This window comes from Allochromatium humboldtianum (assembly GCF_013385175.1).
Lineage (GTDB): Bacteria > Pseudomonadota > Gammaproteobacteria > Chromatiales > Chromatiaceae > Thermochromatium > Thermochromatium humboldtianum.
The window spans coordinates 397,782-441,495 of record NZ_JABZEO010000003.1 but is presented as its reverse complement, the minus strand read 5'-3'; the positions used below and the strand labels follow the sequence as shown (position 1 = coordinate 441,495).

35 protein-coding genes (1 of these 35 running past the window's edge) are annotated in these 43,714 nt (G+C 64.8%); 16 read left to right on the top strand and 19 right to left on the bottom strand.

Features of this window, described 5'->3' with window-relative positions; all coding sequences use genetic code 11:
• Both HW932_RS06740 and HW932_RS06735 read right to left on the bottom strand, forming a co-directional pair.
• A partial coding sequence (locus HW932_RS06740; protein ID WP_176975704.1) for an HD-GYP domain-containing protein occupies positions 1-951 on the bottom strand: 951 nt, incomplete at its 3' end.
• 66 nt (positions 952-1,017) lie between these two features.
• A complete protein-coding gene (locus HW932_RS06735) occupies positions 1,018-1,440 on the bottom strand; it encodes a BLUF domain-containing protein (RefSeq protein WP_176975703.1) in 423 nt (140 codons plus the stop codon).
• On the opposite strand from HW932_RS06735, the gene HW932_RS06730 reads away from it, so the two are divergent.
• Positions 1,439-1,630, top strand: coding sequence for a hypothetical protein (locus tag HW932_RS06730; RefSeq protein ID WP_176975702.1), 192 nt, complete (start codon positions 1,439-1,441; stop codon positions 1,628-1,630). The genes HW932_RS06735 and HW932_RS06730 overlap by 2 nt on opposite strands.
• Before the next feature lie 52 nt (positions 1,631-1,682).
• On the opposite strand, the gene HW932_RS06725 is transcribed toward HW932_RS06730, so the two are convergent.
• The 3 genes from HW932_RS06725 to HW932_RS06715 form a co-directional block, all read right to left on the bottom strand.
• Positions 1,683-3,032 (bottom strand): ammonium transporter, encoded by a 1,350-nt coding sequence (locus tag HW932_RS06725; RefSeq protein WP_281358185.1) that lies wholly within the window; start codon positions 3,030-3,032, stop codon positions 1,683-1,685.
• 24 nt (positions 3,033-3,056) lie between these two features.
• A complete protein-coding gene (locus HW932_RS06720; RefSeq protein ID WP_012971516.1) occupies positions 3,057-3,395 on the bottom strand; it encodes a P-II family nitrogen regulator in 339 nt (112 codons plus the stop codon).
• Between the two features lie 73 nt (positions 3,396-3,468).
• A complete protein-coding gene (locus HW932_RS06715) occupies positions 3,469-4,191 on the bottom strand; it encodes a TorF family putative porin (protein WP_176975701.1) in 723 nt (240 codons plus the stop codon).
• Between the two features lie 452 nt (positions 4,192-4,643).
• On the opposite strand from HW932_RS06715, the gene ubiK reads away from it, so the two are divergent.
• The 4 genes from ubiK to HW932_RS06695 all read left to right on the top strand — a co-directional run bounded on the left by ubiK (position 4,644) and on the right by HW932_RS06695 (position 8,888).
• Complete coding sequence (ubiK, locus tag HW932_RS06710) at positions 4,644-4,910, top strand: ubiquinone biosynthesis accessory factor UbiK (RefSeq protein ID WP_176975700.1); 267 nt, start codon at positions 4,644-4,646, stop codon at positions 4,908-4,910.
• An 18-nt stretch (positions 4,911-4,928) separates the two neighbouring features.
• Positions 4,929-6,446 carry a YifB family Mg chelatase-like AAA ATPase gene (locus tag HW932_RS06705; protein WP_176975699.1) on the top strand — a complete coding sequence of 506 codons (1,518 nt, stop codon included), beginning with the start codon at positions 4,929-4,931 and terminating at the stop codon, positions 6,444-6,446.
• A 121-nt stretch (positions 6,447-6,567) separates the two neighbouring features.
• Positions 6,568-7,806, top strand: coding sequence for a PilT/PilU family type 4a pilus ATPase (locus tag HW932_RS06700; RefSeq protein WP_176975698.1), 1,239 nt, complete (start codon positions 6,568-6,570; stop codon positions 7,804-7,806).
• Between the two features lie 26 nt (positions 7,807-7,832).
• Positions 7,833-8,888 carry a PilT/PilU family type 4a pilus ATPase gene (locus HW932_RS06695; RefSeq protein WP_176975697.1) on the top strand — a complete coding sequence of 352 codons (1,056 nt, stop codon included), beginning with the start codon at positions 7,833-7,835 and terminating at the stop codon, positions 8,886-8,888.
• Here the strand turns inward: HW932_RS06695 and HW932_RS22170 are convergent.
• Together HW932_RS22170 and iscB are read right to left on the bottom strand one after the other, a co-directional pair.
• Positions 8,818-9,021 carry a Wadjet anti-phage system protein JetD domain-containing protein gene (locus HW932_RS22170; protein WP_176975733.1) on the bottom strand — a complete coding sequence of 68 codons (204 nt, stop codon included), beginning with the start codon at positions 9,019-9,021 and terminating at the stop codon, positions 8,818-8,820. The genes HW932_RS06695 and HW932_RS22170 overlap by 71 nt on opposite strands.
• A 123-nt stretch (positions 9,022-9,144) precedes the next feature.
• Positions 9,145-10,494: an RNA-guided endonuclease IscB gene (gene iscB / locus HW932_RS06685; RefSeq protein WP_176975696.1), complete on the bottom strand. Its 1,350-nt coding sequence runs from the start codon at positions 10,492-10,494 to the stop codon at positions 9,145-9,147.
• Between the two features lie 434 nt (positions 10,495-10,928).
• Here iscB and HW932_RS06680 point away from each other — a divergent pair, with 434 nt between their 5' ends.
• Both HW932_RS06680 and HW932_RS06675 read left to right on the top strand, forming a co-directional pair.
• Positions 10,929-11,333 (top strand): VanZ family protein, encoded by a 405-nt coding sequence (locus HW932_RS06680; RefSeq protein ID WP_176975695.1) that lies wholly within the window; start codon positions 10,929-10,931, stop codon positions 11,331-11,333.
• Positions 11,334-11,336: 3 nt separating this feature from the next.
• Entirely contained in the window at positions 11,337-12,212 is an 876-nt protein-coding gene (locus HW932_RS06675) for a TauD/TfdA family dioxygenase (protein WP_176975694.1), read from the top strand.
• A 13-nt stretch (positions 12,213-12,225) separates the two neighbouring features.
• Here HW932_RS06675 and HW932_RS06670 read toward each other — a convergent pair whose 3' ends face one another.
• Together HW932_RS06670 and HW932_RS06665 are read right to left on the bottom strand one after the other, a co-directional pair.
• Positions 12,226-15,213: a PAS domain-containing protein gene (locus HW932_RS06670; RefSeq protein WP_176975693.1), complete on the bottom strand. Its 2,988-nt coding sequence runs from the start codon at positions 15,211-15,213 to the stop codon at positions 12,226-12,228.
• Positions 15,210-17,777 (bottom strand): hybrid sensor histidine kinase/response regulator, encoded by a 2,568-nt coding sequence (locus HW932_RS06665; protein WP_176975692.1) that lies wholly within the window; start codon positions 17,775-17,777, stop codon positions 15,210-15,212. Before HW932_RS06665 ends, HW932_RS06670 begins: the two co-directional genes overlap by 4 nt.
• A gap of 208 nt (positions 17,778-17,985) precedes the next feature.
• On the opposite strand from HW932_RS06665, the gene HW932_RS06660 reads away from it, so the two are divergent.
• Genes HW932_RS06660 through HW932_RS06650 form a run of 3 tightly spaced genes read left to right on the top strand, consistent with a single transcriptional unit; the run spans position 17,986 to position 24,028 of the window.
• The gene (locus HW932_RS06660) at positions 17,986-20,931 is read left to right on the top strand and encodes a chemotaxis protein CheB (protein WP_176975691.1); all 2,946 of its coding nucleotides are present in this window, start codon (positions 17,986-17,988) and stop codon (positions 20,929-20,931) included.
• Positions 20,928-22,598, top strand: a complete 1,671-nt coding sequence (locus tag HW932_RS06655; RefSeq protein ID WP_176975690.1) for an ATP-binding protein — start codon at positions 20,928-20,930, stop codon at positions 22,596-22,598. Before HW932_RS06660 ends, HW932_RS06655 begins: the two co-directional genes overlap by 4 nt.
• Positions 22,595-24,028: an ATP-binding response regulator gene (locus HW932_RS06650; RefSeq protein WP_176975689.1), complete on the top strand. Its 1,434-nt coding sequence runs from the start codon at positions 22,595-22,597 to the stop codon at positions 24,026-24,028. Before HW932_RS06655 ends, HW932_RS06650 begins: the two co-directional genes overlap by 4 nt.
• 67 nt (positions 24,029-24,095) lie before the next feature.
• Here the strand turns inward: HW932_RS06650 and HW932_RS06645 are convergent, their stop codons facing one another.
• The 4 genes from HW932_RS06645 to HW932_RS06630 all read right to left on the bottom strand — a co-directional run bounded on the left by HW932_RS06645 (position 24,096) and on the right by HW932_RS06630 (position 28,284).
• Entirely contained in the window at positions 24,096-25,187 is a 1,092-nt protein-coding gene (locus HW932_RS06645) for a TRAP transporter substrate-binding protein (protein WP_176975688.1), read from the bottom strand.
• A gap of 31 nt (positions 25,188-25,218) precedes the next feature.
• Positions 25,219-26,514, bottom strand: coding sequence for a cation:proton antiporter (locus HW932_RS06640; RefSeq protein WP_176975687.1), 1,296 nt, complete (start codon positions 26,512-26,514; stop codon positions 25,219-25,221).
• 105 nt (positions 26,515-26,619) lie between these two features.
• The gene (locus HW932_RS06635; RefSeq protein ID WP_012971502.1) at positions 26,620-27,102 is read right to left on the bottom strand and encodes a Crp/Fnr family transcriptional regulator; all 483 of its coding nucleotides are present in this window, start codon (positions 27,100-27,102) and stop codon (positions 26,620-26,622) included.
• Positions 27,103-27,246: 144 nt separating this feature from the next.
• Positions 27,247-28,284, bottom strand: coding sequence for a TerC/Alx family metal homeostasis membrane protein (locus HW932_RS06630; RefSeq protein WP_176975686.1), 1,038 nt, complete (start codon positions 28,282-28,284; stop codon positions 27,247-27,249).
• A 311-nt stretch (positions 28,285-28,595) separates the two neighbouring features.
• Between HW932_RS06630 and tal the strand changes: the two genes are divergently transcribed.
• Positions 28,596-29,567, top strand: coding sequence for a transaldolase (gene tal / locus HW932_RS06625; protein WP_222932242.1), 972 nt, complete (start codon positions 28,596-28,598; stop codon positions 29,565-29,567).
• Between the two features lie 2 nt (positions 29,568-29,569).
• Positions 29,570-32,188, top strand: coding sequence for a PEP/pyruvate-binding domain-containing protein (locus HW932_RS06620; protein ID WP_343046966.1), 2,619 nt, complete (start codon positions 29,570-29,572; stop codon positions 32,186-32,188).
• On the opposite strand, the gene gdhA is transcribed toward HW932_RS06620, so the two are convergent.
• The 3 genes from gdhA to HW932_RS06605 all read right to left on the bottom strand — a co-directional run bounded on the left by gdhA (position 32,185) and on the right by HW932_RS06605 (position 36,412).
• Positions 32,185-33,534 (bottom strand): NADP-specific glutamate dehydrogenase, encoded by a 1,350-nt coding sequence (gdhA, locus tag HW932_RS06615; RefSeq protein WP_176975685.1) that lies wholly within the window; start codon positions 33,532-33,534, stop codon positions 32,185-32,187. The genes HW932_RS06620 and gdhA overlap by 4 nt on opposite strands.
• 280 nt (positions 33,535-33,814) lie before the next feature.
• The gene (locus tag HW932_RS06610) at positions 33,815-34,762 is read right to left on the bottom strand and encodes an AEC family transporter (protein ID WP_176975684.1); all 948 of its coding nucleotides are present in this window, start codon (positions 34,760-34,762) and stop codon (positions 33,815-33,817) included.
• 45 nt (positions 34,763-34,807) lie between these two features.
• The gene (locus HW932_RS06605) at positions 34,808-36,412 is read right to left on the bottom strand and encodes an ATP-binding protein (RefSeq protein ID WP_176975683.1); all 1,605 of its coding nucleotides are present in this window, start codon (positions 36,410-36,412) and stop codon (positions 34,808-34,810) included.
• Positions 36,413-36,692: 280 nt separating this feature from the next.
• On the opposite strand from HW932_RS06605, the gene HW932_RS06600 reads away from it, so the two are divergent.
• Genes HW932_RS06600 through HW932_RS06585 form a run of 4 tightly spaced genes read left to right on the top strand, consistent with a single transcriptional unit; the run spans position 36,693 to position 40,876 of the window.
• Positions 36,693-37,790, top strand: a complete 1,098-nt coding sequence (locus tag HW932_RS06600; protein WP_176975682.1) for a hydrogenase small subunit — start codon at positions 36,693-36,695, stop codon at positions 37,788-37,790.
• On the top strand, positions 37,787-39,577 hold the full coding sequence (locus HW932_RS06595) for a nickel-dependent hydrogenase large subunit (RefSeq protein WP_176975681.1): 1,791 nt from the start codon (positions 37,787-37,789) through the stop codon (positions 39,575-39,577). Before HW932_RS06600 ends, HW932_RS06595 begins: the two co-directional genes overlap by 4 nt.
• A 22-nt stretch (positions 39,578-39,599) precedes the next feature.
• On the top strand, positions 39,600-40,292 hold the full coding sequence (gene cybH / locus HW932_RS06590) for a Ni/Fe-hydrogenase, b-type cytochrome subunit (RefSeq protein WP_176975730.1): 693 nt from the start codon (positions 39,600-39,602) through the stop codon (positions 40,290-40,292).
• Entirely contained in the window at positions 40,289-40,876 is a 588-nt protein-coding gene (locus HW932_RS06585; RefSeq protein ID WP_176975680.1) for a HyaD/HybD family hydrogenase maturation endopeptidase, read from the top strand. Before cybH ends, HW932_RS06585 begins: the two co-directional genes overlap by 4 nt.
• Before the next feature lie 37 nt (positions 40,877-40,913).
• Here HW932_RS06585 and HW932_RS22245 read toward each other — a convergent pair whose 3' ends face one another.
• The 3 genes in view from HW932_RS22245 to HW932_RS06575 are tightly spaced (each overlapping or abutting the next) and all read right to left on the bottom strand, a layout consistent with a single transcriptional unit that may run on beyond the window.
• The gene (locus HW932_RS22245; RefSeq protein ID WP_484476989.1) at positions 40,914-41,192 is read right to left on the bottom strand and encodes an HVO_A0114 family putative DNA-binding protein; all 279 of its coding nucleotides are present in this window, start codon (positions 41,190-41,192) and stop codon (positions 40,914-40,916) included.
• Entirely contained in the window at positions 41,189-41,899 is a 711-nt protein-coding gene (locus HW932_RS06580) for a response regulator (RefSeq protein ID WP_176975679.1), read from the bottom strand. The genes HW932_RS22245 and HW932_RS06580 overlap by 4 nt, the downstream gene beginning before the upstream one ends.
• Positions 41,896-43,714, bottom strand: the 3' portion of a protein-coding gene (locus HW932_RS06575) for a sensor histidine kinase (protein WP_176975678.1). 851 nt of this gene lie beyond the right edge of the window; 1,819 of the gene's 2,670 nt are visible here — the last part of the coding sequence; its start codon lies off the right edge, out of view; its stop codon occupies positions 41,896-41,898. The genes HW932_RS06580 and HW932_RS06575 overlap by 4 nt, the downstream gene beginning before the upstream one ends.

Genomic DNA, 43,714 nt, shown 5'->3' with positions numbered 1-43,714 from the left:
GAGTCGCTCCAGCAACCGCCCCAGATCGACGCGCACCCGCACCTCTTCCGGGTCCATGTAGCGCTTGATACCGAGTCCCGGCTGCTCGGTGTCTCGAACCTGCGGCGGACTCAGGGGCATGCCGATCGGATCGGCGACCGCGACCGTCAGCGGGCAGTTGACGCGCGCTCCGCGCCGGACGACGACCGCCGTCTCGCCGCTCTGGAGCCGCACATAGGTTCCGGGCGGATACATGCCCATCTGCTTGGTGAAGATGGCGCCGAGCTCGCCGGAGTGGTCACGCATCTCCAGATAGAGATTGCGCACCGCCACGTTGGGCGCCAGGGCGCGTCGGCTCCGACGCGGGCTGATGCGGGCCACGAACAGATCGCTCATGCGCAGCAGATGCTGGAGCGAGTCGCGCACGGGCTTGCCCTTCGGATAGCCCCGGCCATCCGGGGTCTCATGATGCTCCTCGACCAACGACAGCCAGATCTCGTCGGTGACGCCCAGCCGACGCAGCACATTGGAGCCCTCGGTCGGATGCCGTTCGATCAACTCGCGTTGTTCGAAATCCAGGGGTTGGGTCTGAGACGCGAGCCGATCCTGCAACGCACGCATCCCGATGTTCATCGTCAAAGCAGCCTGACTCAAGGACTTGAGCCGCTCGCCCTGGATGCCGGCCAGCGGCCCTGCCAGCTGACAGGTCACAGCCGCCAGCAGCGCATGAGAAACACTGTAGCCGTGGCGTAGATCGTGGAGCATCTGCACGAGCACGAACAGACTGTCATCGGGACGTTCCGCCAGTGCTCGCGTCAATTCAGTGTTGAGCCGGGACAGTTGCGTCTGGAAATCCGGGCCGTTGGTGGAACCGGCTCCGAGTCTCTGGAGTCGTCGATGCAACGCCGGCCATAGATCCGTCGGATCCGGGCTGGGTGATGGTTGGGTGACGTCACTGTCTGGCGTTGACATGGTCCGGACGGCTGATGGATGTCGATGTCCGAATTCTAAACCGGCACGATCAGGCCGTGCTTGGGTCTATTGATTGCGCGCGAAGAGGAGCAATAGATCGAAGGCCAGCCCGCGCTGGGCGCCGATGGTGGCCGGGTCGAAGCCGTGCTCGAAGAAGGGCGCGAAATTGGGGTGACGCCGGATCTCCTCCTCAGTCACCTGTTTGAAGCCCATGCTCCATTGTTCGAAACTGCGGGCCGGGATCTCGCTACGCTCCAGCTCGATCAGACCGAAGTGACGCGCATCCCGCGCGACGCGGGCATAGGTCTCGTCTACGGCCTCGGCCTCGCCCTCCAGCACCTGGATGAAGCACCCCTCGGCATAGAGCAGCATGCCCGTGATGCCGTGGCGTGCGTTGTGGCGTGCCGAGCTGTCGAGAATCGCCTTGAGTTCGGCGGGCTCGTACTCCTGGCGGGCCGTGCTCATGTAGATGATATGGATCAGTGGCATGGGATTCTCCAGGCTGGGTGCGATGACGGTGGTCCCGGATCCGGCCAGTCGGAATATCGGGTCGATCACGCTGTTTATGCATGATATGCGTTCTTCGCTTCTGCGCGCCATCGATGAGCGTTTTATGATTCGAGCGGACAAAAGAATGGGGCCGAACGGCCCCGAAATCACAACAACAGTCAAAGCATGATGTGTCCCGGTTCGGGACGGTGGCCGGACGGCGCCGGCCACCCGTAAGCGGATCAGAGGATATAGCCGCGTTCGTCGTGCTGCGCCAGATCCAGACCCATGGTCTCCTGTTCCTCGGTGACGCGCAGACCCATGGTGGACTTGATCCCCATCAGGATCAGCCAGCTCAGGACGCCGCCATAGACCAGGGTGGCCACGACCGAGACGAACTGGATGAGCACCTGCACGCCGATGCCGTCGACGCCGTCGGCCAGCCCGGCCCCGCCCAGGACAGGCGCGGCGAAGACGCCGGTGAGGATGGCGCCGACGATGCCGGCCACGCCATGTACGCCCCAGACGTCGAGCGAGTCGTCATAGCCGAGTTTGCGCTTGAGCTTGGTCGCGGCGAAGAAGGCGAAGAAGGCGCCGGCGAAGCCGATGGCGATCGCGCCCATGGGACCGGCCGTGCCCGAGGCCGGGGTGATGGCGACCAGTCCGGCGACCGCGCCGGTGGCGATACCCAGCACCGAGGGTTTGCCGTGATTGATCCACTCGATGAACATCCAGGTCAGGGCCGCCGTGGCCGTGGCCAGTTGCGTGACCGTCATCGCCATGCCGGCGGTGCCGTCGGCGGCCAGTTCCGATCCGGCATTGAAGCCGAACCAGCCGACCCACAGCATGGAGGCGCCGATCACCGTCAGACCCAGGTTGTGCGGCGGCATGGCAGTGACCGGATAGCCCTTGCGCGGACCGAGCACGATGGCCGCCATGAGCGCGGCGATACCGGCGTTGATGTGCACCACGGTGCCGCCGGCGAAGTCGAGCGCCTCGCCGCCTTCCGTGGTCAGGCCCATGATCGTGCCCAGATGCGCGATCCAGCCGCCGCCCCACACCCAGTGCCAGACCGGCACATAGACCAGCGTCAGCCACAGCGCCATGAACACCAGCATGGCCGAGAATTTCATGCGTTCGGCGAAGGCGCCGACGATGAGTGCCGGGGTGATGATGGCGAAGGTCATCTGGAAGGTCATGTAGAGCGATTCGGGGATGGTGCCGGCGACCGAATCGACCGTCAGGCCCGAGAGGAACAGGCGATCCAGACCGCCGATGATCGATTGCAGCGAGCCGCCGTCGGTATAGGCCAGACTGTAGCCGTAGATGGCCCACAGCAGACTCATCATGGCGGTGATGGCGAAACACTGCATGAGCACCGAGAGCACGTTCTTGGCGCGCACCAGACCGGCATAGAACAGCGACAGTCCGGGGATGGTCATGAACAGGACCAGCGCGGTGGCGGTCAGCATCCAGGCGGTGTCGCCGGTGTCGATCGTCGCCTCTTCCTGAGCGAGCGCCAGGAAGGGGATGAACATCAGCCCGACCGCGAGCAACGGTCGGAGCAGGCGTGGGAGCGGGGTCGAATGCATCTGAGGGATCTCCTGGGGAGTGGATCAGAGTGCGTCCGCGCCGGTCTCGCCGGTGCGGATACGGATGACCTGATCGAGTTCGAAGACGAAGATCTTGCCGTCGCCGATCTTGCCGGTGCGGGCGGCGTTGCTGATGGCCTCGATCACCTGATCGACCATGGCGTCGTCGACGGCGATCTCGACCTTGATCTTCGGCAGGAAGTCCACGACGTATTCGGCGCCGCGGTAGAGTTCGGTGTGGCCCTTCTGTCGGCCGAAGCCCTTGACCTCGACGACGGTGATGCCCGAGACGCCGATGTCGCCGAGCGCTTCGCGCACGTCGTCGAGCTTGAAGGGTTTGATGACGGCTGAAACCAGTTTCATGGTGGATGAGCTCCGATGGCGGCCAGGGCCGGTCCCCTGGTCGATGGGTTGCGAGTCAGGCGCGGTGCCGTGCTCAGAATTCCTTCAGCCAGCCGACCCAGACCTTGGGATCGTCGTCATAGGTGTCGCGTCCGACCTGATCGTAGTTGAGGCTGAAGGTGCCGAAGTCGCCGGCCTCGCGGCTGACAGTCACACCCCAGTGGGCGTAGTCGTTGCCGCCGTCGTTGTAGCGGAAGTCGTAATAGCCGCCGCGCAGGCTCAGACCCAGTTCGTAGGGCAGTTCGAAGTCGAGACTGGCGTGGTAGTAGAGATCGCCTTCGATGTAGTTGGCCTCGTCGTCGGCGACGCCGTCGGCATCGTCGGCCTGACCATAGAAGGTGTAGGCGACGCCGGCGGTCAGCCATTTGTAGGTCGCGCTGGCGCCGATCTCGGAGAAGTCCAGATCACGGCCATCGGGATAGGCGTAGTAGATCAGGTTGAGTTCATAGCTCAGGTCGTCGTTGATCGAGCCGCCGAAACCTGTATAGAGATCGAGTTCATAGTTGGTGTCGTCACCGAAGTCGACGTTCGAGACCCAGGTGCCGGCCGAGAAGCCGCTCTCGTGGGCGTAGTCCAGACCGCCCTGGATGGCCGGACCATTGTCGGTCTGGCTCTGGCCGCGCCACATGTAGTTGCTCACGGCGCCGATGTTGGCGCTGACCGAGTGCGGACCCTCGGCGAGCGCGATCCGCGAGGCGGTGGCGCCCATGACCAGGAGGCCGGCCGCCGCGAGTGCGCTGATGCTCTGTGTCTTCATGGATGGTTCCTCGTGCTGGGTTGTTGGCTGATGGACTCGATCGCGGACGTCGACGGCTCGACCGGAGGGGCTGTGCGAGCGGTTCGGTCCTGGATGCGTGCCGGCAATAATGCAGAGAGCGTGCCATCGAGCGTCCGAGCCGGGATTCGGTCGCCGGACGGATCGGCTCGGCACGGATATCCCCAAGACCTCAAAGGGTTCAGGGATGGTGTGGAGTCGCGGTTCCAGCGGCGATGTGTTGCGCGTGAACGGATGCTTTTCGGCCGCATGTGTGAAATTCACCACAGTTGGATGCACCAAAATGAGGCGCGCCGATCCGGCCGAGGCGGATGGATGCACACTCATGGAGCGAACGCGAATAGAAGACGGTTCGCGAACACGCCCCTATAATGCCCACTCGAGGTCTCTTCCGATCCGAGCTTCATTCCAACCCAATTCAAGGTCTTCAAACGATGTTGGACCCAAAACACTTCGACGATCTGTTCCAACGCCTGTCGACGGCCATGCCGAAGGGGCTCCAGGTCTTGCAGGACGACGTCAACCGCAATCTGCGCGCCTCGCTGGAGGCCGGACTGTCGCGGCTCGATCTGGTCACGCGCGAGGAGTTCGACGTGCAGTCGGCGGTGCTGGCGCGCACCCGCGAGAAGCTGGCCGCGCTGGAGTCGCAGGTCGCCGCCCTGGAGCAGGCGCACGCCGCTCCGGGACACCATTCGAGCTGAGTCAGGGAGGGACCGGACTTGGCCCTCTGCATCCTGCACAGCCGCGGACGGCTCGGGATCGAGGCGCCGCCGGTCACGGTCGAGGTCCAGCTCGCGGGCGGGCTGCCGGCGATGTCCATCGTGGGTCTGCCCGAGATGGCGGTGCGCGAGAGCAAGGACCGGGTGCATGGCGCGCTGGTCAACAACGACTTCCAGTTTCCGAATGGGCGGGTCACGATCAATCTCGCCCCGGCCGATCTGCCCAAGGAAGGCGGGCGCTTCGATCTGCCGATCGCGCTCGGCACCCTGGGCGCCACGGGCCAGATGCGCACCGAGCTGCTCCGGCACTATGAATTCATCGGCGAGCTGGCCCTGTCGGGTGAACTGCGCCCGATCCAGGGCGTGCTGCCGATCGCCCTGGCGGCGCGTGCCGCCGGACGCGCGCTGATCCTGCCCGAGGCGAACGCCGCCGAGGCGTCCATCGTCGATGGGCTGGAGGTGCGCCCGGCCGCCCATCTGCGCGAGGTCTGCGCCCATCTCAACGGCGCCGAGCCGCTCGCCGTCCAGCGCGGCGACGATCGTTTCCAGATCCGGCCCGAGTATCCGGATCTGGCGGACGTGCGCGGTCAGGAGCACGGCAAACGCGGACTGGAGATCGCCGCCAGCGGCGGACACTCGATCCTGATGTCCGGTCCGCCCGGCACCGGCAAATCCATGCTGGCCATGCGGCTGCCCGGTCTGCTGCCGCCCTTGACCGAATCCGAGGCGCTGGAAGCAGCCGCGATCCGCTCGGTCGGCGGGCGTGATCCCTTCGATCCGGGGCGCTGGCTGGAGCGCCCCTTCCGCTCACCGCATCACACCGCCTCCGCCGTGGCCCTGGTCGGCGGCGGCGCCCAGCCGCGACCGGGCGAGATCTCGCTGGCGCATCATGGCGTGCTCTTTCTCGACGAACTGCCCGAGTTCGATCGTCGGGTGCTGGAGGTGTTGCGCGAGCCGCTGGAGTCGGGCTGGATCGACATCTCGCGCGCGGCACGCCAAGTGCGTTTTCCGGCGCGCTTCCAGATGGTCGCGGCCATGAACCCCTGTCCCTGCGGTTATCTGGGCGATAGTACCGGGCGCTGCCGTTGCAGCCCCGAGCAGGTGGCGCGTTATCGCCGGCGTCTGTCCGGTCCGCTGCTCGACCGCATCGATCTGCATGTCGAGGTCTTGCGTCTGGAGGTGGGGCAGCTCACCGGACCGGCGTCGTGTGCGACCGAGACCACGGCTCAGGTACGCGCCCGTGTCGGGGCGGCGCGCGAACGACAGCTGGCACGCGCCGGCAAGCCCAATGCCGATCTGATGCCCGCCGAGATCGAGCGCGACTGTGCGCTCGATGCCGCCGGCCGGCGACTGATCGAGCAGGCCCTGACGCGACTGGCGCTCTCGGCACGCGCCTATCACCGTATTCTCAAGGTGGCGCGCACCATCGCCGATCTGGCCGGCGCCGAGCGCATCGACACCACGCATCTGAGCGAGGCCATCGGCTACCGACGGCTCGATCGGGGCGTGAAAGTTTGAATCCATGCCATTTTCGGAACGCAGTGCGCGGCTTATCATATGAACGCGCACGGCTCCTGAGCGTCATGCGCGCGACCGTCGATGTGATCGTCGTTCGTCATCCGTACTACCAGAGGGCGCCATGGACCGTCAACAAGCTGCAAATTTCATGCTCGACTGTCTGCGTAAGATGACGCAGAAGAACGGGTCCGATCTCTTCATCTCCGCCGGATTCCCGCCCGCCTGCAAGATCCACGGGCGCATGACGCCGATGAGCACTCAGACGCTGTCCGGCGAGCAGACCAACATCCTGGTGCGCTCGATCATGAACGACCGGCAGGTGCGCGACTTCGACGCCCACAAGGAGTGCAACTTCGCCATCAGTCCCAAGGGCATCGGGCGTTTCCGCGTCAATGCCTTCGTGCAGCAGGGACTGTCGGGCGCGGTGCTGCGCACCATCAACGCCGGCATCCCGACCCTCGACGAGCTGAAGCTGCCGCCGGTGCTCAAGGAGGTGGTGATGAACAAGCGCGGTCTGGTGCTCATGGTCGGCGGCACCGGCTCGGGCAAGTCGACCTCGCTCGCGGCCATGCTCGGGCACCGCAACGCCAACAGCTACGGCCACATCATCACCATCGAAGACCCGGTCGAATACGTGCATCCGCACGTCAACTGTCTGATCACGCAGCGCGAGGTCGGCGTCGATACCGAGAGCTGGGATGCCGCGCTCGTCAACACACTGCGTCAGGCTCCGGACGTGATCCTGATCGGCGAGATCCGCACCCGCGAGACCATGGAGCATGCGATCAACTTCGCCGAGACCGGACACCTCTGTCTCTCGACCCTGCACGCCAACAGCGCCAATCAGGCGCTCGACCGCATCATCAACCTCTTCCCCGAGGAGCGGCGCAGTCAGTTGCTGATGGATCTCTCGCTCAATCTCAACGCCATCATCTCGCAGCGTCTGCTGCCGAGTACCGACGGCGGGCGCGTCGCCGCCGTCGAGATCCTGCTCAACTCGCCGCTGATCCAGGATCTGATCTTCAAGGGTGATGTCGGCGGCATCAAGGCGATCATGAAGAAGTCGCGCGAACTCGGGATGCAGACCTTCGACATGGCGCTGTTCGACCTCTACGAAGCGGGCAAGATCAGCTACGAGGATGCACTGCGCAACGCCGACTCCATGAACGGTCTGCGGTTGGCCATCAAGCTCGAAGGGCATGGGGCACGGGAGAAGGACCACTTCAGCGACACGGGTGGGCTGTCGATCCTGAGCGACGAGGACGAGGAAGAGGGCGGTCCGGATTCGAGTATGTTCGGTGAGTCCTCGCCGGTCTCGACCATCGAAGACCCGCCGACACGCTTCACGCCGAATCGATGAAGAACGAGCCGCGACGGTAAACCAACATGGACATCAAGCCCTATCTCGAACTCATGGTCAAGCACAAGGCCTCTGACCTGTTCTTCGCCGCCGGCACCCAGGTCAAGATCAAGATCGAGGGCGTCATCCGCTCGGTCGGCGAGACGGTGCTGACGGCGGCGACCTGTCGGGCGGCGGTCGAGGGCATCATGACCCCCGAGCAGATCGAGGAATTGGAACGCGAGCGTGAGCTGGATTTCGCCATCGCGCTGGAGGGCAAGGCGCGTTTTCGCGTCAACGCCTATTTCCAGCGTGGGCAGCCGGCGATGGTGTTGCGCTACATCCGCGCCAATGTGCCCACGATCGAGGAGCTCAACGTCCCGCCGATCCTCTCGCAGTTGATCATGAACAAGCGCGGGATCATTCTGATGGTCGGGGCCACCGGCTCGGGCAAGTCGACCACGCTTGCGGCCATGATCAACCACCGTAACCGCAATTCGACCGGCCACATCGTCACCATCGAGGATCCGATCGAGTTCACCCACACGCACCAGCAGTGCATCATCAGTCAGCGCGAGATCGGCATCGACACCAAGAGCTATGCCAACGCGCTCAAGAGCGTGCTGCGCGAGGCGCCGGACGTGGTGCTGATCGGCGAGATCCGCACCCGCGAGACCATGGAGGCGGCAATCGAGCTGGCCGGGACCGGGCATCTGGCGATCTCGACCCTGCACGCGAACAACGCGCATCAGGCGATGGAGCGCATCATCAACATGTTTCCTCAGGAGATGCACAAGACGCTGTTCATGGATCTCTCGGCCTATATGCGCGCCATCCTGTCACAGCGTCTGGTGCGCACCAAGGACGGTGCGCGCTGCGCGGCGATCGAGATCCTGGTCAACACCCCGCATATCGCCGATCTGATCCGCGACGGACGGGTCGACGCCATCAACGAGGCGATGCAGGAGAGCGGCACCGAGGGCATGTGCACCTTCGACGATGCGCTGCTGGCGCTCTACAACGCCGGCACCATCACGATGGAAGAGGCGCTGGCCAATGCCGACTCGGCGGCCAATCTGGAGGCGAAGATCCATTTCGGCTGAGCTGCTCCACACCCAGCGCATCGAGCTGGTCGATCAGCCGGTGGAAGCCGACGTGCTCCTGCTCCAGCCGCCGGTTCGGGCCGAAGCGGTTCTGTTGCAGATCCAGGTACAGGGCGCGCTCTTCATCCGTCAGTCGCTGTAGCTCGGCCCGCGAGGGCTTGTCCTCGACGCCCCAGAGGTCGAATCAGTCATCAGTCTTGCGCGAGAAACCCCGTCCTTCAGGGCGGGGAGGGATAGCGCACCGCGCGGAGCGCGGTTAGGCCGCCCGTCTCGCCTTCTCCATTTTTGGTTTAGGTTGGAAGGCGTAGCCATAGCCGTCAGCACGCTGAAGGAGACGACAATGGCGGTAGGAGATCCCCTGGACGGTTCCGGCCGGGGCCTGGATGTTGAACGATCCCGTTAGGCGCACCGCGACGCGCCCGACATGCACGCCGGCCTTTTTCCCTTTGGGCACCTCGGCGCGCACCCAGTCGCCGGTCTGGAAGCCCTGGACGCGCTTGTGGCGCCTGAGATAGCCACGCGGAAAGCCGTTTTTGGACGTGCGCGTGCGGCTGTAGGCCCCGCGTCCGGTGGCGCGGATGCTCAGGACCGGGCGGTTCCAGTCGTGCACCTGATCGACGGCGCCGACACAGGCGGCATCGAGGGCATGGGTTTTGGGGATGTCCAGGCGCGTGCGATTGAACTTGGTGCGTCCACCCGAGGCGGTCTCGACCGGCAGGCCCGTGGTCTTGAGCGCGTTCAACAGCGCCCAGCGCGTGGCATTGACGGCGGCGGCATCCTGGAGCGGCGCTTTGGCCTGGGCCTGGATCTGGTGCAGGCGCGCCGGTTGGCGTTGCAGAAAGTCCTCAATGGATCGGTTCCCCTTGCGCTGATTGCAGGGCCGGCAAGCGAGCGTCAGGTTCGAGACCCGATCCGAGCCGCCCCGCGCGCGTGGAACGATGTGCTCGATCTCCAGCGGCACGTGCGTCGCGCCACAATAGGCACAGCGGCGGCGCCACTTCTCCAGCAGGTATTCACGGACTTCGTAACCGGCCAGTTCGCCCTGTTGGTATTCGACCCCGCTGATCTCGGGATTTTGCATGGCTTGGGTATCGAAACGCACCAGTTCCTGACTGAGGGCGGTGATCGGGGCGAGCCGGCGCAGGCGCTGCACCCAGTTGACGGTGGTGTCGAGCCGATGCTGTAACGACGGCGGCAACCAGCCCTCACGGCGGAGGCGATTCAGGAAGCGCGGCGCCCGGTAGCGCGTCTTTCGAGACCGGCGTGCCCGGCGGTAGTGACGCCGAAGCGTCAGCGCCTCCCGGATCGCCTGGCCGCGATGCGCCAGTTCCCCAAACCACAGCCCATGTTCCAAGCGCTCGACCGCGCCCGTGTCTGGATCACAGGTCTCGGATTCACGTACCAGGGCCAACCCCGTGACGCGACTGCCCGGATCGAGCTTCAGGCGCAGCGGTTGCAGCGCCCCGCCGAGCCGATCCTTCAGCCGAATGGTGAAGGGGGCCAGACGCACCACCACCGCCCGTCCGCGCTCCAGTAACAGCCGCGCGCGTTTCTCCGTGCACGGCATCAGTGGTTTCTTCTGTTTGTCGAGTACGAATACAGCCATCGCTCTGTTCCAAAACGCGCCCTTACGGGCCTGGTGACGGAGCCTTGCGGCTCGCTCCCCTCGGGAATGTCTGCAACCGGCTCCCGCCTCACGGCGGCGACCCGAACCTTCGACGCTTTACCTTTCGTCAGCATGATCCGGGTCTTCGAGAGTCCGAGGCTGAGGAAGCACCTCGGAGTCGGTCTGTGCGACCTGTTGCAAACGCAGCGGGTTTTCACCGCTTTCCCTGGTCAACCTAGCTCTTTCAAGCTCCGGCCTTCAGGCCGGGGTAGTTGACAGAGTGTCGGGCGGTAAGCGAAGGCGAGGGCGGACATGAGACGACCTCTCGATCAGGGGGGATGTTGCTGCATTTGCCATGAAGACGCTTGATACTACAATACCTCGCCACAGCTCAGGCGAAACCTGAGCCCATCCCACAGGCTCCCGAGGCAATGATGTCTTTCGATATCCCCAGACCACTCTATCGTGTCGCCCTGCTGATCTGCCTGCTGGCCGTGCTCTATCTGGCCCTGACGCCCACCGAGACGGTGCCCGGACTCGGCTTCGACAAGGCCAATCATCTGCTGGCCTTCCTGGTTCTCGCCTGGCTGGCCGACGGCGGCTGGCCCGGACGCGAACAGGCCTGGAAGCGCTGGGGCTGGCTGCTGTGCTATGCGGTGTTCATCGAGTCGCTGCAATACGAGCTACCCTATCGCGACGCTTCCTGGTTCGATCTGCTGGCCGATCTGCTGGGGCTGGCGCTCTATTCGGGACTCAAGTGGCGCTTTCCCCAGTGGAAGGTCTTTCCACGCACCCCATCTCAGCCACAACCGCTCCCGCAAGCGACTGGAGACACCTGACACATGCCGGATTCACCCTTTGCGCTCGACGACGACTCGGCTTACCAACGCTGGCGCGAGCGTAAGCTCGAACAGGCGCCGACCGCTCTCGGGGCGCTGATCGTCGAGGTCCGTGACCCGCGCCGGCTCACCGACGCCGAGCGCTCGGCCATCCTGGAGCGCTGCCGGATCGCCAACATGGCCATCTATGTCGGCGCCACCGGCGACGACCCGGACAAGGAGATCCCGCGCGCACTCGGCGCCAGCCTGGGCCTGCACCGGCTCGACCACAACCCCGGCGCCGATGAGGACGCCATCACCTCGCTGACGGTGCAGACCGACGCCCGTCATCGCGACTACATCCCCTATTCGAACCGTCCCATCTCCTGGCACACCGACGGCTACTACAACGACCCCGAGCACCAGATCCATGGTCTGCTGCTGCACTGCGTCCATCCGGCCGAGGAGGGCGGGGCGAACGACCTGCTCGACCACGAGATCGCCTACATCCTGCTGCGCGACCGCAATCCCGAGTTCATCCGCGCTCTGATGCACCCGGAGTGCATGACCATCCCGGCCAATCATGTCGATGGCGAGGAAGTCCGGCCCGAGCAGCCCGGCCCGGTGTTCTCGGTGCGACCCGACGGACGGCTGCACATGCGCTATACCAATCGCGCACGCAACATCCGCTGGCGCGACGATCCCGTCACCCTTGAGGCCGTCGCGACGCTCAAGACCCTGTTCGAGCAGGGTACGTCCTGGAGTGTCTGCGGGCGCCTGGAATCCGGCTGGGGTCTGCTCAGCAACAATGTGCTGCACACCCGAAGCGGCTTCACGGACGGCCCGACGCCGCGTCTGATCTATCGGGCGCGCTATTACGACCGCCTTCAGGACACCTGACGTGCGTTCCGGCTCAGCCGGCGGAAGGCGGTTCCAAAGCCGCCTCCTTGAGTACGGCGAGCGCGGCCTCGAAGCGCAGATCACGGATCGCCGTGCCAAGTGTCCGGCACCTGTCCGCGCCGAGCGCGCTCTTCAACGCCGGCTCCAGCTCACGGAAGATCCGTCGCGCCCGCGAGTTGTTTTCGCTCAGTGCGGCGCGCAGCTCGGCGACTCGCTCCAGATCCGGGTCGGACATCACCTCGGTCGTCGCTGAATGGCGTTCGGGCGGAGTGGTCGTCTCTGTGTCCAGAACCCAGGGGCCGCAGAGCACGATGAAGTCCATCAGCCGCTGTTCGAGACTCTCCAGTTCGGGTGCGAGCACGCGCGCGTCGACACCCTGCTCGATGGCCAGCTCCAGGCGTTCCGCCCGCTGCATCAAGTCCGCCGCGCCCAGATGTCCGGCCTCGCCGCGCAGTCTGTGCATGGCCTGTGTGGCGGCCTTGCGCGCGCCCTGCGCCAGGGCCTCTTGCGCACGCTCCACCGCGTCGTGCTGTTCGCTGATGAAGCGGGTCAGCAGATGCTGGAAAAAGGCCGGATCGTTTCCAAGGCTACGGATGGCGAGCGCCTGGTCGATGCCCGGAATGTCCGGAAATGCCGCGCCTGTGTCGGCGAATGCGGCAGACGGCATCTCCGCAGACGTCTCGCTATCGACCGCACGCTCGGCGTCCGGAAGCTCAGTCACCGGCTCGACTTCGGCATCCGCCGGCGGCTGCGCGCCGATCCGGGCCGCCAGACAGTCGACGAGCTGCTCCAGATCCAGCGGCTTGGGCAGGATGTCGTCGACCCCGGCGGCACGCGCGGCGGCCTGTTCCTCGGTGGTCACGCCCGCCGTCAGAGCGATGATCGGCAGATCGGTCAGCCCCAGATCGTCGCGGATCAGTCCGGTGGCGGTCAGACCGTCCATCACCGGCATCCGCACGTCCATCAGCACGGCATCGAATCCAGCCGGGCAGGATTCCAGAATCCGGACGGCTTGCTGACCGTCGACCGCCAGGGTGACGCGCGCGCCCTCTTTGCCCAGCGCACGTTCGACCACTTCGCGATTCATGGCGCTGTCGTCGACCACCAGGAAACGACGTCCTGTCAGACGCGGTCCGCTCTCTGTGCGTTGTGCATGGAAGACCGGCACGACCGGATCCGTGGCAGCGCGCGCGAACGGCAGCTCGAACCAGAAGGTACTGCCCTGTCCGACCTGACTCTCGACCCCGATCCGTCCGCCCATGAGTTCGACCAGACGCTTGCTGATCGACAGCCCCAGTCCGGTGCCGCCGAAGCGCCGGCTGATGTGGCCGTCGGCCTGGGTGAACGCCTGGAAGAGTCGGGTGACTGTCGCCGGCTCGATGCCGATGCCGCTGTCGGAGACCTCGAAACGCAGCCGAACCTGTCGCGCGTCGGATTCGAGCGTCCGGATACGCACTCGGATGCCGCCGTGCTCGGTGAACTTGATGGCGTTGCCGATGAGATTGAGCAGCACCTGATCGAGCCGCAGGGCATCGCCGAGCAGCGAGCCGATGGGCGTGTCCGGCGTCTCGATGTCCAGCGTCAGCCCGCGCGACTGCGCGGTGGAGAGCATCAGGCTGTCGACCTTGGCCAGCAGGGTGTCGAGGTCGAAGGGATGCGACTCCAGCCGCAGTTGTCCGGCCTCGATCTTGGAGAAGTCCAGGATGTCGTTGAGCAGCACCAGCAGCGACTGACCGGCCTCATGGATGTGCTCGACCAGTTCATGCTGATCGGCCGGCAGCGGCTCCCGTTCCAGCACCTGGGTCAGGCCCAGCACGGCGTTGAGCGGGGTGCGGATCTCGTGGCTCATGTGGGCCAGGAACTCGCTCTTGGCGGCACTGGCGGCGCGCGCCTCGGCCGTGCTCGCCTCGATCTGCCGCGCCAGACTCGAGTTGAGTTCACGGAAACGGCGTTCGCTCTCGCGCAGTTCCTGCTCCATGCGCTTGCGCTCGGTGATGTCGAGCGTGACCCCGCTCAGGCGCTCGACCCGACCTTCGGGCGAGAAGGAGGTGCGCCCGAGTGCGCTGATCCAGCGTAAGGAGCCATCGGGCTGGATGACGCGATACTCGGCTTGATAAGGCGCGTGCTGTTCGAGCGCACGTCGTACCAGTCGATCGGTGGCCGGGCGATCCTCGGGGTGGATCAGCGACATGATTTCTTCATAGCTCGGTTCGGCATTGGCCGGTAGCCCGAACTGCGCACTCAAATGGCCCCAGCACTGCACCCGATCGGTCCCGACGTCCAGGTTCCAGAGTCCCAATTGCGCGCTCTCGATGGCCAGCCGCAGGTTCTCCTCGGTCTGGCGCAGGGCGGTGATGTCGGTATGGGTGCCGATCATGCGGATGGGCGTGCCGTCGGCGGCGCGCTCGAAGATCAGGCCGCGATCCAGGATCCAGACCCAGCGACCGTCGCGATGGCGCATCCGATGGATGCTTTCGTAATGAGCGGCGTGTCCGTCGAGATGGGATTTGACCAAGGCGATCGTCTCCTCCAGGTCGTCCGGATGGATACGACGCTCCCATTCAGAGAGGCTGTTGCTGAGTTCGCCCGGCTGATAGCCGATCAATTCATGCCAGCTCGCCGAGAAATCGACCGTGCCGGCCTGGACGTTCCAGTCCCAGACCGCGTGTCCGGCTCCATCGAGCGCCCGCTTCCAGCGCTGCTCGTCGGATCTCAGTCGCTGTTCGTCGTCGAAGTGCGTCTCGGCGGTGCGTCGCAATTCCAGCACGGCCTGTTCGCGCTGCCGATGCTCGCGCCGCCACAGCAGAACGCCGGCGGCATAGGTCAGTACCAGTATGAAGCCCAGGCCCAGATTCATCAGACAGGCCGGGGTATCGAGGCGACAGTGCGGATCGGCATAGCCGCTCATCGCCGCGAGTGCGAGCGTGACGACGAGCAGGACGAGCAGCACAGGCCAGATCAAACGCGCCGTGCGGGTCGAGTGTTCGGATGGATGGTTCATCGCTTTTCGATTGACTGTGGTGCGTGCTCGCGACGGAAGCGTTGCAACCGCTCGCGGGCCGTTTCGAAATCGAGGGCGCCGATCGACTCCGCAACGGGCGCATAGCCGGAATGCCGGGGCGTGCCGATGAGTTCGGCCAGGATCTCGCGATTCAGATGCCGCGCCCGACTACTGTGGGTCGCCAGCAGCGCGTCGAGTTCGTCCAGACGTCCAGTCAACCGGCTCGGATCCTGGTCGGACACGGCGGGATTCGCCGCCGGAGCCGCAGACGTCTCGGGTTCGATTTCAGACAGCGCCTGTAGCGGCCAGTGCGGAGCATGGATCTCCGCCGGCTCGCTCTCGGCGTCCGGGTTCCATTCGCTCCTCGGCGCGGGTCGTTCCAGGCGCGCCGTGAACCAGAAGGTGCTGCCCTGACCGGCGACGCTCTCCACGCCGATCTCGCCGCCCATCAGCTCGGTCAGACGCTTGCAGATGCTCAGTCCCAGCCCGGTGCCGCCGTACTGGCGCGTGGTCGAGGCGTCGGCCTGATGGAAGACGTTGAACAGCCGCGCCAACTGTTCCGGCGTCAGCCCGATGCCGGTATCGCTGACCGAGATCTTCAGCCGCACCGCCGACTCGGTAGCGTCCAGGCACTCGACGCGCACCTGAACGCCTCCGGCGTGCGTGAACTTGAGCGCATTGCCGACCAGATTGTTGAGCACCTGCAACAGCCGCAAAGGATCGCCCAGCAGCCGCTCGGGCGTCTCGGACGCCAGCCTGAACTCCAGGCGCAGCCGCTTCTTGCGCGCCTGGAGCTCGAACAGGGCGCGCACGGTATCGAGCACCTGCCGGATCTGAACCGGGATCGATTCCAACTGCATCTGTCCGGCCTCGATCTTGGAATAGTCCAGGATGTCGTTCAGCACGCCGAGCAGGGCGGTGGCGGCCAGATGGATGCGTTCGATGTAATCGCGTTGCTGCGCCGTCGGTGACGAATCGAGCAACAGGTCGGTGAATCCGATCACGGCATTCATCGGGGTACGGATCTCATGGCTCATGTTGGCCAGGAACTCGCCCTTGGCGCGGTTGGCCGACTCGGCGGCGGCGCGCGCCTGTTGCAACTCATGTTCGTTGCGCTTGCGCTCGCTGATGTCGCGCCCGTTGAGCACCAGACCGCCGACGGCCGGGTTGCGGCTCAGGTTGGTGGCCAGGATCTCGATGTCGCGCCAGGCGCCGTCGGCATGGCGCATGGACCACTCCGTGACCAGGGTGATGTCCGGGGCGTCCAGAACACGGGCGATGAAGCGGGCGGCCTGCGCCTGATCCTCCGGGCGTAGAGAGTCGAGCAGCGAGACCTGCGTCAGCTCGCGCGGCGAATGACCGAGCACGCGCTGTACGGAATCGCTCGCGAAGCGCGCCCGCAGATCCGTGTCGGTCAGGATGATGAGATCCGAGGAGTGACGCGCGAGCGCGGCGAAACGGATCTCGCCGATTTGGACGGCGTGCTCGGTCTTCAGGCGCGCCAGCTCGCCGGCGGCGATCGCCTGACGCAGCATGGCCAGGACGACCAGGATCGTCGCGACCAGGATCAGGATGCCGAGTTCCGTGCCGTCGCGATCCTGGGTGTGGCCCGGCAGCCAGTCGAATACAGTCGGAATGATGAGGGCGTAGACGGCGCCGATCGCCAGATAGGGCAGGATCGCCAGACCCCATTCGGGACGCTTCGGGACGAGCGCCCGTCCGTCGTCGGGCGGGACGGAACCGGGGCGGCGATCGCGATACTCCAGATAGGCCGCCGCCATCATCATCACCGTGGCCAGATGGTAGAAGACATCGGTGAGTTGACCGACGGCATACTCGCCGGTGGCCGCTTCCTGGGCGAAACGCAGGTCGGCCAGCAGAAAGACGAGCAGCCCCGACATCAGCCATAGCATGGGCGCCGCCGCGCGCTTGCGTCTGGGCCGCAACAGCCAGACCGCCATGCCGACCAGCAGCACCGCATCGCTGACCGGATAGGCCAGCACCAACGCCACGACCTCGACATCCTCGGCGGCGGTGATGGCGCGCAGCGGGAAGTACCATACCAGGGTCGCCACGCCGATCGCGATCACGCTCAGATCCAGCCAGAACAGCAGCCGCTCGCCGCGCGCCTCCAGCGGACGTGCGAAACTCAGGATTCCGGCGAGCATCAGCGGGAAGAAGGCCAGATAACCCAGATCCGCCAGTGAAGGAAAGGGTTCGATCCCGAGCAGATTCTCATAGACCAACCAGGTGATCTCGCCGCTCAGATAGGCCAGCTCGCCGAACGCGATCAGCCGCCAGCCGCGACGAATGACCGGCTCGATCCAGGGCGCGCGCGCCGTGCGCCACAGCAGGATCAGGTATGAGACATGGAACAGGATGAAGGCCAGATTGGCGATCAGCGTGCTCCAGTGCTCGCTGCCCCAGTGCGCCTGCAGCCAAACGGTAAAGATCGCCAGGGCCGCCAGATTGAACGCCAGCAACCAGAATCCCGGATCGCGGAACGGCGCATCGAAAACGGCACGGGCGGAGGCGGACTCCGGAGTCCGCGACGATTCAGGCATGAGGCGCTCGTTCGGGCATGATCTCGACTCGGCGGCGAATCTCGACGCTTCTCGGAAGCGTCTTTTGGATAGAATGCCGTATTCTAAACCCTGCCGGCGTCGACCGCCGTCGATTCGCATCGCGTCCACGCCGCATCGCGGGGAACAGAAACACTCGCGAGTGCGTCCGAACCCCAGCCGTCGCCACATCCATGGATCCTCATCGCCGATGAAAAAGAACGCCCCGCCCAAGAGCGAAGGGACCGACGCCCCCAAGTCGGCCCCCTTCGACGGCTATGTCGTCTGCATCGGCGCCTCGGCCGGCGGTCTCGACGCGCTGGAGAAGTTCTTCAAGGCCTGCCCGACCGATCTCGGCGCGGCCTTCGTGGTGGTGCAGCATCTGTCGCCCGACCACAAGAGCATGATGAGCAATCTGCTCGCCCGTCACACCGAGATGCCGGTGACCATGGTCGAGGACGACATGCCGATGGACGCCAACCACGTCTATCTGATCCCGCCCGGCGCCATCATGCACGTCTCCAAGGGGCATCTGCATCTGACGCCGAAGAATCCGCGCGGCCTGACCCTGCCGATCGACATCTTCTTCTCCTCGCTGGCCGACGTCTACGACCGCCATGCCGTCGGCATCATCCTCTCGGGCACGGGCACCGACGGCACGCGCGGCTCGGTGGCCATCAATGCCGCCGGCGGTTTCCTCATGGCCCAGGAGCCGGAGTCGGCCAAGTTCGACGGTATGCCGCGCAGCGTGATCGCCACCGGACTGGTCGACGCCATCCTGCCGGCCGAGGATATTCCGGCGCGGCTGCTGGCCCACATCCGCAACCTTCCCTACGAAGAACCCGAGATCGAGCCGCCGCGGCTGGTGCCGCGCGCCAACATGACCACCGAGGAAGTGCTGGCGGCGCTCCTGCATCTGCTGCATCAGGTCGGCGGGATCGACTTCTCCGACTACAAGCCGACCACGGTCATGCGCCGCATCGACCGGCGGATGCAGGTGCGCCACACCCCGGAGCTGTATCAGTACTACGATCTGCTCGAACACGACCGCAACGAGATCATCACCCTGCGGCGCGAGATGCTGATCTCGGTCACAAGCTTCTTCCGCGATCCCGAGACCTTCAGCCTGCTGGGCGAGAGTGTGATCGCGCCCATGGTCGCCGACCGTCCGCCCAATGAGCCGATCCGGGTCTGGATCGCGGGCGTGGCCACGGGCGAGGAAGCCTATACCATCGGCATGCTGTTCATCGAAGCCTTCGAACGCGAACGCCGCTGGCCGAACCTCAAAATCTTTGCCACCGACGTCGATCAGTCCTGCGTCGAGACGGCCAGCGTCGGTCAGTATCCCGAATCGGCCGCCGCCGAACTCTCGCCCGAGCGTCTGGAACGCTTCTTCACCAGGCAGGGCGACCGCTTCGTCATCAAGAACGAACTGCGTCAGTGCATCGTCTTCGCCCGGCACAATCTGCTCGCCGATCCGCCCTTCACCAAGATGGATCTGGTGGTCTGCCGCAACACGCTCATCTATTTCAATTCAGCCGCCCAGGAACATGCCCTGCGCTCGCTGCAGTACGCCATCCGCGAGGGCGGGGTGCTGCTGCTCGGTTCCAGCGAATCGCTCTCGGCCTCCACCGAAGGCTTGCAGACCATCAGCGCCAAGCACAAGCTGTTCCGGCGCGTCGGCGCCATGTCGCTGCCGTTCCTGGAACGCCGGGGCGCGGCGCTGCTCACGCCGCCGACGCTCGGCAAGGCGCCCCAGTTGGCCAAGTCGCGTCACGGCGCGAGCGAAGCCTCGGTGGCCAGTCTCGGCGTCACGGCCCTGCTCTCGCTCTATGCCCCGCCGGCGATCGTCGTCAATCACCAGCACGAAGTCATCCATCTGTTCGGCGACGTCAACCCCTATCTCCAGACCCGCGAGGGTGCGGCCAGTCTGGAGGTCAGCCGGCTGTTGCCCGAAAAGCTCACGCCGGTGGCCGCCGCACTGCTCTACAAGGCCACGCGCGATCGCTGTTCGATCGTCTCCGATCTGCTCGATGCGACGCTCAAGAGCGGCGAACAGCGCACCATCCGGCTGTCGGCCCATCCGCTGCACAGCGAGAGCGATGAGCGTCTGACGCTGCTGTGCTTCGAGGCCGCTCCGAACCAGACGGCGACGGCGGCCGCCGAGCCGGTCGACGTCGATGCCGAGACCATGGCGCGCGTGGCCGTGCTCGAACGCGAGCTGGGCGCCACCCGCGAGAGTCTCCAGGCGACCATCGAGGAACTGGAGACCTCCAACGAGGAGCTTCAGGCCACCAACGAAGAACTCATGGCCTCCAACGAGGAGCTGCAAAGCTCCAACGAGGAGTTGCAGTCGGTCAACGAGGAGATGAGCACCGTCAATGCCGAGTTCCAGGAAAAGATGCTGGTGCTCAACCGCGTCAACGCCGATCTCGACAGCATGGCCAAGGCCGCCGGCGTGGCCACCATCTTTCTCGACTCAGAGCTGCACATCACGCGCTTCAGTCCGGACGCGACCCAGATCTTCAAGCTGCGCGAGTCCGACGCCGGGCGTCCGCTGGGCGACATCTCGCACGTGCTGCGCTACCCGAGCCTGATCGAGGATCTGCGCCAGACCCTCGGCGCCCAGCGCTCGGTCGAGACCGAGGTGGTGACGCTCGACGACAAGAAGACCTATCTGGTGCGCATCCTGCCGTATCTGATCCCCTCGACCACCATCAACGGCGTGGTGGCCACCTTCGTCGACGTGACCGCCTTCCACGACGCGCGTCGGCTGCAATCCATCCTCGACGCGCTGCCCGAGCACATCGCCGTGCTCGACCACGGCGGCTGCATCATCATGGTCAACGCCGCCTGGCGACGCTTCGCGCGCGCCAACGGCGACAAGGATCTCAAGCACTCCGGCCCTGGGGTGAACTATCTGGACATCTGCCAGCCGGGCATGAGCAAGGAAGATGGCTATGCCGAGGAAGCCTATCGCGGTCTGCGCAGCGTGCTCGAAGGCTCGCTGCCGATCTTCTCGATGGAATATCCCTGCCACTCACCAAGCGAGGAGCGCTGGTTCGTCATGAACGTGGCCCCCGTGATGAGTCAGGACATCGGCGTGGTGGTCAGTCACATCAACATCACGTCCTGGCATCGGAGTCGCAAGGCTTGAAGCGGCGCCAGCTCGATTTCAACCAACTGCGCGAGCGCGCCGAGCAGGCGATCGCCGAGGGACAGGCCGGCCTGACCCTGGACCCGGACGGCTCCAAGGCGCTGGAACTCTCGCATCTGGTCGAGGAACTGCGGGTCTACCAGGCCGAGTTGGAGATCCAGAACGATGAACTGATGCTGGCGCAGGATCACATCGCGGTCGCCATGGAGCGCTATCGGCGTCTCTTCGCGTCTCTGCCCGTGCCGGCCATCGTGGTCGATGCCGGCGGTTTCATCGTCGAGGCCAACGAACAGGCGCACGAGGTACTGGGCATCAGCCGCCATATCGCCTTGCAGCGCGGCTCGCTGTTCCAGCTCTTCGACTTCCCGAGCCGCACCCGGCTGCACAGTCTCATGCGTACCGCGCTCGACCTCGGCCCCTATCAGTTGGAGTCCATGGCTCTGAAGGTCCAGGGGGATGGCGAAGCCTGGTTCGACGTGCATCTCATGCCCCTGAGCGAGCGCACGCCGGGCGAGCGTCAGGTTCTGGTGGCCCTGGTCGATCGCCGGGCCGAGCAGGCCCTGCGCGTGCTCTCGCACGAACTCATGCAGGCCAAGCTGGCCGCCGAGCAGGCCAACGCGGCCAAGAGCGCCTTTCTGGCCAACATGGGGCACGAACTGCGCACCCCCATGAACGCGCTCATCGGACTGTCGAACCTGTTGCTCGACGGCTCCGAGCCCATGACCCCGCACCAGAGTGACTATCTGCTCAAGATCCATGACTCGGCGGCGGCGCTCTCGAGCCTGCTCAACGACATCCTGGACTATTCCAAGGTCGAGTCCGGCTATCTGCGTCTGGAGTCCACGCCCCTGAATCTCGACAACATCCTCGACCGCACGCGCCAGCTCTACGGGCCCTGCGCCGAGGAGAAGGGACTGACGTTCACCTGTGTGAGGGCGCCCGAGGTGCCGCCCGTCCTCGCCGGCGACCCCTTGCGCATCCAGCAGGTGCTCGACCATCTGGTCGACAACGCCATCGAGTTCACCGAGCGCGGCGGCGTCCGGGTCGGGGTCGTGCTGGTCGCCGCGCCCGAGCGCGCGGTCTCCAGGACGGCGGCCGGCGAGCGTCTCGTGCTGCGCTTCTCGATCGAGGATACGGGCATCGGCTTGACGCCCGAGCAGTGCCGGACGCTCTTCGCCCCCTTTCAGCAGGCCGATATGTCGGCCAGTCGCGTCCACGGCGGTACCGGCCTGGGCCTGAGCCTCAGCCGGCGTCTGGTCGAGCTGATGGGCGGTGATATCGGGGTCGAGAGCCGGCTCGGCGAGGGCAGCACCTTCTGGTTCACGGCGCCGCTGCATCTCGTCGACATCACCGACTATGCCGGAAGCCGGGCGTCCCAGGCATCCGCGCCCACCACCGCGCCCGAACGGCCATCGGAGCAGCGCGCAACGCCCAAGCGACTGGATCTGGACGCCCTGCACCCGAAGCTCCACACACTGGCCTGGATGCTCGACAATCGGCAGAGTCGGGCGCGCCGGCTCAGCCACGAGATCGAATCCTGGCTACAGGGTTCCGCGCTACAGGCCGACTATGCCCCGATCGCCGCCGCGATCGCCCGGCTCGACTTCGAGCAGGCCCTGGCCGGGGTGCGGCGTCTGGCGCAAAAACAGAGTTGGAATCTGCCATGAAAGAACACGACCTTCCACGCCTCCTCATCGTCGACGATACGCCGACCAACATCGAGATCCTGCTCGGGATGCTGGAAGACAGCTACGACACCAGCTTCGCCACCTCCGGGCGTCAGGCGCTGGATCTGCTCGCCAAGACCGCCAGACCGGATCTGATCCTGCTCGACGTCATGATGCCCGAGATGGACGGCTATGAGGTCTGCGCGGCGCTCAAGTCCGATCCGGCCACGCGCGAGATCCCGGTGATCTTCGTCACCGCGCGCACCGACTCCGAGAGCGAGACACGCGCTCTGAGGGCCGGCGGCGTGGACTTCGTGCACAAGCCGGTCAACAAGCCGGTTTTGCGCGCACGCGTCGCGCTGCATCTGGAGCTGGAGCGGCGTGAACGTGAACTGCGCACCGCCAATGCCGAGCTGACGCGTCATCGCGATCACCTGGAGGATCTGGTCCATGAGCGGGTGCGCGAACTGGCGCTGGCGCGCGACGAGGCCGAGAGCGCCAACCGCGCCAAGAGCGTCTTCCTGACCAATGTCGGACACGAATTCCTCACGCCCCTGCATCAGATCATGGGGCTGGCCTATCTGGCCAAGCGCGACAGCCAGGACGAGCGTTCGAGGACGCGCATGGATCAGCTCGAACGCGCCTCGCAGCGGCTGCTCCACATCATCAATGATCTGCTGACGCTCAGTCGCGCCGAATCCGAGCGGCTGGTGCTGGAGAGCGCTGATTTCGATCTCGCGGCACTGTGCGCGCGCGTCATCGGGCGCTTCGAGGCGTCGGCCCGCTCCAAGGGGCTCGAACTGGTCCAGGTGATCGAAGACGGCGTGCCACTGTGTTTGCGCGGCGATGCGCCCCACCTCGAACAGATGCTCGACGCCCTGTTGAGCAATGCCGTCAAGTTCTCCGAGCAGGGGCGGGTTCGACTCATGGTTGCGCCGATCGAGTCGCGCGAAAAGGCAGTGACGTTGCGCTTCGTGGTCGAGGACCAGGGGATCGGCCTGTCGCCCGAGGCGCGCGCCAGTCTGTTCGAACCCTTCCGCCAGGGCGATGGATCCATGACCCGTCGATACGATGGCATCGGGCTGGGACTGGCGCTCACCAAGCGTCTGGTCACGCTCATGGGCGGCGAGATCGGGGTCGAGAGCACCCTCGGCGAAGGGAGTGTGTTCTGGCTCAGTCTGCGCCTGCCCATCGGCGAGGTCGTGCCGGCGGAGACGGGGCAGGGCGCGGACATGGCCGACGAGGCGGTTCTGCGCAAGGCCATCGACGACCTGATGTGCCTGCTCGAACAGTGCGACGTGACTGCGCACAGTCTGTATTTCGATGCACCCAGCCTCTATGAACCCGCGCTGAAGGGGCGCGAGGCGGCGTTTCGTCAGGCGCTGGCCGGCTACGACTTCGAAGAAGCGCTGGCGGTGTTGCGGGGGTGATGGATCGGCCGCCGCTCAGTGCGAACGGCCGATGTGTCAGGTGCGCGATGGATGACCGCGCCCCGGCTCACTTCATCCGCCGCACCGCCTGCCGGAAGTTGGACATGGGCGATTCGGCCACGCCCCACCAGGCATCGGAGCGCTCCTGGAAGGCCATCATGGAGTCATAGAGCCGCTTGAAGGTGGGATTTTTCTCGGCTTCCTCGGCATAGACCTGATGCGCGGTCTCATAGGCCTTGAGCAGCACGTCGTCGGGGAAGCGGCGCAGCTCGGCCCCGCCGGCGATCAGCCGTTGCAGTGCGTGCGGATTCTTGGCGTCGTAGCGGGCGAGCATCTCCAGGTGCGCCTCATTGGCGGCGACCTCGAAGGCGGCCCGATAGCTCGGCGGCAGCGCGGCCCACTGGTCCTTGTTCACATAGAACACCAGATGGGTGCCGGTCTCCCACCAGCCGGGGTAGTAGTAATACTTGGCGACCTTGTGGAAGCCGAGCTTCTCGTCGTCATAGGGCACGGTCCATTCGGCCGCGTCGATGGCGCCGCGCTCCAGCGAAGGATAGATCTCACCGCCCGGCAGTGACTGGGGCACCGCGCCCAGACGCGAGAAGATCTCGGCGCCGAAGCCGGGGATGCGGATCTTGAGTCCCTTGAGATCTTCCAGCGACTTGATCTCCTTACGATACCAGCCGCCCATCTGCGCGCCCGTGCTGCCGCCGGGGAAGTTGAGGATGTCGTACTCGGCGAACATCTCGCGCAGCAGCCCCATGCCTTCGTCGGCCATCACCCAGGAGGTGAGCTGGCGTGTGTTCAGCCCGAAGGGCAGGGTGGTCTCGGCGGCCAGCGCCTTGTTCTTGCCGTAGTAGTAATAGGAGGCGGTGTGGCCGCACTCGACCGTGTTCTGCTGCACGGCATCGAGCACGCCGAACGCGGGCACCAGCTCGCCGCCGGCAAAGACGCGGATCTCGAAGCGCCCGTCGGTCAGCTCGGCGACCCGCCTGGACAGGGTCTCGGCGCCGCCGTAGATGGTGTCCAGGCTCTTCGGAAAGCTCGACGCCAGGCGCCATTTGATGCTTGGCCCCTCGGCACGGGCCGGGAGCGAGACACTGGCTCCGGCGGCGAGTGCGCCGACTCCGGCGGTCTTCAGGAAATCACGTCTTTGCATGGCTGTGTCCTCACCGGATCGTTGTCGTTGGTCAGTGATGATTGAGGGCGGATGAATCGGCGTCGGCCGTGACCTCGGCCAGTTCACGATCGGCACGCCGGCCGATGATCCGCACCAGCGGTCCGAGTGTCAGTCCCTGGACCAGGATCGAGAACACGACCACGACATAGGTCACGCTCAGCAGGATGTCGCGCGTCTCTCCATCCGGCAGCGAGAGGGCCAGCGCGATCGAAATGCCGCCACGCAATCCGGCCCAGGTCAGCAGGGTGACGGTGCCGGGTGCAAAGTCGCTGCTCCGGCGTCTCATCATCCGGATCGGCAGTCCCACGCTCAGGGCGCGTGCGGCCAGCACCAGCGGAATCGCCAGCGCCCCGGCCAGCAGCGGACCGCCGCTCAGTTCCAGCACCAGCACCTCGAGTCCGATCAGCACGAAGAGCACGGCGTTGAGGATCTCGTCGACCAGTTCCCAGAAGTCGTCCAGATGCCGGCGGGTCTTGTCCGACATGAAGCACCGGCGCCCATGATTGCCGATCATCAGGCCGGCGACCACGATGGCGATCGGCGCCGACAGATGCAGCTGCTCGGCCAGGGCATAGCCGCCGGTGGCCAGGGCCAGGGTGAGCAGGATCTCGACCTGATAGTCGTCGACGCGGCTCAGCATCAGCAGCACCAGACCGCCGCTCAGAATGCCCAGCAGCGCGCCGCCGATGACCTCGTACCCCAGCATCCCGAGCGCGCCGAACAGGCTGGCTTCATGCTCGCCGGTGGCGATGCCGAGCAGGGTCAGGAACAGCACTACGGCCACGCCGTCGTTGAACAGGGATTCGCCCGTGATCTTGGTGTTGAGCGATTCGGGCGCATTGGCCTTCTTGAGGATGCCGAGCACGGCGATCGGATCGGTCGGCGAGATCAGGGCACCGAACAGCAGACAGTAGATGAAGGGCACGTCCAGCCCGAGTAGCCCGAACAGCAGCCAGCCGCCCAGGGCGATCAGCAGGGTCGCGCCGACGACGCTGGCGCTCGCGAGCGTGGCGATGACCCATTTGTGACGCGCCAGATCATGCAAGTTGACATGGAGCGCACCGGCGAACAGCAGGAAGCCGAGCATCCCGTGCAGTACCGTATCCTCGAAATCGACGTCTTCGAGTAGCTGCTTCAGGAGAGTGTGCCATTCGCTGTCGAGTGGTGCGATCAGCAGCCCGAGCGAGAGCAGGAGTGCGATCAGCATCAAGCCGATGGTGGTCGGCAGCCGGATGAACCGATGGTTGATCCAACTGAAGACCGCCGCCAGACTCAGCAGGACGGCGAGGATGTCGAACAGGTGCATCGGCGCCTCCGGAGGCTATTGGGGGTTATGGCTTCGGGTGCGATGCGCCGGCGCGAAGGCGTGGATTTCGGTCTCGCGACGGCGGATCCAATCAGGCTCACCGGCTCAATAGCGTCCGCCGCTCTTGAGCAGATAGTTGCGCATCTCGGCGCTCTCCAGATTCATACGCATCAGGTTGCTGTGGGTGATGCGGAACATGGCGCGCATGATCTTGAAGACCAGACGCGGGTGGGTCTCGATCAGGGCGTCGAAGTCCTCCGGCTCCAGAGTCAGGACGGTGACGGGTTCCTCGGCGCGCAGGGCGGCGCGGCGTGGTTTGCCGTCGACGAAGGCGCGGGTGCCGGCGCACTCGCCGGGGCGCATCTGGTAGACGGTCTCCTCCTTGCCGCCGACGGATTTGCAGACGCAGAGCCGACCGCGTGCCAGTACGAAGAGCGTGCGTCGATCCTGGTCCTCGTCGACCAGCGTCTCTCCGGCCTGGAGTGAGATGACACCCATGCGCTCGGCGAGCGCCTGGCATTCGTCGGCGTCCAGTTCCCCGCCCAGAGTCGAGCCGGCGAGGGCTTGTGCTTTGTCGATGTCGGTCATGGGGTTTGATTCCTGAATCGGCGAAATGGCGACTATCATACCGGACACGGTTCAATGGTCGATAGGCGCGATGGATCTTGGAGCCGACCAGTCGTTCGCAGTACGGGCCGGTCCCAGCGAACCGGCCCGCGACTCAAACCGCGATCATCCCTTGGTCGCGCCCGCCGAGTCGTCATCCTTGTTCCCAGGGAAGAGCAGGGAGGCGACCACACCCAGCACCAGCACACCGAGCACCACCATCAGACTGGTCCCAGGCGAGATATGCAGACCCGTATCCCCAATCGCATGGTTCCAGGACTGCAACGCCATCTTGCCGGCGATGTAGAACAGCAGCACGATGACCGCCTTCTCCAGGTGCACCAGATAGCGTGTCAGGGCCGCGAGCACGAAATACAGACTGCGCAGACCCAGGATGGCGAAGATCATGGCCGCATAGACCAGCAGCGGTTCCTGCGTCACGGCGATGACGGCCGGCACCGAGTCGAACGAGAAGGCCAGGTCCGAGGTCTCGATCGTCGCCAGACAGAGGAAGGCCGGCGTGGCATAGAGCGCGCCCATGCGCGTGACCGACTTCTGGCGCTCGGCCTCCTCGCGTCCGACGAACAACTCCTCGTGCCTGACGAAGAAGCGGTCCAGATGCAGCCGGGTGTAGATCGGCATCATCTTGCCGGTCAGACGCACGCTCCAGTGATCCGAATAGTCCTCGATCTCCTCCCCATCGCCACGGCTCTTGAGCATCTGCACGCCGCTCCAGGCCACCAGGATGGCGAAGACGAAGCCGACCCAGGGACTGGCCATGAACAGACTGGTGCCGATCAGCACGAAGATGGCGCGGAACACCAGCGCGCCGATGATGCCCCAGTAGAGGATGCGGTGTTGCAGCCCCGAGCGGATGCCGAAGGAGGCGAAGATGGCCATGAAGACCATGAGATTGTCGACCGAGAGGCTCTTTTCGAGCACATAGCCGGCCAGATAGAGATCGGCCCACTCCTTGCTGAAACGTCCCCACAGATAGCCGTAGAAGCCGAGTGCGAGCACGATCCAGAACACCGACCACTTGGCGGCATCCGCGACGCTGATCTCATCGGTCTTGCGATGCGCGAAGAGATCCAGATAGATGGAGACGGCGACCACGGCGACGAAGATGGCGATGGCTTCCATCGGAAAGCCGAAATGTTCCATACAGGTAGACTCCAGGGTTGAGGTTGATTGATCGATCGAAACGAGAAACCGCCGCGAAGAGCGGCGGTCCGTGGCGCTTGTGGACCACTCCGGGAGCGGTTCGTTCAAGGGCGTCGAGCATAGGCGAGATTGCCGGTTCGCTCCAGTCCTGCCGGCGGGTCGGACACAGACATCCGTCAAACGTTCGACATGGGCGCAAGCCATAATCGTCTGGATCGATCTTGCACCGCGTTTCGACGCAACCCATACCCATGGGTTACGCTTGAATCACTCCATCCCTTTCGTTTTTTGCGCTGGAGGCGCTTTTCATCATGAACCGACTCGAAGCACTCAAGAGTATGACCACCGTGGTCGCCGACACCGGCGACTTCCAGGCCATCATCGACTATCGTCCCCAGGACGCCACCACCAATCCCTCGCTGCTCTACAAGGCGGCGCAGATGCCGGCCTATCGCGAACTGGTCGAGGACGCGGTGCTCCACGGCACCCGGCACGGCGGCGGCGACAGTCAGGCTCAGGCGCGTCTGACCATGGACAAGCTGGCGGTCAACTTCGGCACCGAGATCCTGAAAGTCGTCCCCGGCCGGGTCTCGACCGAGATCGATGCACGGCTCTCATTCGACACCGAGGGCACGGTGCGCCGCGCCGAGGCGTTGGTCGAGCTCTACGACCAGGCCGGGATCGATGCGCGCGAGCGGGTGCTGTTCAAGATCGCCTCGACCTGGGAGGGCATTCGCGCCGCCGAGCGGCTGGAGCGTCAGGGGATTCATTGCAATCTGACCCTGCTGTTCGGCTTCGCCCAGGCCGTGGCCTGTGCCGATGCCGGTGTCACGCTCATCTCGCCCTTCGTCGGGCGTATCCTCGACTGGTACAAGAAGGCCGAGAACGTCGCCGGCTATCCGGCCGACGAAGATCCGGGCGTGCGCTCGGTCACGCGCATCTACAACTACTACAAGCGTCACGACTATCCGACCGTGGTCATGGGCGCGAGCTTCCGCAATCTCGACGAGATCCTGGAACTGGCCGGCTGTGACTATCTGACCATCTCCCCGGCGCTGCTCGGTGAGCTGGCCTCGACCGAGGGCGAGGTGCCGCGCCGGCTCGATCCGGACCGGGCGCGGGCGCTCGACATTCCCAGGGTCGGCTATGACGAGATCGGTTTCCGCTGGGAGCTGAACGAGGACGCCATGGCCACCGAGAAGCTCGCCGAGGGCATCCGGCTCTTCACCGCCGACACGCTCAAGCTCGAACGCTTCGCGCGCGAGATCAACCAGAGCGCCTGAGGGTGCACCGAACCGCACCCGAATCCGTCTCCACCGGGCTCCCCGGACTCGACAGCGTTCTCGACGGTCTGCGCATCGGCGACAACGTGGTCTGGCGCATCGAGGAGATCGAGGACTATCGCCGCTTCGTCACGCCGTTCGTCGACGCGGCGGCGGCGCGCGAGCGTTCGATCATCTATCTGCGTTTTGGGCATCACGCCCCGCTGATCGCGCCCGGACCGCACATCCGGATCATCAAGATCGATGCGCTGCGGGGCTTCGAGGCGTTCACCCGTCATGTCTACCGGCTGATCACCGATCACGGGCGCGGCGCCTTCTATGTCTTCGACTGTCTCTCCGATCTGCTCTCGGCCTGGGCGACCGATCTGATGGTCGGCAATCTGTTCCGCGTGGTCTGTCCCTATCTCTATGAACTGGACACGGTCGCCTATTTCGGTCTGCTCGCGCACCGTCACAGTCATACCACCATGGCGCATATTCGCGCGACCACGCAGGTGCTGATCGACGTGCGCCGCGCCGACGAGGCGCGCTATGTCCAGCCGGTAAAGGTCTGGCAGCGGCAGTCGCCGACCATGTTCCTGCCGCACATCCGGGAGGACGGGCGCTTCGTGCCGGTCATCGATAGCTGGAACGCCACGCGGCTCCAGGTCGATCTGGAGCGCCGCCGGGGCGAGACCGCACAGCGTCAGCTCGATTATTGGGATCGGCTCTTTCTGGAGGCCGCCAACGCGGTCGCCGGTGAGGCCGACGAGACACAGCAGGGCGCCGTGCTCGAACGGCTCTATCAGGCCATGATCGGTCGCGACGAGCGCCTGATCGACTTGGCACGCCGCTATCTGAGCCTGCGCGATCTGCTGGCGATCCGCGCGCGCATGATCGGCAGCGGCTATTTGGGCGGCAAGGCGGTCGGGATGCTGCTGGCGCGTCAGATCCTCTGCCGTCAGGATCCCGCGCTCTGGGCGCGTCATCTCGAACCGCACGATTCCTTCTATCTCGGCTCGGATGTCTATTATTCGTTCCTGGTCCACAATGGCTGGTGGCCGCGCATCATGCGCCAGCGCACGCCCGAGGGCTATTTCAGCGAGGCCCGGTCGCTGCGCGACGACATGCGCCGGGGCCGACTGCCCGACGAGGTGCGGCTGGAACTGGCGCGGATGCTCGATTATTTCGGCCAGTATCCGCTGCTGGTGCGTTCCAGCAGCTTGCTGGAAGACGGCTTCGGCAATGCCTTCGCCGGCAAATATGAGAGCGTCTTCTGCGTCAATCAGGGCTCGCCCGAACAGCGGCTGGCGGCGCTGGAGTCGGCCATCTGCGAAGTCTTCGCCAGCACGATGAGCGATGATGCGCTGGTCTACCGGCGTCAGCGCGGTCTGGAGGATCTGGAAGAGCCGATGGCCCTGCTGCTCCAGCGGGTCAGCGGACGCTATCACGGACACCGCTACTTTCCGGATGCGGCCGGGGTCGGGGTGTCGCGCAATGCCTTCGTCTGGGACGCCGGCCTGGATCCGGCGGCCGGGATGGTGCGGCTGGTGATGGGGCTGGGCACGCGCGCGGTGGATCGCATCGAAGGCGATCATGCCTGCGTGGTTGCGCTCGATCAGCCGCACAAGCGACCCTTCCGCGATGCCGACGACGCGCGGCGGTTCTCGCAGCATGAGCTGGATCTGCTCGACATCGACCAGAACCGCCTGTGCACGGTCTCCGTGCGTCAACTGGTCAAGTCCGGTCTCGATCTGCCGCTGCGCTGGTGCGCCGAACTCGACCGTGAGGCGAGCGAACGCGCGCGTGAACGCCCGGGTCAGACGGCTCCCGATCCGGTCTGGCGTCTGACCTTCGCCCCGCTGCTGCGCCACACCGACTGCGTGCCGCTGCTGCGCCGCCTGTTACAGACGCTGGAGACGGCCTATGACTATCCGGTGGATGTCGAATTCACCCTGCATCTGGATGAGGCGGGCACGCCGACCTTCAATCTGGTGCAGTGCCGGCCCTTGCAGACGCTCGGCGTCGGTCAGCGGGTGGAGATGCCGGACGAGGTGCCCGAGCATCGGCTGTTGTTCGCCAGTGACGGGCATTTCATGGGGGGGAATATCGATCAGCCGATCGAGCGGGTCATTCAGGTCGATGGACCACGCTACAGCGCCCTGACTCAGTCGGAAAAGTTCGCCGTCGCCCGACTGGTGGGGCGGTTCAACCGCCGGATCGACAGCCGCGACGACTGCCCGACCCTGCTGATCGGGCCGGGACGCTGGGGGAGCAGCACCCCGGAACTGGGGGTGCCGATCCGTTTTGCCGACATCAGTCAGGTGGCGATCCTGGCCGAAGTGGCCGAACTCGGCGGCGGTCTGGTGCCGGATCTCTCGTTCGGCTCGCACTTCTTTCAGGATCTGGTCGAGTCGCGCATCGCCTATGTCGCGCTCTTCCCGCACGCGCGCGGCGGACGCTATCGGCCCGAGTGGCTCGATGCCCTGCCCGAGCACACCCGGCTGCCGCTCCCGGAGGACGCCGACGAACCGCTGACGCCCGCCGTCGCCGCCGCGATCCGCGTCTGGGACGTGCGCGGGTGCGGACTGCGGGTGGCGGCGGACATTCTCAGTCAGCGGCTGGTGTGTTACGCGACCTAGATCAACCCCATCGCCAGCATCGAGCGGGCGACCTTGACGAAGCCGGTGATGTTGGCGCCCACCACATAGTTGCCCGGCGCGCCGAACTCGGCGGCGGTTTCGTGGCAATCGCGATGGATGTCGATCATGATCTGGTGGAGCCGCTGCTCGGTGTACTCGAACGACCAGGAATCGCGGCTGGCGTTCTGCTGCATCTCCAGCGCGCTGGTCGCCACGCCGCCGGCATTGGCGGCCTTGGCCGGTCCGTAGGCGAGGCCGGCGTCTTGGAAGATCCGAACGCCTTCCGGCGTGGTCGGCATGTTGGCGCCCTCGGCGACCGCGATGCAGCCGTTTTTCACCAGCATCTCGGCATCCTTGCCGTTGAGTTCGTTCTGGGTCGCGCAGGGCAGGGCGATCTGGCAGGGAATGGTCCAGATGTTGCCGTTTTCCAGATAGGTCGCGCTCGGTTTCTCCTGGGCATAGACGCTGATGCGGCGGCGTTCGACCTCCTTGATCTGCTTGATCAGCGCGAGATCGAGTCCATCGTGATCGACGATGACGCCATTGGAATCGGAGCAGGCGATGACCTTGGCGCCGAGTGCGGTCGCTTTCTCGATGGCGTAGATGGCGACATTGCCCGAGCCGGAGACCACGCAGGTCTTGCCCTCCAGTCGGTCGCCGCGCGCCTTGAGCATCTCGTCGGCGAAGAAGATGGTGCCGTAGCCGGTGGCCTCGGTGCGCACCCGGCTGCCGCCCCAGCTCAGCCCCTTGCCGGTCAGGACGCCCGACTCATAGCGGTTTGTGATGCGTTTGTACTGGCCGAACAGATAGCCCAGCTCGCGCCCGCCGACTCCGATGTCGCCGGCCGGCACGTCGGTGTATTCGCCCAGATGGCGATAGAGCTCGGTCATGAAGCTCTGGCAGAAGCGCATGATCTCGCTGTCGGACTTGCCCTTCGGGTCGAAGTCGCTGCCGCCCTTGCCGCCGCCGATCGGCAGGCCGGTGAGCGCGTTCTTGAAGATCTGCTCGAAGCCCAGGAATTTGATGATGCCGAGATAGACCGAGGGATGGAAACGCAGTCCGCCCTTGTAGGGGCCGAGTGCGCTGTTGAACTCGACGCGGAAGCCGCGGTTGATCTGCACCCGACCCTGATCGTCCTGCCAGGGCACGCGGAAGATGATCTGACGCTCCGGCTCACAGACGCGCTGGATGATCTTGTGTTCGGCGAATTCGGGATACTTGGCCAGCACCGGACCCAGGGTTTCGAGCACCTCACGGACGGCCTGATGGAACTCGATTTCGCCCGGATTGCGGCGTAGTACTTCCTGGTAAGCGGATTCCAGTTTTTCGTCGAGAGTTGTGACCATCACTCAGATACCTCGCGCGCGACAGCACGGATCCGTCATCCGCATGAGCGGGCGCGCATTGATTATTTTACAAGTCAGCCCCGGAGATCATCGTCCGATAGGCCGCGTCGGCCGGGACGGGGCCGGCAGCGCGAGGCGCATCATGCCTGAGATCGACCCGAGCTGACCATCAGCGAAACGCTGCTGTTGTGTCGGAAGCGGGCAGCGAGCCGACGGGGTTCAGTGCACTTGGGTAGCGTACCGCAACCATGGCGTCTCTCAGGCTCAGGCTGGGCGTGGTTCAGCCCGGCACGCCGATCCCCCACAGCCAGAGTCCGAGATTGAGCGTCACGAAGGCCAGCAGCGTCGTGATCACCAGCGCCGTGGCCGGGATCTCGCCCTGATCATAGCGCTGGGCGATCAGGGGGAAGATCGTCACCATCGGCAGTCCGGCCAGGATCAGCGCCGCCTGACCGAGCGTCGGATCGAGCGTCGGCACCAGCATCAGCATCCCAAAGGCCACGAGCGGATGGACCACCAGCTTGCCGGCGGCGATCGCCGTCGCCGGGCCGAGCGCGCCCCGCACCCGCTGTCCGGCCAGACTGCCGCCGATGGCGAACAGCGCCACCACCGCCGCCGATCCGGCCAGCAGCTCGATGGTGCGTCCGATCGGCGCCGGCAGGCGCCAGCCGAGCGCCGCGAACACCAGTCCGGCCGCGATCGCCAGCAGGATCGGATTGGTGCCGACCGTGCGCAGCACCCGCCCCAGCGTCCGCAGCACGCTGCCGCGTCCGCGCTCGCGATGGAACTCGGTCAGGATCAGGGTCAGCGGCAGGATGATCAGCACCTCGGTCAGAATGGCCATGACAACCGCGATCAGGGCCGAGTCGCCCAGCAACTGCGCCACCAGCGGATAGCCGATATAGCTGCTGTTGGACATCGACAGCCCCATGCCGAAGAAGGCATTGTCGAGCGGCGAGGTCCGCCGCGCGATGGAGGCGACCAGCACGCCGATGCCGTAGGTGATCATCGAGGCGCTGACATAGACCAGCAGGAAGTCGGGCACCAGGATGCTGTCGAGCGAGCGCTTGGAGAGCGTGTCGAACAGTAGCGCGGGCAGGGCGAACAGCAGGGCATAGCGGCTCATGGCGACCGCGCCCTCGCGCGGCATCCAGACCCGACGCACGGCGACGAAGCCGAGTGCGATCAACAGAAAGATGGGAGCCGTGACGGCAAGGATGGCGAGCAAGACGAACTTCCTGAGTGTGGGTGATTGGAGATGGATCGCGCCCGGTCAGACCGCCACCCAATCCCCTTGAATCAGGTTGCGCGCGTCCGGATCGAACACCAGTCCGACCTCGAACAGACCCCGCGCCGGCAGGCCGCGATATTTGGCACTGTAGCCGCGCGCCCGGATCTGTGCCAGCGCCGGATTGTCGACCGGCTCCTGATCGGGCGTCGGGACGGGCCGGCCGCGCTCGACCTTGATCTCGATGACATAGACGTAGCCTTCCAGTTTCACCGTCAGGTCCACCTGACCGTGATGGCTGATGTCCTCGGCGATCACCTCGGCGTTGAGACTGACAAAGAAGGCATAGAGCACGCTGGCGTAATAGCCCTCGTACTCGGGCAGGTCGCTGTAGGTGAAGTTGCGCCAGGGGATGCCGGCGAACAGGCGTTTGATGGCCGCGATCAAGCCGGCGACATCGCCATGGATCAGCGGCTCATGGATCGCCAGCTGCCAAGGCATGCGTTCACTGGGCAGGCGGTCGGTCCAGGCATCGACGAGGTGATTCATCAAGGCCAGGCGGACTTCCTGGTTCGGGATGCGCAGCCTGAACAGTAGCTGACCGAATCGTTGCTCGACCTGATCGATGGTCAGATAGCCGGTTTGGAACAGCAGCGTCACCGGATCGATGCGCTCGATGTCGAATGAATCCAGGATTTCTTCGCTGGTTTCGACGGCCTCCAGATCCGGCAGGAAATAGCGCCGCCGCTGGAACAGCTTGATCAGAAAACTCGGACTGCCGGTCTCGAACCAGTAATTGCGATAGGTTCGGCCCTTGCTGATGAACAGCAGGATATCGAAGGGGTTGTAAACCGGGTCGCCGAGAAAACCGTAGCCGTTGTACCAGCGTCGGAGCTGCTCCCAATCCACGCCGGCCAGATGCTCGGCGAACACGGTCTCCAGGTCATGCTGGGTATAGCCGCACAGGGTCGCGCAGCGGGGATCCAGGGTGAGATCCTGAAGCTGGTTGATGCCGGAAAAAAGACTGACCTTGCTGAACTTGGTCACGCCGGTCATGAAGACGAAGCGTAGCTCGGCATCCCGGCCCTTCATGGCTGAGTAGAGGTTCTTGAGTCCTTCACGCGCTTCGGCCGCGCGTTTGGGATGGTCGATGTTGTCCAGGATGGGCTTGTCGTACTCGTCGACCAGGATCACAAGGCTCTGGCCGGACTGCGCCTGAGCGCCCCGGATCAGGTCGCTGAAGGCACCCGGAATCCCGTCGCGTTCGGGGTCACAGGCCAGACCAAGGCGGCGGGCGTTGTCGCGCAGCAGATACCGGATGTGCCGGTCCAACTCCTCCCGACTCTCCAGGATACCCGCCGAGAAATCCAGCCGGATCACCGGATGCCGTTGTGACCAGTCCCAGCGGTCATGGACGTACAGCCCACGGAACAGCGGTTCATTGCCCTCGAACAGCTCCTTCAGCGTATCCAGGAACAGGCTCTTGCCGAACCGGCGCGGGCGCGACAGGAAGTAATACTTGCCCGCCTCGGCCAGCGCCAGGGCGTGCATGGTCTTGTCCACATAGCAGTAGCCGTCGGTGATGATCTCGCGCAGGTTCTGGAGGCCGATCGGGAGCTTGCGCGGGCGGGCCGGGGCGGGAGCGGTCATGTGGGGGATCTCCGGAGTCGTGCGGATGGCAGCCTGGATTTCAGTCTAAACCAGGCTCCGCCGCCCCGGTAGTCGCCGCTCAGGGCATCCGACCCTGATGGCCGCACATCAAATGTCGATTGACGATTGTCATTGATAACGCAATTTTTATTTTCCCTGCTGTCTTGATGGATTCACTCAAGGGGTGCTCTAATTTCCACACTCTTTGGAGGAGATCAGGCGTCACGACCGAGAGTGATCCGCGTGGCGCCGACTACAACTAAAAAATAGAGACACCAAAATGGCGACCACCGACACCTTCTATGAGGCGATGCGCCGGCAGGGGATCAGCCGGCGCGGGTTCCTCCAGTTCTGCACCATCACGGCCGCGACCCTGGGTCTGGCGCCCGGCTTCGCGGGCCGCATCGCCGAGGCCATGGAGACCAAGCCGCGCATCCCGGTGCTCTGGCTGCACGGTCTGGAATGCACCTGCTGCTCGGAGTCCTTCATCCGCTCGGCCCATCCGCTGGCCTCGGACGTCGTGCTGTCGATGATCTCGCTCGACTACAACGACACGCTCATGGCCGCCGCCGGGCATCAGGCCGAGGCGATCCTCGATGAGATCCGCCACCAGTACAAAGGCCGCTACATCCTGGCCGTCGAGGGCAATCCGCCGCTGGGTCAGGACGGCATGAGCTGCATCATCGGCGGGCGTCCCTTCCTCGATCAGCTGCGCGAGGTCGCCGCCGACTGTCAGGCCGTGATCGCCTGGGGCACCTGCGCCTCCTGGGGCTGCGTGCAGGCCGCGCATCCGAATCCGACTCAGGCGGTCTCGATCGACAAGGTCATCCACGACAAGCCGATCATCAAGGTGCCGGGATGTCCGCCGATCGCCGAGGTCATGACCGGCGTCATCGCCTACATGCTGACCTTCGAGCGTCTGCCGGAACTCGACCGTCAGGGGCGGCCGAAAATGTTCTACGGCCAGCGCATCCACGACAAATGCTATCGCCGCCCGCACTTCGACGCCGGTCAGTTCGTCGAGTCCTGGGACGACGAGGGCGCGCGCAAGGGTTACTGTCTCTACAAGATGGGCTGCAAGGGACCGACCACCTACAACGCCTGCTCGACCGTGCGCTGGAACGATGGGGTCTCGTTCCCGATCCAGTCGGGGCACGGCTGCATCGGCTGCTCGGAGAAGGATTTCTGGGACAAGGGCAGCTTCTACGACCATGTCACCGACACCCGCGTCTTCGGCATCGAGGCCAACGCCGACGCGGTCGGGATCGCGGCTGCAGGCACGGTCGGCGCGGCCATCACCGCGCATGCGGCGGCGAGCGCCGTCCATCGCATCAAACAGCGCGCCGGCGCTCAGCATACTGAGGACGGACAGGCATGAGCGTTCAGACCCCCAACGGTTTCCAACTCGACACCGCCGGCCGACGTGTCGTCGTCGATCCCGTGACCCGCATCGAGGGTCACATGCGCTGCGAGGTCAATCTCGACGCGGACAACGTCATCCGCAACGCCGTCTCGACCGGCACCATGTGGCGCGGTCTGGAGGTGATCCTGCGCGGTCGCGATCCGCGCGACGCCTGGGCCTTCACCCAGCGCATCTGCGGTGTGTGCACCGGCACCCATGCCCTGACCTCGGTGCGCGCCATCGAGGATGCGCTCGACATCCAGATCCCGGAGAACGCCAACTCCATCCGCAACATCATGCAGTTGACGCTCTACGCGCACGACCATCTGGTGCACTTCTATCATCTGCATGCGCTCGACTGGGTGGACGTGGTTTCGGCGCTAAAGGCCGATCCCAAGGCGACCTCGGCGCTGGCGCAGTCGATCTCGGACTGGCCGCTGTCCTCGCCCGGCTATTTCCGTGACGTCCAGACCCGGATCAAGCGCTTCGTCGAGTCCGGTCAGCTCGGTCCCTTCACCAACGGCTACTGGGGCAATCCGGCCTACCGGCTGCCGCCCGAGGCCAATCTGCTGGCCGTCACCCACTATCTGGAGGCGCTCGACTTCCAGAAAGAGATCGTCAAGATCCACACCATCTACGGCGGCAAGAACCCGCATCCGAATTGGCTGGTCGGCGGCGTGCCCTGCGCCATCAACATCCATGACACGGGCGCTGTGGGCGCGGTCAACATGGAGCGGCTGAATCTGGTCTCCTCGATCATCGACCGCACCATCGAGTTCATCGACAAGGTCTATCTGCCGGATCTCATGGCTATCGCGTCCTTCTATAAGGATTGGACCCACGGCGGGGGCTTGAGCAGTCAGGCGGTGCTGTCCTATGGCGACATTCCCGAGCGCGCCAACGATGACTCATCCGACAACCAGTGCCTGCCGCGCGGTGCGATCATCAACGGCAAGCTCGACGAGGTCCATGAGGTCGATTTGCGCGATCCCGAGCAGATCCAGGAGTTCGTCGCCCACTCCTGGTTCAAGTACAAAGACGAATCCAAGGGACTGCATCCCTGGGACGGCGTGACCGAGCCGAACTTCGTCCTGGGTCCGAACACCAAGGGCAGCCAGACCCGGATCGAAGCCATCGACGAGAACGCCAAATACAGTTGGATCAAGGCCCCGCGCTGGCGCGGTCACGCGATGGAGGTCGGGCCGCTGGCGCGCTACATCATCGGCTATGCCAAGGGCATCCCGGAGTTCAAGGAGCCGGTCGAGAAGGTGCTGACCGACTTGCAGCTCCCGGTCTCGGCGCTGTTCTCGACGCTCGGACGCACGGCGGCGCGCGGGCTGGAGGCGTCCTGGGCGGCGCACAGGCTGCGCCATTTCCAGGACAAGCTGGTGGCCAATCTCAAGGCCGGCGACAGCGCGACCGCCAATCCCGACAAATGGGAGCCGCGAACCTGGCCGAAACTGACCAAGGGCGTCGGCACCACCGAGGCCCCACGCGGCGCGCTCGGGCATTGGGTCGTGATCGAGAAGGGCAAGATCGCCAACTATCAGGCCGTGGTGCCGACCACCTGGAATGGCTCGCCGCGCGATCCGGCCGGCAACATCGGCGCCTTCGAGGCTGCGCTCCTGAACACGCCGGTTGCCGTACCCGATCAGCCACTGGAGATCCTGCGCACGCTGCACAGCTTCGATCCCTGTCTGGCCTGCTCGACGCACATCATGAGCCCGGACGGCGAGGAGCTGACTCGGGTCAAGGTCCGCTGATTGTGAGGAACAGGTTATGTCTATGTACACCGGCGTCCCAACGGTCAAGCGCACGGCCGTCTATGTCTACCAAACCCCGGTACGGATCTGGCACTGGGTCAATGCGCTCGCGATCACGGTCCTAGCCATCACCGGCTATCTGATCGGCAGTCCGCTGCCGAGCCTGCCGGGCGAGGCCAGCGATCACTATCTGATGGGTAACATCCGCTTCCTGCATTTCGCGGCGGGCTATGTGTTCCTGGTCGGTTTCCTGTTCCGGCTCTATTGGGCGGTCGTGGGCAATCGCTACTCGCGTCAGTTGTTCACCTTGCCCTTCTGGCGGCGCGGATTCTGGAGCGAGCTGGTGCACGAGCTGCGTTGGTATGCCTTCCAAGAGCCGGAGCCGCGCAAATACGTCGGGCACAATCCGCTGGCGCATCTGTTCATGGTCGTCATCATCACGGTCGGCGGACTGGTGATGATGGTCACGGGGTTTGCGCTCTATTCGGAGCAGACCGGGCTGGGGAGCTGGCAGGACGAACTCTTCGGCTGGGTCATCCCGGCCGTCGGCCAGAGCCAGGACGTGCGGATGTGGCACCACTGGGGGATGTGGGTCATCGTGGTGTTCGTGATGCTGCACGTCTATACCGCCATCCGCGAGGACATCATGTCGCGTCAGAGCCTCATCAGCACCATGATCAGCGGGTGGCGCATGTTCAAGGATGATCGGCCATGAGCGCCGGCCCCAATGTGCTGGTTCTCGGCATCGGCAACGTGCTCTGGGCCGACGAGGGTTTCGGTGTGCGGGTGATCGAGGAGATCGCCCGCCGCTATCGCTTCGGTCCCAACGTGCGTCTGCTCGACGGCGGTACTCAGGGCATCTATCTGGTCGACGACATCCGCTGGGCCGAGGTGCTGGTGGTGTTCGATGCCATCGACTATGGGCTGACGCCCGGCACGCTCAAACGGGTCGAGGGCGACGAGGTGCCCAAGTTCATGGGTGCCAAGAAGATGAGCCTGCATCAGACCGGCTTCCAGGAGGTGCTGGCGCTGGCCGATCTGCTCGGAGACTATCCGAGCCATCTGCTGTTGATCGGCGTGCAGCCGGTCGAGCTGGACGACTTCGGCGGCAGTCTGCGCCCCGAGGTCAAGGCACAGATCGAGCCGGCGATCCGTCTGGCGCGCGCGTATCTGGAGTCGTTCGGCATTGACTGGGAGGACTGTGAGACGTCTGAATCGACGGACTATCGCGATCTGCCGCATCCGTCCCTGGGGCTGGAGGTCTACGAATCCGGTCGTCCGTGCATCAATGCGGTTTAGGGGGATTTCCGGAAGGCCGGTTGCGGTAGACCCAAGATCAAGCCGACGCGCGCCATACAAGCCGGATATCGAAAGCGCCATACGGGAAGAGTCGCTTGCCATCGCGGCGCTTCTCGGTCAGCCCAATTCTCGCCAATCGCTGCGCGTCGGCGTGGACCGCACGCACATCGCATCTGACGTGCCGCGCCAATTCGCGCGCGCCGATTGAGCCGCCCCCCACCAGAGCCTTGAGAATGGCGAAGCGGTTGGGTGTGAGGACAAGCCGGTTCTTATCGGCACCGACGATGGTGCTTGGTCTCTCTCCGGCGACCCTCAATCGCCTCGGCCATCGAGAAAGCGATAACCCACGCCGGGTTCCGTGCGCAGATAGCGCGGTTCATCGGTGTCTTCGCGGAGCTTCTGGCGAATGCGGCCGATGAAGTTGCGCAGATAGTGGGTGTCGCCGGCATGCGTTGGTCCCCAGATTTCGCGCAGTAGCTGGGTCTGGGTGATCACCTGGCCGGGGTTGGAGACCAACATCTTGAAAATGGCGAATTCCTTGCGTGTGAGATGCACCTCTTCGCCCATCACGGACACAATACGCTTGATCAGATCGATATGGAGATAACCATCATCGTAAATTCCGGCATCCTGCCTCTCAGTCGCCCGAGGCAGGCGCAATAACGCACGCACACGCGCCAGGAACTCCTGAATGCCGAATGGCTTGGTCACGTAGTCGTTGGCCCCCGCGTCCAACACGGCGACCTTTTCGCTCTCCGATGACCGAACCGACAGGATCATGACCGGCACGGTCGACCAGTGACGCAATTCATTCAGCACGGATTGGCCGTCGGCATCGGGAAGCCCCAGGTCGAGCACGATCAAGTCCGGCGTCTGGGTCGCCGCAAGCTCGAGTCCCTTGCCGGCCGTCTCCGCTTCGATGACCTGATACCCCTGGCTCCTGAGACTGATGCGCAGGAATCGCCGGATCTGTTCCTCATCGTCGATGATAAGGAGGCGTGCGGAGGCGTTGCCTTCAGTCATGCGCGTTCCTCGTTATCGTCGTCGGGAGGCTCGATCAGCGGCAAGCGGGTGGCGATGGTGGTCCCCCGACCGCCCGGCCCAGGCAGCGCCTCGATGCGCCCACCATGAGCACCGATCATGCCGCTGCAGATGGCCAGTCCCAACCCGCTGCCATGCTTGCCGCGATCGCCTTCACCGCCGGTGAAGAACATGTTGAACACCTTTTCACGGTGATCGGATGGAATGCCCGGTCCCTCATCCGCGACCGTGATCAGCAGTTCACCGTCGTCACGCATCGCCGCGACCTGCACTTCGCCGCCTTCGGGCGAAAATTTTGCCGCGTTTTCGATGACATTGACCAGCGCCTGCTCGATCAATGCGGGGTGAACATAGAGCAACGGCAGGCCCGGCTCGATGTGTCTGATCAGCCGACAGTGGTGCAGTAACTCGCGGGTACGCCGCAGTGCCGAGTTGAGGATGTCGTCGATGCCGATCCAGTCCCGCTCCAGTTTCAAGGTGCCGTGCCCGAGCCGGGTCATATCGAGCAGATTCTGGATGTAGCGGTTGAGCCGCTCGCCTTCACTGATCACGGAGTCGAGCAGCTCGTGTCTGTCGTCCCTGGACAGGGCTTCGTCCAAAGAACGCAAGCTGCTGGCCGCACCGATCATCGAGGCCAGCGGGGTGCGCAAATCATGGGACACCGATGACAGGAGCGCCGAACGCAAGCGCTCCGTCTCTTCGGCGACCTTGGCCTGCTCCAGGGTTGTAGCCAGGCGGGTACGGGCAATGGCCATGGTCACCTGCGTGATCAGCGCGTCGATGGCGGCGAGTTGTTCACTCTGGAAGCCCTGGCTCAATCGGTAGACACCGAGCACACCAAAGCACTCCTGCTCGATCGCCAGCGGCAGAAAGCGCCAATCGAGTGCCGAGAGGGTTTGTGTTTGAAAGCCGCTGGGTTGACGATGATCGAACGCCCATTGCGCGGCCGATCGGGCTTTGTCATTCAGGTCCAGCTCGTCCTGCGAGGCGGCCGCCTGCATCAGTGTGCCGCCGTCGCCCGGTGCCATCAGAACCACCGGGACGTGCAGAGACTCGGCGATCGTCCTCGTGGCCTCGCGATGGACCGTGGGGAGATCGACGGCGGCCGAGAGGCGGCGGCTCAGGGACAGCAGCCTTTGCGTCATTTCGTTGGTTCCGCGCAGCGCGAGCACCTGGTGGCGCAGACGACCGGCCAACTGCCCGCCGATCAGGCCCATGATCAGAAAAAAGCCGACGGTCGCCAGCTCGTGCGGACGATGCATGGCAAAGGTGAAGCGCGGTTCCGTGAAGAAAAAGTTGTAAACCGCGGCGCTCAGGACCGCCGCGATCAGCGCCGGGCGCATGGCCGTGCGCACCGCGACCAGCAAGACGGCGATCAGGAAGACCAGCGAGAGGCTGGGCAAGAGGACCAAAGGCTCGATGGCCGCAGCGATGCCAGTCGCCGCCGCGACCACGGCCAGCGTCAAGATATAGTCACGCATCGGTTCGAGTCGCCGGAGCCGGAGCCGACGCACCCGGGCGACCCGTGAGGGAACAAAGGTGATTTCGAAGTCTTCGCCGCGCCGCAACAAGCGTTGACTCAAGGACTGGCTGAACAATCCCGCCAGGGGTCGGTGCCGGCTGCGCCCCACCACCAGCGTGGTGGCATTTCGTTCGCGCGCGAAGGCCAGTAATTCTTCCACGGGATCATGGCCGCGCAGGGTCAGGGTTTCGCCCCCCAGGCGCGCGGCCAGCTCGAAGGTGCGCTCGACACCGGCCTGCTGTTCGGGGCCTGTGTCGCCGCGATCGACAAACACC

Bases quoted from the DNA above. Each gene is read 5' to 3' on its own strand.
- HW932_RS06735 (WP_176975703.1), bottom strand. From the start codon at position 1,440: ATGCCACTGATCCATATCATCTACATGAGCACGGCCCGCCAGGAGTAC.
- HW932_RS06665 (WP_176975692.1), bottom strand. From the start codon at position 17,777: ATGCCTGAATCGTCGCGGACTCCGGAGTCCGCCTCCGCCCGTGCCGTT.
- HW932_RS06630 (WP_176975686.1), bottom strand. From the start codon at position 28,284: ATGGAACATTTCGGCTTTCCGATGGAAGCCATCGCCATCTTCGTCGCC.
- HW932_RS06640 (WP_176975687.1), bottom strand. From the start codon at position 26,514: ATGCACCTGTTCGACATCCTCGCCGTCCTGCTGAGTCTGGCGGCGGTC.
- HW932_RS06595 (WP_176975681.1), top strand. From the start codon at position 37,787: ATGAGCGTTCAGACCCCCAACGGTTTCCAACTCGACACCGCCGGCCGA.
- HW932_RS06715 (WP_176975701.1), bottom strand. From the start codon at position 4,191: ATGAAGACACAGAGCATCAGCGCACTCGCGGCGGCCGGCCTCCTGGTC.
- HW932_RS06650 (WP_176975689.1), top strand. From the start codon at position 22,595: ATGAAAGAACACGACCTTCCACGCCTCCTCATCGTCGACGATACGCCG.
- HW932_RS06725 (WP_281358185.1), bottom strand. From the start codon at position 3,032: ATGCATTCGACCCCGCTCCCACGCCTGCTCCGACCGTTGCTCGCGGTC.
- HW932_RS06605 (WP_176975683.1), bottom strand. From the start codon at position 36,412: ATGACCGCTCCCGCCCCGGCCCGCCCGCGCAAGCTCCCGATCGGCCTC.
- HW932_RS06675 (WP_176975694.1), top strand. From the start codon at position 11,337: ATGCCGGATTCACCCTTTGCGCTCGACGACGACTCGGCTTACCAACGC.
- iscB (WP_176975696.1), bottom strand. From the start codon at position 10,494: ATGGCTGTATTCGTACTCGACAAACAGAAGAAACCACTGATGCCGTGC.
- HW932_RS06580 (WP_176975679.1), bottom strand. From the start codon at position 41,899: ATGACTGAAGGCAACGCCTCCGCACGCCTCCTTATCATCGACGATGAG.
- gdhA (WP_176975685.1), bottom strand. From the start codon at position 33,534: ATGGTCACAACTCTCGACGAAAAACTGGAATCCGCTTACCAGGAAGTA.
- ubiK (WP_176975700.1), top strand. From the start codon at position 4,644: ATGTTGGACCCAAAACACTTCGACGATCTGTTCCAACGCCTGTCGACG.
- HW932_RS06600 (WP_176975682.1), top strand. From the start codon at position 36,693: ATGGCGACCACCGACACCTTCTATGAGGCGATGCGCCGGCAGGGGATC.
- cybH (WP_176975730.1), top strand. From the start codon at position 39,600: ATGTACACCGGCGTCCCAACGGTCAAGCGCACGGCCGTCTATGTCTAC.
- HW932_RS06670 (WP_176975693.1), bottom strand. From the start codon at position 15,213: ATGAACCATCCATCCGAACACTCGACCCGCACGGCGCGTTTGATCTGG.
- HW932_RS06585 (WP_176975680.1), top strand. From the start codon at position 40,289: ATGAGCGCCGGCCCCAATGTGCTGGTTCTCGGCATCGGCAACGTGCTC.
- HW932_RS06635 (WP_012971502.1), bottom strand. From the start codon at position 27,102: ATGACCGACATCGACAAAGCACAAGCCCTCGCCGGCTCGACTCTGGGC.
- HW932_RS06645 (WP_176975688.1), bottom strand. From the start codon at position 25,187: ATGCAAAGACGTGATTTCCTGAAGACCGCCGGAGTCGGCGCACTCGCC.
- HW932_RS06695 (WP_176975697.1), top strand. From the start codon at position 7,833: ATGGACATCAAGCCCTATCTCGAACTCATGGTCAAGCACAAGGCCTCT.
- tal (WP_222932242.1), top strand. From the start codon at position 28,596: ATGAACCGACTCGAAGCACTCAAGAGTATGACCACCGTGGTCGCCGAC.
- HW932_RS06720 (WP_012971516.1), bottom strand. From the start codon at position 3,395: ATGAAACTGGTTTCAGCCGTCATCAAACCCTTCAAGCTCGACGACGTG.
- HW932_RS06700 (WP_176975698.1), top strand. From the start codon at position 6,568: ATGGACCGTCAACAAGCTGCAAATTTCATGCTCGACTGTCTGCGTAAG.
- HW932_RS06680 (WP_176975695.1), top strand. From the start codon at position 10,929: ATGTCTTTCGATATCCCCAGACCACTCTATCGTGTCGCCCTGCTGATC.
- HW932_RS06660 (WP_176975691.1), top strand. From the start codon at position 17,986: ATGAAAAAGAACGCCCCGCCCAAGAGCGAAGGGACCGACGCCCCCAAG.
- HW932_RS06730 (WP_176975702.1), top strand. From the start codon at position 1,439: ATGGGATTCTCCAGGCTGGGTGCGATGACGGTGGTCCCGGATCCGGCC.